Annotated in this window: 62 protein-coding genes (2 of these 62 cut by a window edge); 30 read left to right on the top strand and 32 right to left on the bottom strand. The window is 70.7% G+C overall.

Features of this window, described 5'->3' with window-relative positions; translation table 11 throughout:
* The 6 genes from pstA to AC07F0_RS03140 form a co-directional block, all read right to left on the bottom strand.
* Positions 1-350, bottom strand: the beginning of a protein-coding gene (gene pstA, locus AC07F0_RS03165; RefSeq protein WP_478973490.1) for a phosphate ABC transporter permease PstA. 709 nt of this gene lie to the left of the window's left edge; 350 of the gene's 1,059 nt are visible here — the first part of the coding sequence; it begins with the start codon at positions 348-350; its stop codon lies beyond the left edge, outside the window.
* Positions 347-1,348 carry a phosphate ABC transporter permease subunit PstC gene (gene pstC, locus AC07F0_RS03160; RefSeq protein WP_436730459.1) on the bottom strand — a complete coding sequence of 334 codons (1,002 nt, stop codon included), beginning with the start codon at positions 1,346-1,348 and terminating at the stop codon, positions 347-349. The genes pstA and pstC overlap by 4 nt, the downstream gene beginning before the upstream one ends.
* 103 nt (positions 1,349-1,451) lie before the next feature.
* On the bottom strand, positions 1,452-2,573 hold the full coding sequence (gene pstS, locus AC07F0_RS03155) for a phosphate ABC transporter substrate-binding protein PstS (RefSeq protein WP_478973487.1): 1,122 nt from the start codon (positions 2,571-2,573) through the stop codon (positions 1,452-1,454).
* A gap of 240 nt (positions 2,574-2,813) precedes the next feature.
* Positions 2,814-3,269, bottom strand: coding sequence for an NUDIX hydrolase (locus AC07F0_RS03150; protein WP_478973484.1), 456 nt, complete (start codon positions 3,267-3,269; stop codon positions 2,814-2,816).
* On the bottom strand, positions 3,266-4,555 hold the full coding sequence (locus tag AC07F0_RS03145) for a CHAD domain-containing protein (RefSeq protein ID WP_478973481.1): 1,290 nt from the start codon (positions 4,553-4,555) through the stop codon (positions 3,266-3,268). Before AC07F0_RS03145 ends, AC07F0_RS03150 begins: the two co-directional genes overlap by 4 nt.
* Positions 4,536-6,767 carry an RNA degradosome polyphosphate kinase gene (locus AC07F0_RS03140; protein ID WP_167409693.1) on the bottom strand — a complete coding sequence of 744 codons (2,232 nt, stop codon included), beginning with the start codon at positions 6,765-6,767 and terminating at the stop codon, positions 4,536-4,538. The genes AC07F0_RS03145 and AC07F0_RS03140 overlap by 20 nt, the downstream gene beginning before the upstream one ends.
* A gap of 283 nt (positions 6,768-7,050) precedes the next feature.
* Here AC07F0_RS03140 and AC07F0_RS03135 point away from each other — a divergent pair, with 283 nt between their 5' ends.
* Both AC07F0_RS03135 and AC07F0_RS03130 read left to right on the top strand, forming a co-directional pair.
* Positions 7,051-7,497, top strand: a complete 447-nt coding sequence (locus AC07F0_RS03135) for an aminotransferase class I/II-fold pyridoxal phosphate-dependent enzyme (RefSeq protein ID WP_478973584.1) — start codon at positions 7,051-7,053, stop codon at positions 7,495-7,497.
* A 218-nt stretch (positions 7,498-7,715) separates the two neighbouring features.
* Positions 7,716-8,645: a LysR family transcriptional regulator gene (locus tag AC07F0_RS03130; RefSeq protein ID WP_478973581.1), complete on the top strand. Its 930-nt coding sequence runs from the start codon at positions 7,716-7,718 to the stop codon at positions 8,643-8,645.
* Between the two features lie 114 nt (positions 8,646-8,759).
* Here AC07F0_RS03130 and AC07F0_RS03125 read toward each other — a convergent pair whose 3' ends face one another.
* Positions 8,760-8,957, bottom strand: coding sequence for a DUF397 domain-containing protein (locus tag AC07F0_RS03125; protein WP_478973479.1), 198 nt, complete (start codon positions 8,955-8,957; stop codon positions 8,760-8,762).
* Positions 8,954-9,787, bottom strand: a complete 834-nt coding sequence (locus AC07F0_RS03120; protein WP_478973476.1) for a helix-turn-helix domain-containing protein — start codon at positions 9,785-9,787, stop codon at positions 8,954-8,956. Before AC07F0_RS03120 ends, AC07F0_RS03125 begins: the two co-directional genes overlap by 4 nt.
* A 139-nt stretch (positions 9,788-9,926) precedes the next feature.
* On the opposite strand from AC07F0_RS03120, the gene AC07F0_RS03115 reads away from it, so the two are divergent.
* Positions 9,927-10,136 (top strand): hypothetical protein, encoded by a 210-nt coding sequence (locus AC07F0_RS03115; RefSeq protein ID WP_478973473.1) that lies wholly within the window; start codon positions 9,927-9,929, stop codon positions 10,134-10,136.
* On the top strand, positions 10,133-10,408 hold the full coding sequence (locus AC07F0_RS03110; protein ID WP_478973470.1) for a hypothetical protein: 276 nt from the start codon (positions 10,133-10,135) through the stop codon (positions 10,406-10,408). The genes AC07F0_RS03115 and AC07F0_RS03110 overlap by 4 nt, the downstream gene beginning before the upstream one ends.
* 4 nt (positions 10,409-10,412) lie before the next feature.
* Here AC07F0_RS03110 and AC07F0_RS03105 read toward each other — a convergent pair whose 3' ends face one another.
* Together AC07F0_RS03105 and AC07F0_RS03100 are read right to left on the bottom strand one after the other, a co-directional pair.
* Complete coding sequence (locus AC07F0_RS03105) at positions 10,413-10,811, bottom strand: hypothetical protein (RefSeq protein ID WP_478973467.1); 399 nt, start codon at positions 10,809-10,811, stop codon at positions 10,413-10,415.
* Positions 10,808-11,095: a hypothetical protein gene (locus tag AC07F0_RS03100; protein WP_478973465.1), complete on the bottom strand. Its 288-nt coding sequence runs from the start codon at positions 11,093-11,095 to the stop codon at positions 10,808-10,810. Before AC07F0_RS03100 ends, AC07F0_RS03105 begins: the two co-directional genes overlap by 4 nt.
* A gap of 145 nt (positions 11,096-11,240) precedes the next feature.
* Here AC07F0_RS03100 and AC07F0_RS03095 point away from each other — a divergent pair, with 145 nt between their 5' ends.
* Complete coding sequence (locus AC07F0_RS03095; RefSeq protein ID WP_478973463.1) at positions 11,241-13,301, top strand: pectinesterase family protein; 2,061 nt, start codon at positions 11,241-11,243, stop codon at positions 13,299-13,301.
* Between the two features lie 57 nt (positions 13,302-13,358).
* Here AC07F0_RS03095 and AC07F0_RS03090 read toward each other — a convergent pair whose 3' ends face one another.
* The 5 genes from AC07F0_RS03090 to AC07F0_RS03070 form a co-directional block, all read right to left on the bottom strand.
* The gene (locus AC07F0_RS03090) at positions 13,359-14,381 is read right to left on the bottom strand and encodes a glycoside hydrolase family 5 protein (RefSeq protein ID WP_478973460.1); all 1,023 of its coding nucleotides are present in this window, start codon (positions 14,379-14,381) and stop codon (positions 13,359-13,361) included.
* Positions 14,382-14,545: 164 nt separating this feature from the next.
* Positions 14,546-15,781 carry an LmeA family phospholipid-binding protein gene (locus AC07F0_RS03085; protein WP_478973457.1) on the bottom strand — a complete coding sequence of 412 codons (1,236 nt, stop codon included), beginning with the start codon at positions 15,779-15,781 and terminating at the stop codon, positions 14,546-14,548.
* Between the two features lie 162 nt (positions 15,782-15,943).
* On the bottom strand, positions 15,944-16,174 hold the full coding sequence (locus AC07F0_RS03080; RefSeq protein WP_478973454.1) for a hypothetical protein: 231 nt from the start codon (positions 16,172-16,174) through the stop codon (positions 15,944-15,946).
* A gap of 130 nt (positions 16,175-16,304) precedes the next feature.
* Positions 16,305-17,597 (bottom strand): KAP family P-loop NTPase fold protein, encoded by a 1,293-nt coding sequence (locus tag AC07F0_RS03075; RefSeq protein WP_478973451.1) that lies wholly within the window; start codon positions 17,595-17,597, stop codon positions 16,305-16,307.
* Positions 17,598-17,847: 250 nt separating this feature from the next.
* Positions 17,848-19,671, bottom strand: a complete 1,824-nt coding sequence (locus AC07F0_RS03070; protein ID WP_478973448.1) for a bifunctional metallophosphatase/5'-nucleotidase — start codon at positions 19,669-19,671, stop codon at positions 17,848-17,850.
* 143 nt (positions 19,672-19,814) lie between these two features.
* On the opposite strand from AC07F0_RS03070, the gene mshD reads away from it, so the two are divergent.
* Positions 19,815-20,741 (top strand): mycothiol synthase, encoded by a 927-nt coding sequence (mshD, locus tag AC07F0_RS03065; protein WP_478973445.1) that lies wholly within the window; start codon positions 19,815-19,817, stop codon positions 20,739-20,741.
* 27 nt (positions 20,742-20,768) lie between these two features.
* Here the strand turns inward: mshD and AC07F0_RS03060 are convergent, their stop codons facing one another.
* The 8 genes from AC07F0_RS03060 to AC07F0_RS03025 form a co-directional block, all read right to left on the bottom strand.
* On the bottom strand, positions 20,769-21,449 hold the full coding sequence (locus AC07F0_RS03060; protein ID WP_478973442.1) for an NAD(P)H-dependent oxidoreductase: 681 nt from the start codon (positions 21,447-21,449) through the stop codon (positions 20,769-20,771).
* 34 nt (positions 21,450-21,483) lie between these two features.
* Positions 21,484-21,816: an ArsR/SmtB family transcription factor gene (locus AC07F0_RS03055; RefSeq protein ID WP_478973439.1), complete on the bottom strand. Its 333-nt coding sequence runs from the start codon at positions 21,814-21,816 to the stop codon at positions 21,484-21,486.
* Positions 21,817-21,834: 18 nt separating this feature from the next.
* Positions 21,835-23,328: a sensor histidine kinase gene (locus AC07F0_RS03050; RefSeq protein ID WP_478973436.1), complete on the bottom strand. Its 1,494-nt coding sequence runs from the start codon at positions 23,326-23,328 to the stop codon at positions 21,835-21,837.
* Entirely contained in the window at positions 23,325-24,062 is a 738-nt protein-coding gene (locus AC07F0_RS03045; protein WP_306965752.1) for a response regulator transcription factor, read from the bottom strand. The genes AC07F0_RS03050 and AC07F0_RS03045 overlap by 4 nt, the downstream gene beginning before the upstream one ends.
* A 105-nt stretch (positions 24,063-24,167) precedes the next feature.
* Complete coding sequence (locus AC07F0_RS03040; RefSeq protein ID WP_478973433.1) at positions 24,168-24,356, bottom strand: hypothetical protein; 189 nt, start codon at positions 24,354-24,356, stop codon at positions 24,168-24,170.
* A 27-nt stretch (positions 24,357-24,383) separates the two neighbouring features.
* The gene (locus AC07F0_RS03035; protein ID WP_478973430.1) at positions 24,384-25,376 is read right to left on the bottom strand and encodes a S1C family serine protease; all 993 of its coding nucleotides are present in this window, start codon (positions 25,374-25,376) and stop codon (positions 24,384-24,386) included.
* Between the two features lie 107 nt (positions 25,377-25,483).
* The gene (locus AC07F0_RS03030) at positions 25,484-26,506 is read right to left on the bottom strand and encodes a LacI family DNA-binding transcriptional regulator (protein ID WP_436726559.1); all 1,023 of its coding nucleotides are present in this window, start codon (positions 26,504-26,506) and stop codon (positions 25,484-25,486) included.
* Positions 26,507-26,644: 138 nt separating this feature from the next.
* Complete coding sequence (locus tag AC07F0_RS03025) at positions 26,645-27,424, bottom strand: winged helix-turn-helix transcriptional regulator (protein WP_478973427.1); 780 nt, start codon at positions 27,422-27,424, stop codon at positions 26,645-26,647.
* Between the two features lie 172 nt (positions 27,425-27,596).
* On the opposite strand from AC07F0_RS03025, the gene AC07F0_RS03020 reads away from it, so the two are divergent.
* The 9 genes from AC07F0_RS03020 (at position 27,597) to AC07F0_RS02980 (ending at position 33,594) form a co-directional block, all read left to right on the top strand.
* A complete protein-coding gene (locus AC07F0_RS03020) occupies positions 27,597-28,448 on the top strand; it encodes an alpha/beta hydrolase (RefSeq protein WP_478973424.1) in 852 nt (283 codons plus the stop codon).
* Between the two features lie 38 nt (positions 28,449-28,486).
* Positions 28,487-28,741 (top strand): MoaD/ThiS family protein, encoded by a 255-nt coding sequence (locus AC07F0_RS03015; RefSeq protein ID WP_037671193.1) that lies wholly within the window; start codon positions 28,487-28,489, stop codon positions 28,739-28,741.
* A 2-nt stretch (positions 28,742-28,743) separates the two neighbouring features.
* Positions 28,744-29,856 carry a hypothetical protein gene (locus tag AC07F0_RS03010; RefSeq protein WP_478973421.1) on the top strand — a complete coding sequence of 371 codons (1,113 nt, stop codon included), beginning with the start codon at positions 28,744-28,746 and terminating at the stop codon, positions 29,854-29,856.
* Between the two features lie 656 nt (positions 29,857-30,512).
* Positions 30,513-31,253, top strand: coding sequence for an LmeA family phospholipid-binding protein (locus AC07F0_RS03005; RefSeq protein ID WP_478973418.1), 741 nt, complete (start codon positions 30,513-30,515; stop codon positions 31,251-31,253).
* A gap of 205 nt (positions 31,254-31,458) precedes the next feature.
* Entirely contained in the window at positions 31,459-31,539 is an 81-nt protein-coding gene (locus tag AC07F0_RS03000) for a putative leader peptide (RefSeq protein ID WP_350310325.1), read from the top strand.
* Positions 31,540-31,675: 136 nt separating this feature from the next.
* Positions 31,676-32,521: a sulfurtransferase gene (locus AC07F0_RS02995; RefSeq protein WP_399415206.1), complete on the top strand. Its 846-nt coding sequence runs from the start codon at positions 31,676-31,678 to the stop codon at positions 32,519-32,521.
* A 43-nt stretch (positions 32,522-32,564) separates the two neighbouring features.
* Positions 32,565-32,852: a DUF1416 domain-containing protein gene (locus AC07F0_RS02990; protein ID WP_010036201.1), complete on the top strand. Its 288-nt coding sequence runs from the start codon at positions 32,565-32,567 to the stop codon at positions 32,850-32,852.
* 86 nt (positions 32,853-32,938) lie between these two features.
* Positions 32,939-33,199: a DUF3099 domain-containing protein gene (locus AC07F0_RS02985; RefSeq protein WP_436726564.1), complete on the top strand. Its 261-nt coding sequence runs from the start codon at positions 32,939-32,941 to the stop codon at positions 33,197-33,199.
* 20 nt (positions 33,200-33,219) lie between these two features.
* Positions 33,220-33,594, top strand: coding sequence for a VOC family protein (locus AC07F0_RS02980; RefSeq protein ID WP_478973415.1), 375 nt, complete (start codon positions 33,220-33,222; stop codon positions 33,592-33,594).
* On the opposite strand, the gene AC07F0_RS02975 is transcribed toward AC07F0_RS02980, so the two are convergent.
* Positions 33,588-33,950: a DsrE family protein gene (locus tag AC07F0_RS02975; protein ID WP_020273455.1), complete on the bottom strand. Its 363-nt coding sequence runs from the start codon at positions 33,948-33,950 to the stop codon at positions 33,588-33,590. The genes AC07F0_RS02980 and AC07F0_RS02975 overlap by 7 nt on opposite strands.
* Before the next feature lie 203 nt (positions 33,951-34,153).
* On the opposite strand from AC07F0_RS02975, the gene AC07F0_RS02970 reads away from it, so the two are divergent.
* The 3 genes from AC07F0_RS02970 to ygfZ are packed head-to-tail and all read left to right on the top strand — an operon-like array spanning position 34,154 to position 36,159.
* A complete protein-coding gene (locus AC07F0_RS02970; protein WP_010036187.1) occupies positions 34,154-34,729 on the top strand; it encodes a heme-binding beta-barrel domain-containing protein in 576 nt (191 codons plus the stop codon).
* Between the two features lie 16 nt (positions 34,730-34,745).
* Positions 34,746-35,183 (top strand): Fur family transcriptional regulator, encoded by a 438-nt coding sequence (locus AC07F0_RS02965; RefSeq protein WP_356441596.1) that lies wholly within the window; start codon positions 34,746-34,748, stop codon positions 35,181-35,183.
* A 10-nt stretch (positions 35,184-35,193) separates the two neighbouring features.
* The gene (gene ygfZ, locus AC07F0_RS02960; RefSeq protein WP_478973412.1) at positions 35,194-36,159 is read left to right on the top strand and encodes a CAF17-like 4Fe-4S cluster assembly/insertion protein YgfZ; all 966 of its coding nucleotides are present in this window, start codon (positions 35,194-35,196) and stop codon (positions 36,157-36,159) included.
* A 19-nt stretch (positions 36,160-36,178) separates the two neighbouring features.
* Here the strand turns inward: ygfZ and dtd are convergent, their stop codons facing one another.
* Entirely contained in the window at positions 36,179-36,604 is a 426-nt protein-coding gene (gene dtd / locus AC07F0_RS02955) for a D-aminoacyl-tRNA deacylase (protein WP_010036184.1), read from the bottom strand.
* Between the two features lie 212 nt (positions 36,605-36,816).
* On the opposite strand from dtd, the gene AC07F0_RS02950 reads away from it, so the two are divergent.
* The 3 genes from AC07F0_RS02950 to AC07F0_RS02940 all read left to right on the top strand — a co-directional run bounded on the left by AC07F0_RS02950 (position 36,817) and on the right by AC07F0_RS02940 (position 39,969).
* On the top strand, positions 36,817-37,449 hold the full coding sequence (locus AC07F0_RS02950; protein WP_478973409.1) for an RsiG family protein: 633 nt from the start codon (positions 36,817-36,819) through the stop codon (positions 37,447-37,449).
* Positions 37,450-37,523: 74 nt separating this feature from the next.
* Complete coding sequence (locus AC07F0_RS02945) at positions 37,524-38,786, top strand: GNAT family N-acetyltransferase (RefSeq protein ID WP_478973406.1); 1,263 nt, start codon at positions 37,524-37,526, stop codon at positions 38,784-38,786.
* A 265-nt stretch (positions 38,787-39,051) separates the two neighbouring features.
* A complete protein-coding gene (locus tag AC07F0_RS02940) occupies positions 39,052-39,969 on the top strand; it encodes a FadR/GntR family transcriptional regulator (protein ID WP_478973403.1) in 918 nt (305 codons plus the stop codon).
* Between the two features lie 39 nt (positions 39,970-40,008).
* On the opposite strand, the gene AC07F0_RS02935 is transcribed toward AC07F0_RS02940, so the two are convergent.
* Positions 40,009-40,197: a hypothetical protein gene (locus AC07F0_RS02935; protein WP_010036177.1), complete on the bottom strand. Its 189-nt coding sequence runs from the start codon at positions 40,195-40,197 to the stop codon at positions 40,009-40,011.
* A gap of 147 nt (positions 40,198-40,344) precedes the next feature.
* Between AC07F0_RS02935 and AC07F0_RS02930 the strand changes: the two genes are divergently transcribed.
* Both AC07F0_RS02930 and AC07F0_RS02925 read left to right on the top strand, forming a co-directional pair.
* Positions 40,345-41,223 carry a winged helix-turn-helix domain-containing protein gene (locus AC07F0_RS02930; protein ID WP_478973400.1) on the top strand — a complete coding sequence of 293 codons (879 nt, stop codon included), beginning with the start codon at positions 40,345-40,347 and terminating at the stop codon, positions 41,221-41,223.
* Positions 41,224-41,252: 29 nt separating this feature from the next.
* Entirely contained in the window at positions 41,253-41,966 is a 714-nt protein-coding gene (locus AC07F0_RS02925; protein ID WP_478973398.1) for an HAD family hydrolase, read from the top strand.
* 15 nt (positions 41,967-41,981) lie between these two features.
* Here AC07F0_RS02925 and AC07F0_RS02920 read toward each other — a convergent pair whose 3' ends face one another.
* A complete protein-coding gene (locus AC07F0_RS02920; protein WP_478973396.1) occupies positions 41,982-42,173 on the bottom strand; it encodes a hypothetical protein in 192 nt (63 codons plus the stop codon).
* A 184-nt stretch (positions 42,174-42,357) separates the two neighbouring features.
* Here AC07F0_RS02920 and AC07F0_RS02915 point away from each other — a divergent pair, with 184 nt between their 5' ends.
* From AC07F0_RS02915 to AC07F0_RS02895, 5 genes are all read left to right on the top strand, one after another.
* A complete protein-coding gene (locus AC07F0_RS02915) occupies positions 42,358-43,245 on the top strand; it encodes a winged helix-turn-helix domain-containing protein (RefSeq protein WP_478973393.1) in 888 nt (295 codons plus the stop codon).
* An 86-nt stretch (positions 43,246-43,331) separates the two neighbouring features.
* A complete protein-coding gene (locus AC07F0_RS02910; protein WP_478973390.1) occupies positions 43,332-44,582 on the top strand; it encodes a phosphotransferase family protein in 1,251 nt (416 codons plus the stop codon).
* 34 nt (positions 44,583-44,616) lie between these two features.
* Positions 44,617-45,366 (top strand): HAD family hydrolase, encoded by a 750-nt coding sequence (locus tag AC07F0_RS02905; protein WP_478973387.1) that lies wholly within the window; start codon positions 44,617-44,619, stop codon positions 45,364-45,366.
* A 58-nt stretch (positions 45,367-45,424) separates the two neighbouring features.
* Complete coding sequence (locus tag AC07F0_RS02900) at positions 45,425-46,045, top strand: TetR family transcriptional regulator (protein ID WP_478973384.1); 621 nt, start codon at positions 45,425-45,427, stop codon at positions 46,043-46,045.
* A 44-nt stretch (positions 46,046-46,089) separates the two neighbouring features.
* On the top strand, positions 46,090-48,105 hold the full coding sequence (locus AC07F0_RS02895) for a HelD family protein (RefSeq protein WP_478973381.1): 2,016 nt from the start codon (positions 46,090-46,092) through the stop codon (positions 48,103-48,105).
* 69 nt (positions 48,106-48,174) lie between these two features.
* Here AC07F0_RS02895 and AC07F0_RS02890 read toward each other — a convergent pair whose 3' ends face one another.
* Together AC07F0_RS02890 and AC07F0_RS02885 are read right to left on the bottom strand one after the other, a co-directional pair.
* A complete protein-coding gene (locus AC07F0_RS02890) occupies positions 48,175-49,356 on the bottom strand; it encodes a GDSL-type esterase/lipase family protein (protein WP_478973378.1) in 1,182 nt (393 codons plus the stop codon).
* Positions 49,357-49,360: 4 nt separating this feature from the next.
* Positions 49,361-49,948, bottom strand: a complete 588-nt coding sequence (locus tag AC07F0_RS02885; protein ID WP_478973375.1) for a TetR/AcrR family transcriptional regulator — start codon at positions 49,946-49,948, stop codon at positions 49,361-49,363.
* 170 nt (positions 49,949-50,118) lie between these two features.
* On the opposite strand from AC07F0_RS02885, the gene AC07F0_RS02880 reads away from it, so the two are divergent.
* Positions 50,119-50,772: a class I SAM-dependent methyltransferase gene (locus AC07F0_RS02880; RefSeq protein WP_478973372.1), complete on the top strand. Its 654-nt coding sequence runs from the start codon at positions 50,119-50,121 to the stop codon at positions 50,770-50,772.
* Between the two features lie 19 nt (positions 50,773-50,791).
* Here the strand turns inward: AC07F0_RS02880 and AC07F0_RS02875 are convergent, their stop codons facing one another.
* Both AC07F0_RS02875 and AC07F0_RS02870 read right to left on the bottom strand, forming a co-directional pair.
* Complete coding sequence (locus AC07F0_RS02875; RefSeq protein ID WP_478973369.1) at positions 50,792-51,520, bottom strand: hypothetical protein; 729 nt, start codon at positions 51,518-51,520, stop codon at positions 50,792-50,794.
* 276 nt (positions 51,521-51,796) lie between these two features.
* Positions 51,797-52,798 (bottom strand): helix-turn-helix transcriptional regulator, encoded by a 1,002-nt coding sequence (locus AC07F0_RS02870; protein ID WP_478973366.1) that lies wholly within the window; start codon positions 52,796-52,798, stop codon positions 51,797-51,799.
* A gap of 138 nt (positions 52,799-52,936) precedes the next feature.
* On the opposite strand from AC07F0_RS02870, the gene AC07F0_RS02865 reads away from it, so the two are divergent.
* Positions 52,937-53,332 (top strand): RidA family protein, encoded by a 396-nt coding sequence (locus tag AC07F0_RS02865; RefSeq protein WP_306965788.1) that lies wholly within the window; start codon positions 52,937-52,939, stop codon positions 53,330-53,332.
* A gap of 55 nt (positions 53,333-53,387) precedes the next feature.
* Here AC07F0_RS02865 and AC07F0_RS02860 read toward each other — a convergent pair whose 3' ends face one another.
* Positions 53,388-53,858, bottom strand: partial view of a replication-associated recombination protein A gene (locus AC07F0_RS02860; protein ID WP_399415455.1) — the 3' portion only. The gene runs 891 nt beyond the window's last position; the window shows 471 of its 1,362 coding nt (coding positions 892-1,362); the start codon falls outside the window, past its right edge; its stop codon occupies positions 53,388-53,390.

Below are 53,858 nucleotides of genomic sequence, written 5' to 3'. Positions count from 1 at the left end.
GTCAGGAAGTAGACGTCGAGGACCTTCACGCCGCGTTGGACGGTCGACCACACCAGCGAGGCCAGCGGCACCACGGCGAGCAGGAACGCGACCCACACCAGCGAGGTGACCACGCGGTCCTTGGCCTGGCGGCGGTTCTCGACCCGGGTCGCGATGACGTACGTACCGAGGACGTGCAGGATCGCGGCGATCAGCGCCCACTGGATGCTGCTGTGCAGGCCGGCGGCGGCGCTGATGCCGAGTCCGAGGGCGACGGATCCGGCGGCGACGGCCCACGGGGCCCACTTGGGCAGATGGCCGCCGCGCAGGGTGCTGGGGCGCTTGGCGGCGAGGGAGGGTGTGGTGCTCATGCGTTGGCCCCCGAGTACTCCTTGCGGCGGGCGATGATCGCGCGGGCCGCGCCGTTGACCAGCAGGGTGATGACGAACAGGACCAGACCGGAGGCGATCAGCGCGTCACGGCCGAACTCGGTGGCCTCGCTGAACTTGCTGGCGATGTTCTGGGCGAAGGTGCCGCCGCCCGGGTCGAGCAGGCTGGTGTGGATCAGGAAGTCGGGTGAGAGCACGGTGGCGACGGCCATCGTCTCGCCGAGGGCGCGGCCGAGGCCGAGCATCGAGGCCGAGATGACACCGGAGCGGCCGAAGGGGAGGACCGCCATGCGGATCACTTCCCAGCGGGTGGCGCCGAGCGCCAGGGCGGCCTCCTCGTGCATCTGCGGGACCTGGCGGAAGACCTCGCGGCTCACGTTGGTGATGATCGGCAGGATCATGATCGCGAGCAGGATGCCCACGGTGAGCATGGAGCGCGCGGCGCCGCCCTGCCAGGAGAAGATGCCGGTCCAGCCGAGGTAGTCGTTCAGCCAGCCGAAGAGGCCGTTCATGTGCGGGACGAGGACCAGGGCGCCCCACAGGCCGTAGACGATGGACGGCACGGCGGCCAGCAGGTCGATCACATAGGCGATGGGGCCGCGCAGCCGGCGCGGGGCGTAGTGAGTGAGGAACAGCGCGATGGCGACCGAGACCGGGACCGCGATGACCATGGCGATGATCGAGGAGACGATCGTGCCGTAGGCCAGGACCGCGATGCCGAAGACCGGCGGGTTGGCACCGGTGTTCCACTCGAAGGTGGTCAGGAAGTTGCCGTCGTCCTTGCTGATGGCGAGGACGGCGCGGTAGGTGAGGAAGCCCGCGATCGCGGCCATGATCACCAGCAGCAGAATGCCCGAGCCACGGGACAGACCGAGGAAGATCCGGTCTCCGGGTCGGGTGGCGCCACGGGCCGCGCGCTTCTGCTCGGCCGTGGGCGGCTGCGTGGGGGGAGGTGCGTCAGCAATCTGTGTAGTGTCCATCGGGTTCTCCGGTCTGCGGAACCGCACGTGCTGTGCGGCCCTTGGCGGCGGTGCACCGGACGGTGCGGTCCGGTCCCGCTCGGGAGACCGGACCGCACTCAGGTCAGCTCAGGCTCTCGACGGTCGTGCGAACCTTGGTGATGATCTCGTCGGGCATGGGCGCGTAGTCGTTCTCGGCGAGGATCTTCTGGCCGTCCTCCGAGGCCGCGTAGCGCAGGAACGCCTTGACCGCGGGCAGCGTCTCGGCCTTGTTGCCCTTGTCGCAGACGATCTCGTACGTCACCAGGACCATCGGGTAGGCGCCGTCGGCCTTGGTCCCGTAGTTCAGCTCCAGCGCGAGGTCCTTGCCGGTGCCGACCACCTTGGCCTCGGCGATCGCCTTGGTGGCGTTGTCGACGGTCGCCTCGACCGGCTCGGAGGCGCCGGTGTCGATGGCGACGGTCTTGATGCCGTCCTTGGCGTAGGACAGCTCGAAGTAGCCGATCGCGCCGGCGGTCTGCTTGACCTGCGCGGCGACACCGGAGGACTGCGGAGCCGACTGGCCGCCCTTGGCCTGCCAGGCCTTGCCGCCCTCGTAGGGGAAGTCCTTCTTGGCGGTGGCGATCAGGTACTTGGTGAAGTTGTCCGTGGTGCCGGACTCGTCCGAGCGGTGGAACGCCTGGATCTTGAGGTTGGGCAGCTTCGCGTCGGGGTTCAGCTTCGCGATCGCCGGGTCGTTCCACTTGGTGATCTTGCTGTCGAAGATCTTGGCGATCGTCGCGGAGTCCAGGACGAGCTTGTCGACGCCCGGGACGTTGTAGCCGACGGCGATCGGGCCGCCGACCATCGGCAGGTCGATGCCCTGGCCGCCGGAGCAGATCTTCTTCGAGGCCGCGACCTCGTCGGGCTTCAGTGCCGAGTCCGAACCGGCCCAGGGAACCTGGCCCTGCGTGAACGCGGTGACACCGGCACCGGAACCGCCGGCCTTGTAGTTGATCTCCACCTTGCAGGCCGCCGAGAACTGCTTGACCCACGCGTCGACCGCGTTCTTCTGCGCGGAGGAGCCGTCGGCCAGTACCTGGCCCGAGGCGTCGTCACACTTGATGTTGCTCGGCGCGGCGGCGTTGGAGGAGCCTCCGTCCGGGTTGCCGGTCTCGTCGGAGCCGCACGCCGTGAGGGCCAGGGCGCCGGAGACGGCGAGAGCACCGAGAGCGAGGGCCCGCCGGTTCATGCGCTGAAGCTTCACTTGAGTTCCTTCCAGGTGCCGCCGTCCTGAATCGGCGGCGTGCGAAGTCTGGGTGACGCTGGACGAGGCCGCGCACGGCAGGCACGGCTCGCATCTGGTAAGGCCGAAATTAGGCAGATCAGGTGAAGGCGCCGATGGCCGCGAATGAACTAGGGGTGAACCCCTGCCTAAGGTGTGGTTAGGTCACGGAATGCTTACGGGGAGAGCGCATGGGGGTTCCGCTCCCCGGACCGGAGGGGATCAGTCCGGTCTTCCGGCCGTTCCTGGCTGCTTCAGCATGGTGAGCAGCGCGTCGACCAAGGGGCGGTCGTGGGGCTGGGTGAGGCGGGCGCGGGCGGCGAAAGGTGTCAGCCACAGCACCCGGTCCACCTCGTCGGTCGGGGAGAACGCGCAGGACATCGCCTCGGCCGCCCAGTAGCGGACCTGCTTGGGGCGGCCGTTCGCCAGATAGCGCTGGGTGGGCAGCTCGGCCCCCGGCTCGGCCCGGCAGCCCGTCTCCTCGGCCACCTCGCGCAGGGCTCCGGCGAGCGGCTCCTCGCCGCTCTTCAGCTTGCCCTTCGGCCAGGACCAGTCGTCGTATTTCGGCCGGTGCACGAGGCAGAGCTCCAGCCCGCCGGTGACGGGGGAGTGGCGCCACAGGACGCAGCCGGCCGCCTGCACGGTGGTGTCCTGCGGGGAGCCGGAACTCGAACTCACCGGGTGCTCACCGCCTCCGCCTCCTTCTGCCAGGCCTGCTGGAACGCGAAGCGCGCCGCCTCCACCTCGTGCCGCTGGTCGGCGTGGAGGACGCCGAGGGCGTAGGCCGTGGCCGGGGCGATCCGGGGCGTACGGGCCGCCTGGGCCGCCGCTGCCGCCGCCTCCGAGGCGTCGCGGTGGCGGTTCAGGGCCTGGCCGGCGGAGAGCAGGCGCAGGTCGACGATGGCGTTGCCCTTGGGGCCGCTGACGGCTTCGCGGGCGTAGCGGTGCAGGCGCAGGAGCAGGCGGACCTGGTGCCAGGGGGCGTCCTGCGGGTGCGGGACCGTGTCCGGGGACAGGCCGTGGATGAGTGCGGCGGCGTTGTACGGGTGGCCCGCGGTGACCAGGGGGAGGGCGGTTACGGCGTCGGTGAGGCGGTCCTTCGCGGCGGTGGCCAGGGGACGGAGGTCCGCGCTGGCCGCGGCCGGGGTGAGGGGGACCTCGCTGGCCAGGACGGCGACCTTGTCCGCGATGGCGTGGAAGCGGCTGGAGCCGAGGGCTTGCAGGGCGGTGGAGTGGGCCCGGGTGCGGGCGAGGTTCAGCTGGCGGTCGAGCAGGGCGCCTGCTTTCGCTGCTCCGACTGTCAGGTTGCTGCGTTCTTGTGCTGGGGGCGGGGGGTTGCGCAGCCCGGCGTCGCGGGGTGCCGCTGCGCCCACCCGTGCCGCCCCAGCGGCACGACTGCCCGCAGCTACGTCGGCACGGCTGCCCGCAGCTACGTCGGCACGGCTGCCCGCAGCTACGTCGGCACGGCTGCCCACAGCTACGTCGGCACGACTGCCCGCAGCTACGTCGGCACGGCTGCCCGCGGCTGCGTCCGCGCGCGCGCCCGCGGCTAGGTCGCCCCGCGCGCCCGCGGCTGCGTCCGCATGCGTGCCCGCAGCTCGGTCGGAACCTGACAAGCGGTGCAAAGCGCTCAGCAGGCGTTCCAGCCGTGCCGTGTACGCGTGTTCCATGGCCAGGGTGCCCGAGACCCAGGCCAGTTCCGGGCGCATGCCCTCGCACCAGTCCGTGTCGAGGAGGGGCTGGAACGTGTGCAGGCTGGCGCTGATGCGGCGGGCCGAGCGGCGCAGCGCGCGGGCCGCCTCGACGGACCCCGCCGAGCCGTTCGCCCCGGAACCGGTCTCCCGGTGCAGGCGCAGCGCGCGGAGGAACTCCGTGGCCTGGGCCCGCAGGTAACCCGCGAGGGTGTCCCCGGTGGGGGCGGGCCCGGCCAGGGGGTCCGTCGGGTCAAGGTGTCGCTGTGCCACGCCGGCGCCTCCGGGCGTCTATGAGCATCTCCTGGACGTTGCGCAGGGGCTGGCCGTCCGCGTCGGTCGCATGCCGGGTCCAGTCGCCGTCCGGGCCGAGGTGCCAGGAGGCGGTGGCGTCGGACATGCCGGTCTCCAGCAGCCGGTTCAGGGCCGCCCGGTGGGCCGGGTCGGTGACCCGGACCAGGGCCTCTATCCGGCGGTCGAGGTTGCGGTGCATCATGTCGGCGCTGCCGAACCAGATCTCGGGCTCGCCGCCGTTGCCGAAGGCGAAGACACGGGAGTGCTCCAGAAAGCGGCCGAGGATGGAGCGGACCCGGATGTTCTCCGACAGGCCCGCCACGCCCGGGCGCAGCGCGCAGATGCCGCGCACCCACACGTCCACCGGCACGCCCGCCTGGGCCGCGCGGTAGCAGGCGTCGATGACGGCCTCGTCGACCATCGAGTTGACCTTGATACGGACGTACGCGGGCCGTCCGGCGCGGTGGTGCTGGATCTCCTTGGTGATCCGCGAGACCAGGCCGTCGCGCAGCGACTTGGGAGCGACGAGGAGGCGGCGGTAGGTCTCGCGGCGGGAGTAGCCGGAGAGGCGGTTGAAGAGGTCCGAGAGGTCCGCGCCGACCTGCGGGTCGGCCGTGAGCAGGCCGAGGTCCTCGTAGAGGCGGGCCGTCTTCGGGTGGTAGTTGCCGGTGCCGACGTGGCTGTAGCGGCGGAGCGTCTCGCCCTCCTGGCGGACCACCAGGGACAGCTTGCAGTGGGTCTTCAGGCCGACCAGGCCGTAGACCACGTGGCAGCCGGCCTCCTCCAGCTTGCGGGCCCACTTGATGTTGGCGTGCTCGTCGAAGCGGGCCTTGATCTCGACCAGGACCAGGACCTGCTTGCCGGTCTCGGCGGCCTCGATGAGGGCGTCGACTATGGGGGAGTCGCCCGAGGTCCGGTACAGGGTCTGCTTGATCGCCAGGACGTCCGGGTCGCCGGCGGCCTGCTCCAGGAAGGCCTGGACGGAGGTGGAGAACGAGTCGTACGGGTGGTGCAGCAGGACGTCCCGCTCGCGCAGGGCGGCGAAGATGTCCGGCGCGGAGGCCGACTCGACCTCGGCGAGGTCGCGGTGGGTGCCGGCGACGAACTTGCGGTACTTCAGCTCGGGCCGGTCCAGGGAGGCGATCCGGAACAGGCCCGTGAGGTCCAGGGGGCCCGGCAGCGGGTACACCTCGGCCTCGCTGATCTTCAGCTCGCGCACCAGCAGGTCCAGGACCTCGCGGTCGATGGACTCCTCGACCTCCAGGCGCACCGGCGGCCCGAAGCGGCGCCGCATGAGCTCCTTCTCCAGCGCCTGGAGCAGGTTCTCGGCGTCGTCCTCCTCGACCTCCAGGTCCTCGTTCCTGGTGAGGCGGAAGGCGTGGTGCTCCAGCACCTCCATGCCCGGGAACAGCTCCTCCAGGTGGGCGGCGATGACGTCCTCGATGGGGACGTAGCGGCCCGGGGAGCTCTCCAGGAAGCGGGACAGCAGCGGCGGCACCTTGACGCGGGCGAAGTGCTTGTGGCCCGTGACCGGGTTCCGCACGACCACGGCCAGATTCAGGGAAAGGCCGGAGATGTACGGGAAGGGGTGCGCCGGGTCGACCGCCAGAGGGGTCAGCACGGGGAAGATCTGGTGCCGGAACAGGGTGAACAGGCGGGCCTGCTCCTTCTCCTGGAGCTCGCTCCAGCGGACCAGGTGGATGCCCTCCTCCGCGAGTGCGGGGGCTACGTCCTCGTGGTAGCAGGCGGCGTGCCGGGCCATGAGCTCGCGGGAGCGGGCCCAGATCATCTCCAGCACCTCGCGCGGCTGGAGACCGGAGGCGGAGCGGGTGGCCACGCCGGTGGCGATACGGCGCTTCAGGCCGGCCACCCGGACCATGAAGAACTCGTCCAGGTTGCTGGCGAAGATCGCGAGGAAGTTGGCCCGCTCCAGCAGGGGCGTGTTCGGGTCCTCGGCGAGTTCGAGAACCCGCTCGTTGAACGCCAGCCAGCTGCGCTCCCGGTCGAGGAAACGCCCCTGTGGCAGCTGGACGCCGTCGACCTGCGACTCCTCGTACGCGTCGAGGTCGGCGTCGATGTCGGGTTCGAGGTCGGAGACGGCCGCCGCGATGGTGTGCGGGCGGTGGGCTGCGATGGAGCCCACGGAGGGCTGCGCGTGCTGGACCTGTGCCTGGGTGTTCGGCTGGCTCATGGCCCCATTCTTCCGCGCCGCGAGCATCACGGGCGCGTCGGAAAGCGCGGGCGGGATCGGGGGCGTCACATGAGTGGTCCCGTTCCCCGCAGGCCCCTCTGGGGGCGGTGAAGGCTCTGGCACAGCGGGAGTCATTGGCCGAGCCTCGCAAGCTCGTCTGAATCGATGGTTACGGAGACATGACGTGTGGGATAGCGCGGGGCGGCTCACGGGGGTCTCGGAGAGGGCGGCCGGGCCATGTGCGGACCCCGTCTGCCGGACCCTGCCCCTGGGCGTGGTCGGCATGCCGATGTCCCTGCGGCGCGGAACGGCGCTGCTGCGGTGGGCGCGGCGGCACGGCGCGGCAGTGATCGAGGACGACTACGACAGCGAATTCCGCTTCGGCGGGCGGCCGGACGAGACACTGCACGGTCTGGACCGGGACGGACACGTCATCTATGTGGGGTCGTTCTCCAAGGTGATGCTGCCCTCCCTGCGCGTCGGCTTCCTGGTGGCGCCCGCCCCGCTGCGCACGGCACTGCGCACCGCCAAGTACAGCGCCGACTGGCACACAGCGGTCCCCACCCAGGCGGCGCTCGCCCGCTTCGTCGACGACGGGTTGCTCGCCCGGCACATCCGCCGGATGCAGCACACGTACGCGACCCCAGGCACCAAGCCGTCGCCCGCGCGCTCACCGACCACTTCGCGGACCTGTCCGAGCTGGTGCCGTCCGCCGCGGGCCTGCACGTGACCACGTTCACCCGGGGTCGCCTCGCCGACCCCGACGCCCTCGCGGACCGCGCCCGCCGGGCCCTGGCGTCCGGCGTGGCGGTCCACACCCTGGCGGAGATCGCCGCGAACCGCTCCGCCCGCCCGGGCCTCGTCTTCGGGCTACGGCTCGATCAGCGCCCCGGACATCGAGCCGGGCCTGCGCCGCGTCCTCGGTCCCTGAGATGGAAGGGTGTCGCCGTGGACCTCAAAGCCGTACGCGCCTTCGTCGCGATCGCCGACGCCGGGCAGTTCCAGAAGGCAGCCGTCGACCTGTCGCTCACCCAGCAGGCGGTCTCCAAGCGGATCGCCGCGCTGGAGAAGGACCTGGGGGTGCGGCTGCTGGTGCGTACGCCGCGGGGAGCGGAACTCACCATCGACGGGCGGGTGCTCCTGCCGCACGCCCGGGCCCTGCTCCAGGCGGAGGAGCGGGCGGTGGCGGCCGTGCGCCCCGGGCGGGCGCTGCGGGTGGACGTCGTGGGGCGCCGGGTCGCCACGGCCGGACTGGTACGGGACTTCCACCGGGCGCACCCGGAGATCGCCCTGGACGTCGTCACGCTGTTCGACGCGGACACGGCGGTGGCCGCCGTGCGGGACGGGGCTGTCGACGCGACGTTCCGTGCGGTCATCATGCCCGGGCGCCGGCTCCCCGACGGCATCGAGGCCGTCCCCGTCCTGGACGAGCCGCTGCGTCTCTGTGTCGGCCCCGACCACGAGTTCGCCCGAGCCGCCTCGGTGACACCCGCGCAACTGGCCGGGCAGAGGATCTGGATGCCGGGCAACGCGCCCGGCACGGAGTGGTCGGCCTACTACGACGAACTCGCCGAGACCTTCGGCCCGGCCATCGACACGATCGGCCCCAACTTCGGCGTCGAGGCCCTCCTCGACACCATCGCCGACTCCTCGACCGTGGCGACCTTCCTCAGCGAACGCACCCCGCTGGTCTGGCCGGCCGACCACGACCTGCGCCTCGTCCCGGTGCGCGACCCGACCCCCGTGTACCCGCACTCCCTCCTCTGGCGCACGGACAATCCACATCCCGGCCTGGCGGCCCTGCGCGACCACCTGCTGGCAACGCGCACCCGGCTGAACGAGGGGGAGGTCTGGAAACCGTCGTGGGCCCGGAAATGACACTCACCGCTCGCCGCTGAGCCCTCCCGGCGTGCATGCGAGGCGCGAGTGCGCCCGCCCCACGCCGATCAGCGAAGCAACGGGGCGAAGACCGGAAGCGGGCGGCCCCGACAGTTACTTCGCGACGTACGTGAGGAACGACGCCCAGGGGCTCGCGCCGAACACGAGTATCGGGCCGTCGGGCTGCTTGCTGTCGCGGACGGGGACGATGTCGGGGTGGCCGTCGGCGACCTCCAGGCAGTTGGTCTGACCCCCGTCGCTGTAGGACGACTTGCGCCACACGGCGGTGCTGAGGTCGAGGGTTCGGTTCATGATCTGCACTCCTCCAAGAGACGCTTGATGAACGCTGTCGACTCCTCAGGAGTCAGCGCCGCGTCCCTGACGAGATCGTAGGACCAACGGAAGGACAAGACCTTGTCTGGGTCGTCGATCAACTCGCCGAAGCTGTTGCCTTCCACGTAGGCAACGGGGTCACCGACTCGTTGCCACAACAGCGTGAGGTGGCTGTTCATGAGATCGTGCACGCCTGCTGCGTAGGGCAGTACCTGAAGTGCGACCGACGGCAACTCGGCCGCGTCCAGCAGGCGCGACAGTTGGTCGGCCCACACCTTGGCATCGGGCACGGGCCGTCGAAGTGCCCCCTCGTCCAGGATCACGCGAATGCTAGGTGCCGGTTCGCGGTACAGCAGTTCCTGCCGTCCCATGCGCAAGGCCACCTGTTCCTCGATCTCCTCGCTGTTGCCTGCCGTTGTCTGGGCTCTGGACAACCCTGACAACACCGTGCGGGCATAGTCCTCGGTCTGCAACAGCCCCGGCACCGCCAGCTGGAACATCCACATGACGCGAGCCGTCGCCTCAAGCTCCATGAACGCCTTGTACTTGTCCTTGATGACCTCCTTGCGGGCGTCCCGCCACAGGCGAACCAGCAGGTCACCGGAGTCGTAGTAGCTGTCCAGGTCCTCCATGACCGTCCGCTTGGACAGGCGCTCCCCCTTCTCCAAGCGGTAGAGGTAGCTCTTGTCGTACGCCGTCTCCGCCGACAACTGCGCGAGCGTCTTGCCTGCCTTTTCCCGCAGGAACCGCAGCGTCCGCCCGAGCTCGGCACGCCTCGACTCTCGCTCACCGTCAACGAATTCGCCCATGTCACCCCTCGCCGTTGCCTGGCGCTCAGACAACGCCAGCCCTCTTCCAGAGCGTACGCGCGACCAGTGACGATGAAGCCACGAACGGTAATCATCGCTCGTCAAACCCCTGTCGCCTGCCCTGAGAAGGGACACTTCCGTGCGCCTGCGTATCGCTGAACTCTGCGAGTCGGCCCTGCTCCTCCTCGTGCGAACCCTGCTGCCCGCCCGAGGGCGTCACCGAGCCACGTCGGCCCCACCCCCGCCGACACCCAATGCCCTCCCGCTCCTCCTCGTCGCGGAGGAGCCCCTGGTCATGGACACCCCCCTCGTACGGCCGTACCTCGACAGCGTGGAGGTGTTCGCATGAGGCTGCTCCCCTGGACCGGCGCCGACGGCAAACCCTGCTACCTCAGCACCGACGACCCGGACAGCCTCCTCTCGCGGCTCGCCGACGACATCGAGGCCGCTCAGCTCGCCTCCGCCGAACAGGTACTGGCCGGCGCCGAGGCCGTGCTCCGCGACACCAAGGCCGGTGAACGCGCCGTGCGTTTCGCGTTGGTCAGGGCCTTGGAGTCGCTGGGAGACGTGCTGCGTGTCGCGGTCAGCCGGGGCGAGCGCATCCCCGGGCAGGACGCGTGACAGGTCAGCGGAAGCCGAGCATCCCGGGGGAGTCGATGTCGACGGTGAGGATGCCGGGAGGGTAGCCGCTCTCGTTGCCTGTCAGGATGATCGACATACCGCCGGTCTCCATGTGCGGTGTCGCGACGAAGAGGGCGTGGCAGAGGTCGGGGCCGCCCCAGCCGTCCCTGAACATCGCCCCGACCGTCGCTGCACCGGTCTGGTTCAGCGGGTCGACCATGACACCCGGCAGAGCGAGGACGTCACCAGCGACGCCCTTCTCCATGGACTCGGCGTACATCAGGCACAGCGCCGGGATGTGCAGCCAGTCCCCCGGCGTGTGGGCGACGTTGTCGGCGAGGAGGTGGAGTGCACGGTGTCCCCGCACCAGGGCGACCACAGCGCTGGTGTCGAGGATGATCACGCGGCCTTGCCTCGCAGGTTGTGCATCTTCTCGGCGGCCATTGCGTAGATGTTGGCCAAGACGTCCGGTCCCTCGGCGAACTCCTCGTCCGTCAGCGTGCAGCCCATCCGCTCGCGAAGCACCTTTCTGGTGGTGGAGACACGTTCGGCGATCTGGGCCGCTGTGAGCTGCTCCGAAGCCAACTGCTCCACAAGCTGCCCCAGGGTCACCCCCCGCTCCTTGGCCACCTGCGCGAGATGGTCCCGGGCCTGGCGGGACACCTGGATGGTCGTGTTGTCTGCCATGGGAACACTGTAGCCACACCACAGCAGGGTGCATCCCGGCCTCCGCCCCCTTTCACGCGATCGTGTTCGGACCCGGCAACCTTTCCTCCCTCCGCGGCAACCCACCCCCGGACCATCCCCCCCCCGCACGGAACGGATTCGCCGCATGAGTGAGCTGCGCAGCAAGCCCCGGCACCGCAGAAGCCGCACGGCCCTGGTGGTCGGTGTCCCCCTGGCCCTGACCGCCGCCGGCACCCTCGCGTACGGCACCGACCTCGGCGTCCTCGGGTCCACCGCCCAGGAGGCCTCCGCCGCCGCCCCGTCCTGGGCCACCGACACCGCCGACGGGTTCGCCTCCGTCAACTCCCTCGGCCAGAAGGGGACCTACGGCGGCCGGGACGGCAAGACCGTCACCGTGAAGACGCAGGCCGACCTGGAGAAGTACGCCACGGCCGCCGAGCCGTACGTCATCGTCGTCGCCGGCACGATCAACATGAACCCGGTCGGCAAAGAGATCAAGGTGCAGTCCGACAAGACCATCGTCGGGTCCGGTACCTCGGGGCACATCGTCGGCGGTGGGTTCTTCCTCGGGTCCGGGGTCCACAACGTGATCATCCGGAACCTGACCATCCGGGACTCGTACCAGGGCATCTGGAACGACAAGGATCACGACTTCGACGCGATCCAGATGGACGGCGCGCATCACGTCTGGATCGATCACAACGATCTGCGGCACATGGCCGACGGGCTCATCGACGTGCGCAAGGACAGCACGAACGTCACCGTCTCCTGGAACAAGCTCAGCGACAACAACAAGACCTTCGGCATCGGCTGGACGGAGAACGTCAAGACGGACATCACGATCCACCACAACTGGATCCGCGAGACCGAGCAGCGCAACCCGTCCACCGACAACGCCGCCCACGCGCACCTCTACAACAACTTCCTGGAGGACGCCCCGGGCACGGACATCACGTCGTCGTACGGCAACTACTCGCGCGGCGCGACGAAGATGGTCCTGGAGAACTCCCTGTTCCAGGGCATCAGGAACCCCGTCATCAAGGACAGCGGCGCCGCCGTCGTCCAGCGCGGGAACTCCTTCTCCGGCACCAGCGGACGCAGCGAGAGCGGCGGGACCGCCTTCGACCCGAAGGCCTACTACCCGTACTCCCTCGACAAGGCCGCCGACCTGCCGTCGATCCTCAAGTCCGGCGCGGGGCCCCGCGCTTCCGTCGGCAAGACCGCCGCCGCCTCCACCAAGGCCGCCAAGGCCACCACGCTCACCGTGGCCAAGGACGGCAGCGGGCAGTACACGACCGTGCAGGCCGCCGTGAACGCCGTACCGGCGAACAACCCCTCCCGGGTCGTGATCGCCGTGAAGCCGGGGACGTACCGGGAACTCGTCAAGGTGCCGTCCAACAAGCCGCACGTCACCATCCAGGGCACCGGCGGCAGCCGCAAGGACACGACGATCGTCTACAACAACGCCTCCGGTACGCCCAAGCCCGGCGGCGGCACGTACGGCACGGGCGGCAGCGCCACCGTCGCCGTCGAGGCCGACGACTTCCAGGCGCGCAACCTGACCATCTCCAACGACTTCGACGAGAAGGCCAACCAGAACCTGAGCGGGCACCAGGCCGTCGCGCTGCGGACCGCCGCCGACAAGGTGTTCCTGGACGGGATCATCGTCAGCGGCGACCAGGACACGCTGCTCCTCGACACCGCCGCCAAGGACCGGCTGGGCCGGGTCTACGTCAGCAACTCCTACGTCATCGGCAACGTCGACTTCATCTTCGGGCGGGCCACGGCCGTCGTCGACAAGTCCGTCATCACGCTGAAGAAGCGCTGGGACGGCACCTCGGCCGGCTACGTCACCGCCCCGAGCACCGCCGCGAACCGCAAGGGCATCCTGATCGCCAACTCGACCGTGAGCGGCGACGTGTCGGCCGGCAGCTTCTACCTCGGCCGGCCCTGGCACGCGGGCGGTGACGCCTCGCTCGACCCGCAGACCACGGTCCGCAACACCAGCCTGAGTGCCGCGATCAAGTCCACGCCGTGGACCGACATGAGCGGCTTCTCGTGGAAGGACGACCGGTTCGCCGAGTACAAGAACACCGGCGCGGGGGCGGGTTCGGCGAACTCCAACCGGCCGCACCTGACCGACGCGCAGGCCGCGAACCAGGAGGTCGCGGACTGGCTCGCGGGCTGGACGCCCTCGGCGTCCTGAAAGCTCCCTTCCGGGTCCGGCTGACGAGCGGCGCCGGACCCGGAAGGGCCATCATGCTTACTGGTTCCAGGCGTAGTGCAGCCGGTCCAGGCCGCTGGAGTTGTTCACCGTCAGGCTGAGGTTCGTGCCCGTGCCCTGGAGCGTGGTGAGGGAGTAGGTGTCACCGTTGCGCAGGCCGGGCCAGTACACCGAGCCCAGGCCCAGTTCACGGATGGTGTCGGTCGCGGCCTGGATGTACGCGACCTCGTTGGAGCCGTTGACCGGGCCGTTGTAGTCCAGGCCGGTCGTCATCGACGCGCCGAACTCGTCGAGGATCGTGCGCGAGGCGCAGTCGCCGATGCGTGTCTTGAAGTCCTGCTTCCACTGGTCGACGCTGGTCCAGTCGGTGTGCCAGAAACCGTAGTTGTGCAGGGCGATCCGGGTGCCCTTGAGACGCGGGTCGGCGCAGACCGGCTTGACGTCCTCGCTGTACTTGTACCCGCCGATCACCATCCGGTCGCGGGGCACGTTGCCGTGGGAGGCCACCCACTTCGCGGCGATGTCTGTCCACTCCTGGGCGGTGTAGCCGAACGGCTCGTTCATCGGCTCGAAGTACACCTTGGAGTTGCGGCCGTAGGCGGAGGTGATCCGCGCCCACATCTGGTCCCAGGAAGCCTGGTTGTCGATCTTGCCGTCCTTGGCGTTGTCGGCCTCCCAGTAGCCCAGGATGACCTTGAAGCCCTTGGCGGTGGCGGCGTCGATCGCGCCCCGGTACGACTTCCAGAACGGGCCGTTCACGGAGGAGGGATTGACGGGCAGGCGGACGGTGTTGGCGCCCAGCTTGGAGAACCCGCCGATGATCGCCTTGGACTTGGCGTAGGTGGTGGCGTAGCTGTCCGAGGTGGACAGGCCTGAGGGCACGACCGCGTCATGGGCGTAGTTGTCGCGCGGGTCGGCCCAGTTGACGCCCTTGAAGTCGCTGACGGGCGGCGGGGCGGTGGGCGAGGCGGCTGCGGGGGAGGCGAGGACCCCGCCGAATGCCGTGGCGCAGGCGAGCAGCGCCCCCAGACTGGCTGTCCCCCGGTGAGTCTTTCGTGACACGACGTCCCCTTCTGAGCAGTTGCGTCCGCGGAACTCGCGTACAGATCGGCGGCTCGTTGGCTCCCGCAAACTAGAAGAGGACTCGAACAGAGGTCAACACATCTGCACACCAAATTTCATCAAGAGTGCAGACTGGGGGCGCTCCTGGCTGCGGACCTGCCGGGCTACGAACCCACGTTCAGCCCCGAGCCCGACACCCGCACCCGGATGCCGTCCTCCTCCACCCGCACGTCGTCCAGCCGTACGTCCCCCTGCTCCGGCTTCGGCAGTTCGAACGCCAGCGCCAGCCGGTCGGCCAGGACCGGGCGGGTCAGGCCGGACAGCTCGTCGAGGAGACTGGGGTCGAGACCGATGCGGCGGAGCACCTCGGGGTTGTCCAGGGCCAGGTCGATGAGGTTGAGGCGCTCGGCCTGGCGGGCGAACTTCGGTGAGCCGGTCAGCTCGGTGAGCTTGCCGTCGTCGGCCAGGGCGTCGCGCACGGTCGCCTCGGGGACGCCCATCCGCTGCACGATGGCCGGGACCGAGAGCAGCGCCTTGGCCTTGCGGGTCTCCCGGGAGAGGTCGGCGGCCCCCTTGGGCGTCAGGTGCAGGCCCTCGGAGGCGCGGGTGCCGGGCCGGTAGGTGGCAAGGTTGCCGATGTCGAGCCGCATGCCGCCGATCTCCGTGGCGATGCCCCGCTCGCCCTGCCGCTGGATCCGCGCCTCGGCGCGCAGCCGCAGGTCATGTCCGGCGACGGGCAGGGTGCCATCGGCCCGGACGCGGTCGCGGCCCTCGCCGGTGAACGTCACCTGGGAGGCGCCGAGTTCGCGGTTGAGGTCCGCGAAGGACAGCAGGACGTCCCCGTCGAAGCGGGGGACGTGGGCGCCGCGCACCGACGTGAGGCCGTCGGCGTCCAGCCGGACGTCGTGCGCCGTGGCCGACACCTTCGCCAGCGAGACCCGGTCGGCGGCGACGTCCGGGACGGTCACCGTCACCGACTCCAGGCGCTTGTCGGCGAGTTGGGTGAGGAAGGGGAACCCGCCGATCTCCACCTCGGGCGCCGCCGCGAGGTCGAGTCGGTCCTTGAGCGTGTCGGCGGCCCGGTGCTCGGCGTACAGCACGGCCCAGCGGTCGCCGAGGGCGACGAAGGCGGCGAGCACGACCAGGGCGACCACCGCCTTCACCGCGAGCGGCAGCCCGGCGAAACGATTCCGCCGACGCCGGCCGCCACGGCGGTGGTCGGGCGGCGACCACTCCGGTTCCGCCTCGTCCCGCTGCTCGGCCTCCTCGCCGAGGAACTCCTCCAGAGGGGTCTCCTCCAGCGGGCCGTCGTCGAGTGCGGCGAGCTCGTCGTAGGGGTTGCGGGGCTGGTCGGAGCGGTCGTCGGGGTGTTGCGTGTCCATGCGGTGGGGGGTGCGCATCGTCTCATCCGACCATGCGCACCGCCCCTGGCCGCAACCTGAACCCTCGCTATGCGACCGATGTCACGGATGCCGGCGCTTCGGAGACGAAGCGCTCCACCTCCTGGGCGCGGTCGTCCATCTGCGCGGTGATCCGCTCCGCAACGTGCGTGACGACGCTGGTCACTTCGGCCGGATCCAGTTCCGCGTTCTGCAGCGTCGTGCGGATGAGCCGACGGGCGCCCGCAGGACCTGCGCGAACTGCACGGCCTCCGGGGCGACCAGCCCCTGCGGCTCGGGCCGCGTCTTGAAGTTGACGCTGAAGTGCAGCGCGTTTTCGGCCAGCACGGCCGCCTCGCCGATGACGTATCGGTGGCCGCCCTGCTCCAGGGGGACACGCCCCAGGGCTGTCACGATCGCGGTGCCCTCGGTCCCCCTGGTGTAGATCTCCGCCTTGTCGCGCCCGTGCGTCGGCAGTCAGCACAGGGAGCTCTCCCCGTCGCCGAGGTCCAGGCCGACGGCGTACCGGACCTCGGATTCGCTGTCAGCCGGCATGGGCGTCGCCCTCGCCGGTGAGCGCTCCGCCGGTGACGGTGAGCACCTCGGTCAGTTGTTTGAGCACGCTGGCCGTCGGAGGAGGCGGGAAGGAGAATCCCGTACGCCGGGACGACACGGCGGCGATCAGCCGCCGCACCCCCGGATTCCGCGCGGCTAGCTCCCCGTCCCGGCCGCCGAGCTCCGACTTCGTGAACTCCGCGTCGTCGAACCGTGCCCAGACCCCGGGATCGTTCTGCAGGGCGGAGAAGAAGTCCGGGAACTTGATCTGCAGGGCGAGCAGGACGCCCGCGTGCAGCAGGCGGTCGCTGCCGGGCCGGCCGTCGTGCTGCCGGAGTGTCAGGACGGTGTGGTTCAGGCCGTTGATGAAGCGACGCACCCGCCGCGGGTTGGCTGCGAACGCGACCTCGATGAGCTCCCAGAGCTCCCGCGAGGCACCCATCGCGGGATCCGTGACCTCGCTGCCGAGCTGCTGGTACAACAACTCGAACGGGATGCCCGGCAGATGGAACGGGAAGTGGATCAGCTTCTCCAGGTACTGCCGCCCGCGCGCGCCGTCCGTGCCCTCCCGGTCGAACCGCTTGGCGGCGGCCTCCGCGACGACCTGGTAGTCCATGGCGAGCACGAAGACGCAGGAGCCCTCTCCCAGGAAGAGCTTCAGGGAGTCGAGCACGGTGATCGCCGCTTCCTCGTGGCAGCGGTCCAGGTCGTCGACGAACAGGACGAGCCGGCCGCCGTCGGCGTGGATGTCGACGACCTCGCGGAAGTCCTGCTCGAAGCGGTTGACGTGCAGATACGTCTCCGCCCCCGGTGCGGTGAGGGCGCTCTGGACGGCGTCGACGTCCTCGGGGGCCAGGAACCCCGCCGTCAGCGGGCCGGCCGCCCTGCGGGCGAGCAGCCAGGCCGCCGCCTGACTGAGCCGCTTGACCGTGCCCAGCGCCGCGGACAGCCGCTCCTGCCGTGTCTCCTCACCGGCCTCCCGCCGCCTGTCGAGGTCGACGGCTATCTCGGTGAGGACGGTCTGGATGAGGGCGTGCCAGATCTCGTCCTTCTGGTCGTACTTCCAGGGGTTGAACCAGACGGTCCGCACGCCGCGTTCCTTCAGCAGGCCCTCGCAGACCTTCATGAAGCTCGACTTGCCCATCCCCCAGGGGCCGAAGACGCCGATGGTCAGCGGCAGCCCCTCGGCGGTCGCGATCGCGTCGCAGAGCACCTTGGCATGGGTACCGAACCCGAACCGGTCTCCGTCCGGCCCCGAGATCGGGTTGTCGGGCAGCAGCATGGTTCCCCCTCACGGACCGCCGCGTCTCTCGGCCACGGTGACCGATTGCTGACGGCGGGTCACTCATCGTGCCGCAACGGGTCTGGCCTGGGCGGGGATTCGACCGAAATACCAGGACGTTTCAGGGACGGGGTCGCCTGCGCACACCGGAGGGGAGAGGGGCCCGGCGATCGCCGTAACGCGCCCGGAACCGACGACGGGGCCGGTGACGTGCACCGGCCCCGCGCCAAGCCCGCGGGGGGCTCTCGGTCTACTGGACGACCGTGATGCGGTCCGCCTTCGGCGGGGCCAGCGGGTTCGCGGCCGAGGAGTGGGCCGTGAGGTACTGCTCCAGCGCGGTCAGGTCGTCGGCGCCGACGACGTCGTTCGTGCCCTGGCCGAGCGTGGGGAAGCCGTCGCCGCCGCCCGCGAGGAAGCTGTTCGTCGCGACGCGGTAGGTGGCCGCCGGGTCGATGGCCTTGCCGTCCAGCTTGACCGAGTCGGTGACGACCCGGTCGGCGCCGGACTTGGTGAGGTCCAGCGTGTACGTGAGGCCGGACGACACCTGGAGGACCTTGGGCGCCGCCGCGTTCGGGCCGGTCACCTGCTCCTTCAGCACCTGGATCAGCTGGGCACCGGTGAAGTCCTGGAGGTTCACGGTGTTGGCGAACGGCTGGACCGTGAAGCCCTCGGCGTACGTCACCACACCGTCGCCCTCACCGGCCTTGGCCGCGTACGTCAGCGGTGCCCGGATGCCGCCGGGGTTCATCAGCGCCAGGTCGGTCTCCGGGTCGAGCTGCTTGCCGTGGGCGAGCTGGGCGTCGGCGATGAGGTCGCCGAGCGGGGACTCGGTGCCGGTGTTGCCGATGTCGCCGGAGATGTGGCCGATCGCCCGGTTGCCGATCGGGGCCGCCAGGGTGTTCCACTTGCTGATCAGCTCGGTCATGTCGGGCGCCTTGGGGACGTCCCGGGTGACCACGTGGTTCGCGGACTTCACCGCCGTACGGGCGATGTCGCCGGTCTTCCGGTCGTACGTCAGCGTGGTGTCGGTGTAGAGGCGGCCGAAGGACGCGGCCGAGGTGACCATGCGCGGCTTGCCCGCCGGGTCGTCGATCGTGCACACGTACGCGTTGTGCGTGTGGCCGGTGACCAGCGCGTCCACCTGAGGCGTGATGTTCCTGGCGATGTCGACGATCGGGCCGGAGACGCCGTCGCCCGCGCCCGGGGCGTCGCAGTCGTAGTTGTACGACGTCGACGCCGGGAAGCCGCCCTCGTGGATGAGGGCGACGATCGACTTCACGCCCTGCTTCTGGAGCACCTTGGCGTACTTGTTGATCGTCTCGACCTCGTCCTTGAAGGACAGGCCCTTGACGCCCTCGGCGGAGACGATGTCCGGAGTGCCCTCCAGGGTCACGCCGATGAAGCCGACCTTGACGCCGTTCTTCTTCCACACCCAGTAGGGCTTGAGGATCGGCTTCTTCGTCTTCTCGTCGAGGACGTTGGCGGCCAGGTAGGGGAAGTCGGCGCCCGTGAACTCCTGGTTCCCGTAGCAGCCGTCCTTCGGGTGGCAGCCGCCGTTCTGGAGGCGTGCCAGTTCCTTGGCGCCCTCGTCGAACTCGTGGTTGCCGACGGACGTGACGTCGAGGTCGAGCTTGTTCAGCGCCTCGATGGTCGGCTCGTCGTGGAAGAGGCCGGAGATGAGCGGGGAGGCGCCGACCATGTCGCCGCCGGCCGCGGTGATGGAGTACTTCTCGCCCTGGCGGGCCTGGCGCAGATGGGTGGCGAGGTACTCGACACCGCCCGCGTCGATGGTCTTCGTCGTGCCGTCGGCCTGGCGTTCGGTGACCCGGCCGGAGGAGCCGGCGGGCGGTTCCAGGTTGCCGTGCAGGTCGTTGAAGGACAGCAACTGGACGTCCTGGTAGCGGCCCGGCCAGTGGCCGCCCCCGCCGTGGTTCTCTCCGGCCGACGCCGACCCGGGCACCGTCGCCGCGGCCAGCGCGCCGACGGTGGCGACACCGGCGGCGAGAGCGACAAGACGGTTCGTACGACGTCTGCGGCGCTCCTGGTGCGCCGGTGCCGGTGAAGTGGCTGGCATACGCCCCCCTGTGGGTCTGCTGGGACAGTGATGTCGTCCGGCGCAGCCTAGAGTCAACGCGCGTAGCGCGACAGAGCTTTCGTGGTTACATCCTGGTTGCTCTTGCCGCCGTTTTACCGGCAGTCCCCCGTACCCTCGTACGCATGACCAGCGACGACACCGCACGGCCCGGACGCACCCGCTCGATCGACACATATGCCGCGCTCTCCGCGGAGCAGACCGAGGCCGTCCTCGGACTGCTCGACGAGGCCGCCCGCACCGACGGGCAGCAGGCGGTCTCCGAACAGGGCCGGTTGCAGCTGCGCGGCGGCGAACGCGCGGGCGTGGCCCATCTGCTGCTCACCGTCGACGGCGAACTCGTCGGGTACGCCCAGCTGGAGGACACCGACCCGGTGGAGCCGCCGGCCGCCGAGCTGGTCGTGCACCCCGGGCACCGGGGCCAGGGGCACGGGCGGGCGCTGGGCTCCGCGCTGCTGGCCGCGTCCGGCAAGCGGCTGCGGGTCTGGGCGCACGGCGGCCACTCCGCCGCCCGGCACCTCGCGCAGGTCCTCGGCCTGACCCTGTTCCGCGAACTGCGCCAGATGCGGCGTCCGTTGGCCGGCTTCGACGCGCCCGAGCCGGTCCTCCCCGAGGGCGTCACCGTCCGCACCTTCGTCCCCGGCCGGGACGACGCGGCCTGGCTCGCCGTCAACGCCGCCGCCTTCGCCCACCACCCCGAGCAGGGCTCCCTCACGCAGCGGGACCTCGACGACCGCAAGGCCGAGCCGTGGTTCGATCCGGCGGGGTTCTTCCTCGCCTTCCGCGGCGACGAACTCATCGGCTTCCACTGGACCAAGGTCCACGCCGAGGAGGGCCTGGGCGAGGTGTACGTCCTCGGCGTCGCCCCCGGCGCCCAGGGCGGCGGCCTCGGCAAGTCCCTGACGACGATCGGCCTGCGGCACCTGGCGGACCGGGGGCTGCCGACCGCGATGCTGTACGTCGACGCCGACAACACGGCGGCGGTGTCGGTCTACGAGCGGCTCGGGTTCGTCACGCACGAGGTGGATCTGATGTACCGGACGGAGACGTGACGGTGCCGGCCCCGGCCGGTGCCGGCATCAGCCCACGGTGGCTCCGGCACCGGCCGCGACGCGCGCGACGGACTCCCTGACCGCGTCCAGCGCCGCGGCTCGTTCCTGGTCGGTCATGCGGGCGGGACCGTACGTGATCACGGGCTCCAGGACCTGGTAGCCGACGAACTCCAGCATTCCCCGGTGGATGTGGAACAGGAAGTCGTCCATCGGGCCGAAGGCGCCACCGGGCCGGAACGACTCGCCGGGCCCGCCGGTCGTGAACAGCAGCATCGCGCGCTTCCCGGCGAGCGCCGCGTCCCCGAAGAGTCCGTGGTCGCCGCCGAAGACGCCGCCCATCACGAAGACCCGGTCCACCCATCCCTTGAGGACGGCCGGCAGCGAGAACCACCACATCGGGAACGACAGCACGAGCAGATCAGCGGCGAGCAGCCGGTCGAGATGGGCCCTGACGGCCGTGTCGAGCGTCCCCTCCTCGATCGCCCGCAGCTGCTCGGCCTGCGGCTTGAACGGGCCCTCCATGGGTGCGAACTCCTCACGGGCGAGCACCGGCGCCCAGCCGTCGGCGTAGAGGTCCAGGACGTCGACCCGGTACCCGGCCTCGCCCAGGGACTCAGCCGCGGCGGCCATCTGGGCGGTGCTGAACGACCGGGGCTCGGGGTGGGCGTGAACGATCAGGGCTGTGGGCGCAGCAGTGAAGGACGACATGAGGAGATCATATCGACGTATCGCGATTCGTCAATCAGAGGGTGGTGCCGATCGCCCGCGCCAGCCGGGCCAGCCGCTCTTCGTCGCGCCGGTAGTGGGTCCACTTGCCCACCCGGGTGGGACGCACGAGTCCCGCCCGTTCGAGGGTGCTCATGTAGCTGGAGACCGTCGACTGGGCGAGTCCCGCCTTCGCCTGGATGTGCGTGACGCACACCCCGACCGCCCGGCGGTCCGCGATGGGTTCGTACTCGCCGAAGTGCGCCTCGGGATCCTTCAGCCACTGCATGATCTGCAGGCGGGCAGGGTTGCCGAGGGCCTTGAACGCCTCGATCAGATCGCCCGGATCCAGTTCCGCCGTCGCGGCCATGCGCCACCCTCCTCGCCGTCAGTGCGACACACCACGATATATCGATACCGGATCCGCGCTATCGTCGGCGAAGGTGAGGCTGTCCGGCGGTGGCACCGCCGCCCCCGGCAGTCGTACCGTCGCCACCGCGCCGCCCCCCTCCGCCGGCGACAGCGACACCTCCCCGCCCGCCTGCTGCACCGTGCGTGCCACGATCGACAGGCCGAGGCCCGAGCCGGGCAGGGCTCGCGCGCTCGGGGAGCGCCAGAAGCGGTCGAAGACGTGGGGGAGTTCGTCGGCGGGAATGCCCGGGCCGTGGTCGCGGACCGTCAGCGTGCCCTCGGACAGGCGTACCTCGATCGTGCCGCCCTCCGGGCTGAACTTCACCGCGTTGTCGAGGACGTTGACCACCGCCCGTTCCAGAGCGGAGGGCTCCGCCCGGACGAACCACGGCTGGACGTCCGCCGTGATCGTCAGTTCCGGGCCGCGCAGCCGCGCTCGCCGCAGCGCCGAGTCGACGATGTCGTGCCAGGCGATGATCTGCGTCCGGCCCGCGTGCTGGCCGGTGTCCGGCCGGGACAGCTCCTGCAGGTCGCCGATGAGCGCGGCCAGCTCCGTCATCTGCGCCTTCACCGACGCGAGGAGCGCCTTGCGGTCGGCCTCGGGGAGGGGACGGCCCGTCTCCTCGCTGCGGGTGAGGAGCTCGATGTTGGTGCGGAGGGAGGTGAGCGGGGTGCGCAGTTCGTGGCCTGCGTCGGCGATGAGCTGCTGCTGGAGGTCGCGGGAGCTGGCCAGGGCCGAGGTCATGGAGTTGAACGAGTGGGAGAGCCGGGCCACCTCGTCCTCGCTGTCCTGGTCCACCGGGATGCGGATGCCCAGGTCCTCCGTGCGGGCGACGTGCTCGACGGCCTCGGTGAGTTTGTCGATGGGGCGCAGCCCGGCCCTGGCGACCGCCAGCCCGGCGGCTCCGGCGCCCAGGACCCCCACGCCCGAGACCAGCAGCAGGATCAGTGCGAGATCATTGAGGGTGGACTGGGTGTTCTTCAGGGGCAGGGCGAGGATCAGCGCGGCGTTGGGCGCGTCGGGCTGCTCGGACGCCAGCCGCACGGTCATCACGCGCAGGGCGTTGCCGTGCTCGTCGGTGCCGTTGCGGACGATGCCGCGCCCCACCGGGGAGTTCTTGATCACGTCCCGGTCGGCCCCGGTGACATTGACCAGGCCCACGGAGCTGGAGTGGACGCAGATGTCCCCGTCCGCCTTGACGACCTCGAAGTAGGAGCTGTTCCGGAAGCTGTTGCCGCCCGGCGGGGTCTGTGAGCAACTGTCCACCGCCTGCTGAATGGCGATGTTCTGGCCCGGCTTCTGCAGCATCTTCTCCAGGTCGCCGTCCACCTGGTCGTACAGCTTCCCCTGCACGATGAACCAGCACGTCACCGACACCGCCGCCACCGCGAAGGCCACCGCCGCCGCGACCAGCAGCGCCAGCCGGGACCGGATCGGCAGCGAACGGAACCGGCGTACGACCCTGTTCACTCCGCGCCGCCCTGCCGCAACACGTAGCCCACACCCCGCACCGTGTGCACGAGGCGCGGCTCGCCGCCCGCCTCTGTCTTGCGGCGCAGGTACATCACGTACACGTCGAGGGAGTTCGACGACGGCTCGAAGTCGAAGCCCCAGACCGCCTTGAGGATCTGCTCCCGGGTGAGGACCTGGCGCGGGTGCGCCATGAACATCTCCAGCAGCGTGAACTCCGTACGGGTCAGCTCCACCTGGCGGCCGCCCCGCGTGACCTCGCGCGTCGCGAGGTCCATGCGCAGGTCGGCGAAGGCGAGGACGTCCTCGTCGTCCGGCGAGCCCGCGCCGACGGCCGCCGCGTAGGAGCTGCGGCGCAGCAGCGCGCGGATGCGGGCGAAGAGTTCGTCCAGTTCGAAGGGCTTGACCAGGTAGTCGTCGGCGCCCGCGTCGAGGCCCGTGACCCGGTCGCCGACCGTGTCGCGGGCCGTGAGCATGAGGATCGGCGTCGTGTCGCCGGTGCCGCGGATGCGGCGCGCCGCCGTCAGCCCGTCCATGCGGGGCATCTGGATGTCCAGGACGACCAGGTCGGGGCGGTACGCCGCCGCCTTCTCCAGCGCGTCCGCGCCGTCGACGGCGACCTCGGTCCCGTACCCCTCGAAGGCGAGGCTGCGCTGGAGTGCTTCGCGTACCGCCGGCTCGTCGTCGACGATCAGGATGCGCTGCGGGTCACGGTCGCCGTCTGCGGGGCTCATGGGTCGGGGTCCTCGGGTGTGGTGTGGTGGGGCGGGACGGGGTGTCGCTGACGCTCTCAGCCTCGCACGTCGGCGGGCCGGGCCGGCAGAAGGCCCAGCCCCGGATCAGCCCCGTACCTTGCGGCGCCGGGCGGCGGCGGCTCGGCGGGCGGGCCGGGCCCTGACCGTCGCCACCTCGGGGGCTCGCGCCGCCGTCGCCGTCGCCGGTGCGTGCAGTGCGTACGCCACCGCCAGTGCCGGCGCGAACTCCGCCGGGCCGGCCCCCGGCACCGTGTGCGGAACCTGCTGGATCATCGCCGTACTCCTGGAATCCGGTGGAACTCAGTCGGTGGCGCCCGCCCGCAGCTTGGCGAGGTCGGCCTTGACGGTGTTGATCGGTATGGCGAAGCCCAGGCCGACGCTGCCCGCGTCGGAGGACGAGGAGGCGGTGCCCGCCGGCGAGTACATCGCGGAGTTGATCCCGATGATGTTGCCGTTCATGTCGATCAGCGCGCCGCCGGAGTTGCCCGGGTTGAGGGACGCGTCGGTCTGGAGCGCCTTGTACGTCGTGGTGTCCGAGCCGGTGTCACCGTTGAACTGCCGCCCGCCGAACTCGAACGGCCACCCGTCGCCCTGCTGGGGCTGCTGGCCCTGGTCCTCGTCGGTCGGGACGGTGACGTCGCGGTCGAGGGCGGAGATGATGCCGCTGGTGACCGTGCCGGACAGGCCCTCGGGGGAGCCGATCGCCACGACCTGGTCGCCGACCTGCAGGCCGGAGGAGTCGCCGAGCGTCGCCGCCTTGAGGCCGGAGGCGTTCTCCAGCTTGATCAGCGCCAGGTCCTTCTTGCTGTCGGTGCCGACGACCTTGGCGGAGTAGGACTTGCCGTCGCTGGTCGTCACCTTGATCTGCGAGGCGCCGGCGACGACGTGGTTGTTGGTGACGATCTCGCCGCCACTGGTGATGATCACGCCGGAGCCGGTGGCGGAACCGGCGTTGGAGGCGGCGCTGATCTCGACGATGCTGGGGCTGACGGCCTTGGCGACGCCGGCGACCGTGCCCTTCTGAGCGGACGGCACCACGTTGGTGCTGGTGGAGCTGGAGGCGACGGTGTCGTTGCCCGTCAGCTCCTGTATGCCGTAGGCGGTGCCGCCGCCGATCGCCGCGGCGACGATCGCCACGGCGGCGAGCAGGGCGACCGGGCCACGCTTGCGCTTCTTCGGAGCGGGTGCCGGGGCGTACGCCGGCGGAGGCGGCCACTCGGGGTTCACCGGGGCCTGCTGCTGACCCTCGTAAGGGTTCTCGTACTCGCCACTGCGGTGGAAGCTCTCGGTCATGTCTCAGAGCTTGGAGCCCGACCATGAGAGCTTCCTGAGTCCACCCTGAGAAGCCCGACAGAACCTCGTATGCCCGATATAAAGGCGCCCCGGCCGGGACAGCACACCTAGGCGCAGCCGCAGGAGTGCCGTACCACCAGCCGCGACGGGAACACCTTCAGCCGCTCCCGGCGGGCCCCCGCCACGCGCAGCCCGTCGTCGAGGACGAGGTCCACCGCCGCACGGGCCATCGCCGAGCGGTCGGAGGCGATCGTCGTCAGGGGCGGGTCGGTCAGCGCCGCTTCCTTGATGTCGTCGAAGCCGGCCACCGCCAGCTCCCCGGGCACGTCGATCCGCAGTTCGCGCGCGGCCCGCAGCAGGCCGATCGCCTGGTCGTCGGTGGAGCAGAAGATCGCGGGCGGACGCTCGGGGCCGGAGAGGATCTTCAGGGCGGCCTGGTAGGCGTCGTAGCGGTTGTAGAGGGCCTCGAAGAGGCGGCCCTCCGTGGGGATCCCGGCCTCGTCCATCGCGCGCCGCCAGCCCTCGACGTGGTCGGAGACCGGGTCGCCGACCGCCGGGGTCTCGGCTATGCCGCCCATGCAGGCGACGTACTCGTAGCCGTGTTCCAGCAGGTGCCGGACGGCGAGCTGGGCGCCGCCCAGGTCGTCCGTGACGACGGCGACGTCGTCGATGGCCTCGGGCCGCTCGTGCAGCAGCACGACCCGGGCGTCCCAGGCCTCGATCTCGGCGGCGGCCAGGTCGTTGAGCGCGTGGCTGACGAGGATCAGGCCCGAGACCCGCATCCCCAGGAACGCCCGCAGGTAGTGGACCTCGCGCTCACCCACGTAGTCCGTGTTGCCGACGAGCACCATCTTTCCGCGCTCGGAGGCGGCCTGCTCGACCGCGTGCGCCATCTCCCCGAAGAAGGGCTGGCGCGCGTCCGGGATGATCAGGCCTATGAGGTCCGTGCGCCGGGACGCCATCGCCTGTGCGACCCGGTCGGGCCGGTACCCCAGCTCCTTGATCGCGGCGAGGACACGCTCGCGCGTGGCCGGGGCGACCGGCCGGGGTCCGTTGTTGATGACATAACTGACCACGGCAGTGGAAGTCCCTGCCAGCCGCGCCACATCATCCCGAGTCACCTTGGCCACGCGCGGAGTCTACGCGGATATACCCGCTCTGGGCAGGGCGTAAAGGAACTTCCGTACGATATCCCGACCGCCGTCCGGGGGACGTCGGCGCGGTCCGTGCGGAAAGCGATGCCCAGGTGGGCACCGCGATACGCCTCTTTACGCCTTGCTGCGCGACTCGGCGGCGCCCAGATCGGCTGACTCATCCGCGTTGTCCGGAATTTCCTTGGCCGCCTTGGCCTTCGCCTCCTCGGCGGCGCGCTCCACCTTCTCCGGCGTAACGAATCGATAACCGACGTTCCGGACGGTGCCGATCAGCGACTCGTGCTCGGGGCCGAGCTTGGCGCGCAGCCGCCGTACGTGCACGTCGACCGTGCGCGTACCGCCGAAGTAGTCGTAGCCCCAGACCTCCTGGAGCAGCTGGGCGCGCGTGAAGACGCGGCCGGGGTGCTGCGCGAGGTACTTCAGGAGCTCGAACTCCTTGAAGGTGAGGTCGAGGACACGGCCCTTGAGCTTGGCGGAGTACGTCGCCTCGTCGACCGACAGGTCGCCGTTGCGGATCTCCATCGGGGAGTCGTCGCTGACGATCTGCTGGCGGCCCATGGCCAGACGCAGGCGCGCCTCGACCTCCGCCGGTCCGGCGGTGTCCAGCAGGACGTCGTCGATGCCCCAGTCGGCGGTGACGGCCGCGAGACCGCCCTCCGTGACGACGAGGACGAGCGGGCAGCCGGGCCCGGTCGAGCGCAGCAGCTGGCACAGGCTGCGGACCTGTGGCAGATCGCGGCGGCCGTCGACGAGGATGACGTCGGCGCCGGGGGTGTCGACGAGGGCGGGGCCCTCCGCGGGGGCCACTCGCACGTTGTGCAGAAGCAGACCGAGGGCGGGGAGCACCTCCGTCGACGGCTGGAGGGCGTTGGTCAGGAGCAGCAGAGAACTCATACGTCTGGTTCCTCCTCGGTCCCTGCGAGGACGTTTGTTGGCACACCACAGCTCTGCGATCCCGAAGGCCCCGTACACCTGCGGTTTCCCGCGTCGTATACAACGCTTCCGAAAGCACAAAAGGACCCGGGGGCTACGCTGCCCGAGTCCTCTGCCCAGCAGAATAGCCCACATGAGCACTGGTCCGGCAGGTCATGTGGCGCGTTCCACCGTTCGTCCGCACTCCGAGACGACCCGGGGAACGCCTGTGCGGACGCAAACGCGGGCCTTTCTGCGCACGTCAGACGGCGTGGACATCGACGCCGTATACGACCCGGGTGCGGTTGTATACGACACCTCACGCTCGCCCGCCGATCACCCCGTGTTCGTCGTCGCCCACGGCTTCACCGGTGCGGTGGACCGTCCGCACGTACGACGGGTGGCGCGGGCCTTCGCCCGGTACGGGGCCGTCGTCACGTTCTCCTTCCGGGGCCACGGGACCTCCGGCGGGCGGTCGACGGTCGGGGACCGGGAGGTGCTGGACCTGGCGGCGGCGGTGGGGTGGGCCCGGGAGCTCGGGCACGCGCGCGTGGGGACGGTGGGCTTCTCCATGGGCGGCTCGGTGGTGCTGCGGCACGCGGCGCTGCACCCACGGCAGACGGACGCGGTGGTGTCGGTGAGCGCGCCGGCCCGCTGGTACTACCGGGGGACGGCCCCGATGCGCCGGCTGCACTGGCTGGTGACGCGGCCGGAGGGCCGGATGGTGAGCCGCTACGGCCTCCGAACCCGCATCCACCACCGCGACTGGGACCCGGTCCCGCTCTCGCCGGTGGAGGCGGTGCCGAGGATCGCGCCCACGCCCCTGCTGATCGTGCACGGTGACGCCGACGGCTACTTCCCCGTCGACCATCCCCGCATGCTGGCCGCGGCCGCCGCCGACCAGGGCGAACTGTGGCTGGAGCCGGGCATGGGCCATGCCGAGAACGCGGCGAGTGACGAACTGCTGGGCCGGATCGGGGAGTGGGTGGTGAGCCGGGCGGGCTAGCCTGACGGGGTTCACCGACAAGCAGATCGAGGAAGCAGATGCCAAAGGTCACGGTGCGCTACTGGGCCGCCGCCAAGGCCGCGGCCGGGGTGGCCGAGGAGCCGTACGAGGCGGCCACGCTCGCCGAGGCGCTCGACGGGGTCCGCGCGCGACACCCCGGCGAACTCGAGCGCGTGCTGCGGCGATGCTCGTTCCTCGTGGACGGTGATCCCGTGGGCACCCGCGGACATGAGACGGTACGGCTGGCCGACGGCGGCACGGTCGAGGTGCTCCCGCCGTTCGCAGGAGGGTGACGATGACCGACCAGCCGACCAACCAGCCGTACGACGGCTACGACCCCTACGACTCCTACAGGCACCAGGCGTATCCGCAAGGGCACCAGGGGCACCAGCAAGGGCACCAGGGACCCCAGGGGTACCAGCAGGGGCATCAGGGGTACGACGACCCGTACGCCGGTCAGCAGTACACGCAGCAGTGGCAGGGCCAGACCTGGGAGACGCAGACGCAGTCGCCGGTGTCCGCGCAGGCGACGGCGGCGGAGGAGACGGCGTATCTGCCGCCGCAGGGATACGGGGCTCCCGCTCCCTCTGACGCCCCCGCTCCCGCCCCTGCTTCCTCCGCCGAGTACGGCCCGGCCACCGTCGCCGGGAACCCGCGGGTCACGGACGCGCAGCGGGCGCGGGCGGAGGGCCGGTCTCCGATCATCGAGCCCGGGATGCAGCCGGTCGCGCTGACGGCGCTGCTGGGGCTGTTCCTGGCCGGCGCGGCGGCGGTCGGCACGTACGCGCTGCTGGTGCCGCTCGTCGTCCTCCAGGCCGTCACCGCGGCGGGCTGGTTCCGGCTGAACGGCATGTGGCCGGCGCGGCAGGGCATCGCCCTCGGCTTCGCGGGCGCGCTGGCCGCGGACGCGGCGCTGCTGGCGTCGGACCGCTCACCCTCGGCGATCCTGGGCACGCTCGGGGTGTGGGTGCTGCTGGCGCTGGTGCTCCAGCTGCGGTCGCACGCCGACCCGGACGAGCGGATGTACGGCCTGATGGCGACGGTCGCGGCGTCGGCGCTGGCGATCGTGGCGGGCGGGTACCTCGCGGCCGAGGCGGACGCGGTGACCGTGGGTGCGGTCGCGGTGGCGGTCGCGGTCCTGGCCCGTGCCCTGCCGCTGCCGACCCCGGCGTCGGTGGTGGTGGCGCTGCTCGCGGGAGCGGGCGGCGGCGTCGCGGCCGGCTCGCTGACGGGCCTGGGCACGTCGGGTGCCCTCCTGGGCGCGGGTGCGGCAGCCTGCGCCCTGATCGGCCACCGAGTCGCCTCCTACGACTACCCGTCCCGCTTCGTCCACTTCACGGCGGGCGTATCCCTGCCCCTGTCCGCAGCGGCCCCGGCGATCTACGTACTCGGGCGGGCCCTGGTGTAGCGCCTGGCGCCGGGTGGTGGGTCGGGGCCGCGCCGGGGGTGTCCGTCCTCGGAACGGCGCGATGAGGCCATATACCGACTGACTGGCGTTGACGCGCCAACCGCTGCGGGCGGACACCCCCCGACACGTCCCCTTCTCGCCGTCGGCGGGTGCGGGTGCGTCGTGATCGTCCTAACTGCGGGCGCGCGGTGGTGGCTCAGCTGCCGCAGGCTGCCGCGCTGCGGGCCGTCGTGGCCGCCCTGGCTGTGGGCGGGCCGCTGAGTTGCGGGCGCGCGGTGGTGGTTTAGTTGGCCGCAGGCTGCCGCGCTGCGGGCGCGTTCGGGGCTGCCCTGGCCGCCGGCTGGCCGCTGGGCTGCAGGCTGCCGCGGTGCGGGCTGTCGTGGCCGCCTTGACTGTGGTCCATCGTGCCGCTGGGGCGATGGGGCCCCTGCTCGAGCGAAGCCGAGAGCTTGGGGGAGGGTGGGCGCAGCGGCACCCCGTTCCGCCGGGCTGTGGACCCACCCGGACTCAGCACCGGCGCCGGGTGCCTGACCTGTCACAGATGATCGACAAACCCGGGGACCGCACCACCCACGGAGTTACCCTCACGCAAGGACGGCCGCTCGGTCGTCGAACACCGGACCGCCGTCCAACCGCCTAGGTGGGGGAAACACCGCATGCGCGCACTGCGAATACTGCTGATCATCGTCGTGATCCTGGGCGGGCTCTTCGTGATCGCCGACCGCGTCGCCGTGAACTTCGCCGAGGGCGAGGCCGCCGACCGCCTGAAGACCACCGAGAACCTCTCCGCCACCCCGGACGTGTCCATCAAGGGCTTCCCGTTCCTCACCCAGGTCGTCGGCGGTTCCCTGGACGACATCGAGGTCGGCATCACGAACTACGAGGCCGCCGCGGGCAACGGCGCCGAGAAGATCCGTATCGACGACCTCCGGGCCGACATGCGCGGCGTCGAGTTCTCCGGCGACTACAGCTCCGCCACCGCCACCAGCGCCACCGGCACCGCGACCATCGCCTACGACGAGCTGCTGAAGACGGCCAAGTCCGAGCCCACCCAGGTCGCCCCGGGCGTCACGGCCAACGTCGTCGGCCTCTCCGACGGCGGCAACGGCAAGATCAAGGTCACCGTCGAGGCCACCGTCCTCGGCACCAAGCTGCCCGAACCGGTCTCCGTGCTCAGCTCGGTGACGGTGATCGACGGCGACACCGTGCGAGTGAAGGCCGACGGCCTGCCCAAGTTCGGCGGCGTCGAGATCGCCGAGTCCCGCGTCCGGTCCATCACCGACTTCCAGCAGAAGATCGACGGCCTTCCCGGCGGCATCCAGCTGGACAAGGTGCAGGCCGCGCCGGGCGGCGTCGAGATCACGGTGAAGGGTTCCAACGTCCGCCTGGCCGGGTAGGAAAGGCGCCGGACGGACCCGGACCTGGGCTGTCCGGTGGGCGAGACGGTGACGTCCGTAGCTCAGATGTGACGACGGATACAGTCGGGCACAACCCGTGCCCCACGCCTCCCCTGGCCCCCTCAATCCCACATCGTGGATTTTCTCGTCTCAGCATGCGACACACCGGTGACACGCGTGCCTGACCGTCCCTACGATCGACGGCATGAAGCGACAGGCGGATCTCACGAAGCGGCGGGCAGTAGACCTGTGCCGCGTCGCCGCCATGCTCTGTCGCACCTTCTGAGCGACCGCGTCGGCCCATGCGCCGACGCGCGCATCCCCGCCGCCCCGCACCAAGGGCACCCGTGCGCCGCCCTCGTCATGGGCGCGCCCCGCAGACCTCGCACGCCCCGCCGTAACTGCCCCGGAGGAGAAAGAGCATGAGCCGCAGCGACGTCCTGGTCGACGCCGACTGGCTCCAGGAGCACCTGGACGACCCGACCATCGCCATCGTCGAGGTGGACGAGGACACGTCCGCCTACGAGAAGAACCACATCCGGAACGCCATCCGGATCGACTGGACCAAGGACCTCCAGGACCCGGTCCGCCGTGACTTCGTCGACCAGGAGGGCTTCGAGAAGCTCCTGTCGGAGAAGGGCATCGCCAACGACCACACCGTGGTCCTGTACGGCGGCAACAACAACTGGTTCGCCTCGTACGCGTACTGGTACTTCAAGCTGTACGGCCACGAGAACGTCAAGCTCCTCGACGGCGGTCGCAAGAAGTGGGAGCTCGACGCCCGCGAGCTGGTCGCCGGCGACGAGGTGCCGGAGCGTCCGAAGACGGACTACAAGGCCAAGCCGCAGGACACGTCCATCCGTGCCTTCCGCGACGACGTCGTCGCCGCCATCGGCTCGCAGAACCTGGTCGACGTGCGGTCGCCCGACGAGTTCTCCGGCAAGCTGCTCGCCCCGGCCCACCTGCCGCAGGAGCAGTCCCAGCGCCCCGGCCACGTGCCGAGCGCCCGCAACATCCCGTGGTCCAAGAACGCCAACGACGACGGCACCTTCAAGTCGGACGAGGAGCTCAAGGAGCTCTACGCCGCGGAGAGCGTCGACCTGGCCAAGGACACCATCGCCTACTGCCGCATCGGTGAGCGCTCCGCGCTGACCTGGTTCGTGCTGCACGAGCTGCTCGGTGTGGAGAACGTCAAGAACTACGACGGCTCCTGGACCGAGTACGGCTCCCTGGTGGGCGTGCCGATCGAGCTCGGCGCCAACAAGTAAGCAAACCGACCGACCTCTCAAGACCTCTCTTCAGGAGTACGACATGTGTGGAGCGAAGGCCGGCGGCCCGGACGCCTCGACGATCAAGCCCGGTGAGACCACCATCCAGGGTCAGGTGACCAAGGACGGCGAGCCCGTGACGGGCTACGTGCGTCTGCTGGACTCGACCGGCGAGTTCACGGCCGAGGTTCCGACCTCGGCGACCGGACAGTTCCGCTTCTACGCGGCCGAGGGCACCTGGACCGTCCGCGCCCTCGTGCCCGGCGCCACCGCCGACCGCACGGTCGTCGCCCAGAAGGGCGGCCTGGCGGAGGTCGCGATCGCCGTCTGACCGCGACAGTGCCACGAAGGGCCGCATCCCACGGGTTGGACGCCTGGGGTGCGGCCCTTCGGCCTGCCCGGACCTACGCTGGAGGTATGTACGCACGACGGCGGCATACGTACTTCGCGATGATGGGCCTCTGCATCGGCCTCTTCGTCCTGGCCTGGGGCGTCGTACGCCTGTGGTCCATGCCCGTCGCCGTCGGGATGTGCGTCGTCGCCATGGTCATCCCGCCCGTCGCGGCGATGGTCGCGAACCGGCGCGGCCCGGACGACCGCTGGTGGGACGACCCCTCCGGCGACCCCAAGTCCGACGAGTGGTGGGACGAACTGGACGGCAAGAAGCGCGGACGCTGAACCGGCCAGGGGGAGGGCCCATGCGCCTGACGGCGGCGACACTGGACGCACCGAACGCCCGTGAGCTGGCGGACTTCTACCTGCGGCTGCTGCCCGGCTGGGCGGCACGGCCGGGCGAGGACGGCCCGGACTGGGTGCACATCCGGCCCCCGGACGGCGGTACGGGGCTGTCCTTCCAGACCGAGCCCGCGTACGTGCCGCCCCTCTGGCCGAGTGGCCCGGACCGGCAGCAGATGATGATCCACCTCGACATCGAGGTCGACGACCTGGCGAAGGAGACAGCGCGGGCCGTCGCCGCCGGGGCCCGTCTCGCCGCCTTCCAGCCGCAGGACGACGTCCGGGTGCTCCTGGACCCGGCCGGGCACCCGTTCTGCCTGTACACGGAGTCTCAGTAGACGAGCGCCTGGGTCTCCTCCGCCATCGCCTCCTGGACGAAGACCTGAGCGCCGGCGATGCGGATGCCCTTGAGGACGTCCTGCTCCGTGATCTCGCGGCGGGCCGCGCACTGTGTGCACAGGGTGACGCGGCCGGCGGCCAGGACCGAGTCGAGCAGGTCGGGGAGCGGGGCCGCGTGCGGCAGCTCGAACTCGGCGGCGCGGCCGGGCAGGGCGAACCAGGCGGACTCGCCGGTCAGCCACAGGGAGACGTCCACGCCGCTCGCCACGGCCACCGCCGCCACCGTGAACGCCTGGGAACACCGCTCCGGGGCGTCCGCCCCGGCCGTCACCTTGATCACCAGCTTCTTCGCCATAGCCCAGATCGTAGTGCCGAAGGCGCCCGCGTAAGCTGGGCGCGGCCCTGTGCACACATCCGCACCCCGCTCAAGGAGCACCCCGTGGAGCTTTTCTTCGAAATCCTGTTGGTCCTGGTCGCCGTCGGCGTCCTGGCCTTCGCCGGACTGACCGTGAAGAAGCTGTACCAGGGCCAGCGCTGATCCCCGTCTAGGAAGTTCCCATGATCGAGATCCCGTCCGACCTCCACAAGGACCTCGTCCCGCTCGCCTTCCTGCTCGGCAACTGGGCCGGTGCCGGGGTGCACGACTTCCCCGGTTCCGAGAAGTGCAACTTCGGGCAGGAGGTCGCCTTCACCCACGACGGCCGGGACTTCCTTGAGTACCGCTCCCACAGCTGGGTGCTGGACAAGGACGGCAACAAGGTCCGGCCGCTGGAGTCCGAGCACGGCTTCTGGCGGATCGACGCCGAGCGCAAGGTCGAGGTGACGATGACCCGCGACGACGGCGTCATCGAGATCTGGTACGGCGAGCTGGCCGACAAGAAGCCGCAGATCGACCTCGTGACGGACGCGGTGGCCCGCACCGCCGCCTCCCAGCCGTACACCGGCGGCAAGCGGCTCTACGGCTACGTCAAGAGCGACCTGATGTGGGTCGGCGAGAAGCAGACCCCCGAGGTCGAGCTGCGCCCCTACATGTCGGCCCACCTGAAGAAGGTCGTCACCCCGGAGGAGGTCGAGCGCTGGGCCAAGGCCCTGCCCGACGACATGCCGGACGACGGGATCGCTTTCTTCAAGTAGTTCTAGACTGGCCGGTGTGGTGAGCACCGACTGGAAGAGCGATCTGCGGCAGCGCGGCTACCGGCTGACCCCGCAGCGGCAACTCGTGCTCGAAGCCGTGGACACCCTGGAGCACGCGACCCCCGACGACATCCTCGTGGAAGTGAGGAAGACGGCGTCGGGGGTCAACATTTCCACGGTGTACCGGACGCTGGAGCTGCTGGAGGAGCTCGGCCTGGTCAGCCACGCCCATCTGGGGCACGGGGCGCCGACCTACCACCTCGCGGACCGGCACCACCACCTCCACCTGGTCTGCCGCGACTGCCAGAACGTCATCGAGGCGGACGTCTCCGTGGCCGCCGAGTTCACCGCGAAGCTGCGGCAGACGTTCGGCTTCGACACCGACCTGAAGCACTTCGCGATCTTCGGCCGGTGCGAGGACTGCACGCTCAAGGCTTCAACTACCGAGTCGTAGGCTTACGCATATGAAGAGCCCCCTGCTGACCCTGCCCGGCGCCGTCCCCGCCGAGGGCGTGGACGAAGGCGTCGCCGCCCACTACGGCGATCTGTTCCGCGAGCAGCGTGCCCTCGCCGACGGCGCCGGCTTCGTGGACCTCTCGCACCGGGGGGTCGTCACCGTCACCGGCGAGGACCGGCTCGCCTGGCTGCACCTGCTGCTCACCCAGCACGTCAGCGACCTCCCGGCCGGCCAGGCCACCGAGGCGCTGATCCTCTCCGCGAACGGCCACATCGAGCACGCCCTCTACCTCGTCGACGACGGCGAGACCGTCTGGGCCCATGTGGAGCCGGGCACCCAGGACGCGCTGATCGCGTACCTGGAGTCCATGAAGTTCTTCTACAAGGTCGAGGTCGCCGACCGGACGGCCGACATCGCGGTGGTGCACCTGCCGGCCGGCTCCATCGCCGAGGTGCCGCAGGACGCCGTCGTACGGGAGACGCCGTACGGCCGGGACCTGTTCCTGCCCCGCGCCGACCTGGAGGCGTTCGCCGCGCAGGCCGGACCGCCCGCCGGGATCCTCGCCTACGAGGCGCTGCGCGTGGAGCAGCACCGGCCCCGGCTCGGCTTCGAGACCGACCACCGCACCATCCCGCACGAGCTGGGCTGGATCGGCTCGGCGGTGCACCTCCAGAAGGGCTGCTACCGGGGCCAGGAGACGGTCGCCCGGGTGCACAACCTGGGCAAGCCGCCGCGCCGGCTGGTCTTCCTGCACCTGGACGGCAGCGAGGTCCACCTGCCGGTGGCCGGCACCGAGCTCCGGCTCGCAGGCGACGGCCCCGACGGCCGGAAGATCGGCTTCATCACGACCTCCGTCCGCCACCACGAGCTGGGGCCGGTCGCCCTCGCCCTGGTGAAGCGGAACGTGGCCGTGGACGCCCCGCTGGTGGCCGGCGACACGGCCGCGGCCCAGGAAGTCGTCGTCGAGCCGTAAGACTTGTAGTTCTTTCGGGTCAGATCTCGATCAGCACGGTGAACGGGCCGTCGTTCGTCAGTGATACGCGCATCGCCGCTCCGAAACGGCCCGTGGCCACCGTCGCGCCCAGCGAGCGCAGCTGGGCGACCACCTCGTCGACGAGCGGCTCGGCGACATCGCCGGGAGCGGCCGCGTTCCAGGTGGGGCGGCGGCCCTTGCGCGCGTCGCCGTACAGGGTGAACTGGCTGATCACCAGGAGCGGGGCGTCGATGTCGCTGCACGACTTCTCGTCGTGCAGCATGCGGACCGACCAGAGCTTGCGGGCCAGCTGGGCCGCCTTCTCCTTGGTGTCCTCGTGCGTGACGCCGACGAGGACGCACAGCCCCTCGCCCTCGATCGCCCCCACGGTCTCGCCGTCCACGACGACGCTCGCGCCGTCCACCCTCTGCACCACTGCTCGCATACGTCCATCATGCCGGGAGGTGATGTCAGGGCCGCGGGCGGTTCGCGCGTGGCCCGAAAGGGTGGTTTGCGCAGGGCCCCAACAGGCCCCGCACGGCCGTATTTTGCTGCTTAACCGCCCATCTGGGGTCTATCGGGGGCACTCGTTCTCATAGCGGCCACTTGGGGTGGCACGATGCTTTCACACACCGGTCGAGGGGACGGTTGAGGCACATGAGCACATCCAGTACCGGACATCCGCTGGGGGCTGTCTGGTCCAGCCACATGGGGGCCGGGGCGGCGGAGTACCACCGGCCACCCACACAGCGCACCGACAGCCCGCCGCTGCCCTCGGACACTCCCGAGCGCCATCTGGCCACGCTGAGCCTGCCCGAGCTGCGCACGCTGCGCCGCGAGGCCCAGCGCGACGAAGCCGACCTCAGCTACGTACGGCGACTGCTCCAGGGGCGGATCGACATCCTGCGGGCGGAGCTGACGCGGCGCACCCCGGTGGGCGCGGCCTCGGTCGCCGGGCCCGCGGAGTCGTCCGTGGTCGAACGGCTCGCGGAGATCCTGCGGGACGCCCCGGCCCGGCACCGCTCCTCCGCCCGTCATCTGACCGTGGGGACGCCGCAGGGCGAGGAGTACCGGCAACTGGCCGCGGAGATGCTCGCCGAGGTCGAGCTGTCCGACCTGGACGCCCGGACGGACCTGGAACTGAGCACCGCCATGGGGCGGCTCGTGCGCTACGAGCAGCAGGTCTCCCGGCGGCGGCAGCGGCTCCAGCGCACGGCCGACGAGTGCAGCACGGAGATCGCGCGCCGGTACCGCGAGGGCGAGGCTCAGGTCGACGACCTGCTCGTGTGAGGCTCCGCGGCCCGGGAGGGCCGGCGGTCGGATATTTACGCGACACCGACCGGCCCTCCGCCTAGCGTGATGGCATGGCCCTCACTCCCCGAGCCGACGGCATCGACATACGGCCCGTCACCGAAACCGAGTTCACCGACTGGCTGCGTGCCGTGAACAACGGCTTCCTGCGGGCGCCGGCCCCGTCCGAGGAGGAGATCGAGGGGCGCCGCCGGCAATTCGTCCCCGGCCGTTACCTCGGCGCTTTCGACGGGGGCCGGTGCGTGGCGACCTTCAAGTCCTTCGACCAGGAGCTCACGGCCGTGGGCGGGGCGAGCGTCCCGGCCGACGCCGTCTCGGGCGTCACCGTCACCGCCACGCACCGCCGCCGAGGGCTGCTCAGCCGGATGATGGCGCAGGACCTGGCGGCCGCGAAGGAGCGCGGGGACGTCGTCGCGACGCTGATCGCCGCCGAATACCCGATCTACGGCCGGTACGGCTTCGGGCCGGCGACCTGGATGTCGGAGTGGACCATCGACGTGCCGCGCGCCGGTCTCGACGCCCGCTGGGCGGGCCCGGCGGACGGCGGGCGGATCGACCTGGTGGACGGCGAGGACGTCCGCAAGCTCGGCCCCGAGCTGCACGAGCGGCTGCGCCGCACCCAGCCCGGTGTCATCACCCGCGACGAGGTGTGGTGGAAGCTCAACACCGGCGCCCTGCGGTTCGACCCGTCGTGGAAGCTCCCCTTCTTCGCCGTGTACCGCTCGGCGTCCGGCGAGGTCGAGGGCATGGCCGCCTACGAGGTCGACGACCACTGGGGTGACGCCAAGCAGCCGTTGAACACGGCCACCGTGACGTGGCTGCTCGGCGCGACACCGGCCGCGGAGCGCGCCCTGTGGCAGTACCTGTGCTCGATCGACTGGGTCGTGACCGTCAAGAGCGGCTGGCGGGCGCCCGACGACCTGCTCCCGTTCCTGCTGCCGGACCCGCGGGCGGCCAGGATCACCACGCTGGCGGACTGGCTGTGGGTGCGGATCCTCGACGTCGTACGGGCGCTCCAGGCGCGGACGTACGAGGGGGAGGGGACGCTGGTGCTGGAGGTCGCCGGCGTGGACGGTCTGACCGGCGGGCGCTACCTGCTGGAGGCCTCGGCCGCCGGGACGTCCTGTACGCCGACCACGAGGAGCGCGGACATCGTGCTCGGGCTGGGCGAGTTGGGGGCGCTGTGGCTCGGCGACGAGTCGGCGGTGCGGCTGGCGGCGCTGGGCCGGGTCCGGGAAGAACGAGCGGGCGCCGCCCGGAAGGCCGACGCCCTGCTGCGTACGTCCAGGCGGCCTTGGTGCCCGGACATGTTCTGAGCCGCTCCCTTCCGCCGACGACAGGGATCCCGCATCCGTAGCGAGCTGTTCGGTTGTGGTTGTTGCGCGGTGGTGCCTGCCGGCGGTGGTGCCGACCGGCCGGGGCTCCCGGCTCCCCTCCGGAAGGGAGCCCCATGGCGGATGGCCAACCCCCTTGAGGGTCTGACCACGTCGCTCAAGTTGGCTACCAACTTCTCTGTACTTATCTCCGCTTGGAAGCGACTCATAACCATCTGGTGCTGAACTGCCCAAAGATGGCGGGAAGTTGTACTGTTCAGTTGTGGACCCGGAACACGCCTCCGTCAGTGGACGGAAGAGGTCGCAACGGCCACAGAGAACACATCACGAGGTGGCCGACGAACTGCGCGCCCGGATCAGGTCAGGAGCACTGCGGCCGGGCGAACGCATGCCCACCCAGGCCCAGCTGGCCCACGAGTTCGGCGTCGAGCGCGGTGCCGTACGCCAGGCCCTGCGCATCCTCCAGTCAGAGCGGTTGCTCACCAACGTGTCCAAGGGCAGCCCGGCGACCGTCGCCCCCGCCCCGGACACGGCGCCGACCGGCCCGCACACCCCGCCGCTGCCCACCACGGTGGCCCTGGCTCCGCGGATCGCGGCGGCCTTCGCGGCGGAGCACGTCGAGATCGACGCCGTGTGCCTGACCTCCGTGTCCCTCACGCTCGCCATCGGTGAGCCGCTGCGGCAGATCCACGCCGGACGGCTGAAACCGGCCAAGGTCGACGTCCGGGTCCTGCTGCCGAGCCGGGACATCGACCTCGCCTTCCCGGTGCCGGTCGAGGGGCGCGGCGACGACTGGGTGCACGACCGGTGGCTGGCGATGCGCAACGCGCAGGGCCAGGTCCTCCGGCACAACCTCCTGGCCCTGCGCGCCACGCACGGCATCGACGTGCGCGTCACGTTCCGGGCGCTGCCCTTCACCCCGCCGGTGAAGCTGTACCTGCTCAACAACACGGAGGCGCTGTTCGCGTACTACACGCTGATGCGCCGGGAGGCCGAGATCGACCACGAGCACCTGGAGATGTACGACGCCCAGGGCACCCAGTCGATGCTGTTCTCCTTCCAGCAGGGCCCCGGTCCGCGCGACACGACGTTCGTCGAGCAGTCGCACCTGTGGTTCAACGCACTGTGGGAGACGATCAGTTCGGAGCTGGTGCTCACGAACTGACGTCTCCCACGGTGGGTTGAACCGGGGCGGTGCGGTGACTCATCGGGCGGGGCCTGTCATCAGCAGCGCGAGCACGACCGCTCCGGCGGAGCTGACGGCCGGGCTCTTGGCCTTGATGCCCACCGTGAGAAGGATCAGGCCGACGATGCCGGCCGGACCGTACTTCCACTGGACGAGCTGCTCGAAGGCGACGACGAAGGCGGCGGAGAGGAGAGCGAGGGCGGGCATCTGAGTTCCCCCTTCGGCAGTTCGGAAGCAAAACTTCCGCCAACTCTGTGAAGTTGGTAACCAACTCTGATTAAGTTGTCCCCCCTTGGCACCTAGTCATAAACAACTTTCAAACAACTCCCGCTAGATGGATCAAAGTTGTAGCGTTTGGTCGTGACCCAGGAGAACGTGGCAGTGAACGGCAGCAGAAGGCTCTCGCCCCAGGAGATCGCCGACCACCTGCGCAAACGCATCCGCGCCGGCGAGCTCAAGCCGGGGGACCGCCTGCCCACCCAGGCCGAACTCGCGGAGGAGTTCGGTGTGGAGCGCGGCGCCGTACGCCAGGCCCTGCGGGCACTCCAGGAGGACGGCCTCCTCAGCAACGTCAGCAAGGGCAGCCCGCCGCGCATCGCCGCACCGGCCCCGGCCCGGGACGAGCCCCAGCCGACGATGGTGGGCCTGGCACCGCGACTGACGGAGGCGTTCTCGACGACGGCCGTCCATGTCGACGTGGTCTGCCACACGTCCGAGACCTTGATGGTGGCCCTTGGGGAGCCGCTGCGCCGTATCCACGGGGGCGGGAGCCGCCCCGAGTCGATCGACCTGCGTCTTCTGCTCCCCTCCCGGGACATCAACCTGGCCTTCCCCCGTCTCGTCGAGGAGCAGGGGGAGGACGACGCCGTGCACCAGCGCTGGCTGGAGATGCGCAATGCCCAGCTCCGGGTCCTCGAACACAACCTGCTGACCCTGCGGGCCACGCACGGCATGGACGTACGGGTCCGCTTCCGGGCGCTGCCCTTCACCCCGCCCATGAAGCTGTACGTACTCAACGGCCAGGAAGTGCTGATGGGGTACTACATGCTGACCCGGCGAGAAGAGGCGTGGGGCAGCCGAACCCTGGACATGTACGACGCGCTCGGCTCCGAGTCCCTCCTCTTCTCGTTCCTGAAGCAGGCCGGAAACCGCGATGCCCGGCTCGTGGAGGAAACCCAGAAGTGGTTCGACGCCCTCTGGGAAACCATCTCGACGGACCTGACACTCTCCTAGTGACTCCTGATACGAAGCAGACTGATGCGGTGAGAATCGCGACCGAAGGTGATCCGGACGGACTTCGCCATCTGATCAGACGTGCCCGTGTCGTGCTGTGGGACTTCGACGGGCCCATCTGTCGGCTGTTCGCGCGCCACTCGGCGGAGGGGGTGGCCCGCGACCTGGTGTCCTGGCTGGAGGGCCGCGGTCTGCACGGCGTGCTCTCGGGGGCCGAGCGTGAGTCCCTCGACCCTCATGTGATTCTGCGCGCCGTGGGCCACCGGTACCCCGGCAGTGACCTGGTCGTGGAGCTGGAGGAGCGCCTGACCCAGGAGGAGTTGCGGGCAGCGGGCACCGCACTGCCCACCGCGTACGCGGACCCGCTGATCCGCACCTGGACGGCTGTCGGTGCCCGCCTGGCCGTCGCCAGCAACAACTCCCCGCGGGTGATACGGCAGTACCTCACCAGCCGTGACCTGCTCCCCTGCTTCTCTCCGCACGTCTACGGCCGGACCGGAGACCTCCAGCTGCTCAAGCCGGACCCGCACTGCCTCAACCGGGCGCTGAACGCCATGGGTGCCGCCCCGACGGACGCCCTGATGATCGGTGACACCCCTTCCGACTGCCTTGCCGCGAAGGAAGCGGGCGTACCGTTCCTGGGGTACGCGCGCCGCGACCCGGCGGTCACATCGCTGCGGGATGCCGGTGCCGAGGTCGTCCTGCCGTCGCTGGAGCCGTTGCTGGAGCTTCTGCGGCGCTGAGAGCCCCGCCGCGGCTCAGCGGTTCGTCATGAGAAGCAGCAGGATCACGGCGCCGAGGGACGTGCACGTCGAGTTCCGTGCCTTCAGACCCACGGCCAGGAGGAACAGGGCGACCAGCCCCATCGCCCCCAGCTTCCACTGCACGAGCTGCTCGAAGCCGAGCACGAGCACCACACCGAAGAGCTGTAGAGCCGGCGCAATCACCACGGTGTCCCCCTTGTGGGTCGTCGGCCGCTGGGCCGTCAACTGGCCGCCAATTGGACTGGTGGCCTAGTATTGGACTAACCAAGTGCGAAGATCCTTAACCATCGGTCCAATTGGTTGGTATCCGGGTGGGTGAAATCCGACTGGGAGTGGTGTGATTCCGGTAGGAGGGCGGTAGGTTCCGAGCATGACCAGCTCAGCACAGAAGGAAGGCGCCGGCCGCAGGTTCCTGCAGGTGGCGGAGCTCCTGCGGAAACGCATCGCGGACGAGACGTACCCGGTCGGCAGCTCACTGCCGGCTGGACGGGAGCTGGCCGCGGGCCTCGGCGTCTCCAGGGACACGCTCCGGCGCGTCCTCAACCAACTCGCCGACGAAGGCCTGCTCGAGATCCGTCATGGCAGTGGCAGCTATGTTCGGGCCGTGCCGTCCGGGCCGACGAAAGCGGTCGTTGACGAGGCGGCGGCCCACCCTGCCCTCGGCTCGTGGATCGATCGCGCCTTTCAGGAGACGGGACGGGTCAGCATCGATGTCTTCACGCTGACCTCCGAGACCCTGTACGGCCATCTCAAGCGGCAGGCGGAACGCGTCATCGTCGAAAAGAAGACTCCGCCGCAGGCCCTGCACATCCGCATGCTGGTGCCGAGCGAGGACCACCCGTTGGCCTACCCCCGGGCCGAGGACCCGGACGACACTCGGATCCACCAGCGTTGGCGGACGATGGCGCGCCGGTACGCCAGGGAGGTGGGCAGACTGGTCGACCAGCTCGAAGAATGCGGAGTCGACGCCCGCCTGGAGGTCAGGCGTGTACCGCTGACGCCCACCTTCAAGCTGTACGTCCTCAACGAGCAGCACATGCTGTACGGGACGTACATGCCGGAGAGGACCGTCATCACGCTCGACGACGAGGAGGAGACGCAGGTCGAGGCGGTGGATGTGCTCGGCGCCTTCTCGAAGCTCCACTACTTCCACAGCCGGTCCGTGGATCCCCGGGAAGTGGCGCTCTTCGAAGAGAAACGAGACTGGTTTCAGTCGGCCTGGAACGTTCTGGGTTCAAGGGGGCGGCGAGAGAAATGAGACCCTCCGGCACGGAGCGTGAAGGGGGTTGTCCATATAGTGACACGCGGTGAGTCTCACCAGTCGTCGTACTACTCTGTGCGCTCATGTCGTCCCCTCTGCACCGCAGAGCGTTCCACTCGTTGGTGCGCCGACTCGCGGAGGCAAGGCGCCGCAGCCCCGACGGGGAGGTGGTTTCCGGCCATCACAACACGAACCTCGTCCTGCCCCTGGGAACTCCGCTGGCCTTCCTGCTGCGGCAGCGGTCGGGAGACGTTCTCGCCAAGTTCCGCACGCCCAGGCAGGCGGTCGAAGTAGTGCCGCGACTGTGGCGACGGGAGTCCGAGCTGCTGAGGGTGCTCGACGGCCGGGTGCGTCATGTGCCGCGTTGCCTGGTCGACTTCGGAGAATGGTCTCTGCACGAGTATCTGCCGGGTCCCACCCTCGCCGAGGTGGCTCCCGCGGGGCAGCGGATCGGCCCGGACCGGCTGGCCGCGCTCGCCGGATTCTTCGCGGAACTGGCCGGGGTGCCCGGGGCCGAGCTCCCTGCGCTGCCCGAGGACTGGCCGGACGACGGCGACAGCGAGGGTTTCCTGGGGTGGCTGGCCGGTTTCACCGAGCAGCGGGTGCACCAGGCCAATCGGCCGCGCTTCGGCATGCTGTTCGACGCCGTGGGCATTCCCCGCGACGCCGTGGAACGCTTCCTGGGCACCCTTCGCACCCCGGCCCAGCGTCCCTTCGCCCTGTTGCACACGGACGTTCACCGGGCCAATGTGCTGGTCCTGCCCGGGGCGGACGGTGAGCGTCTGGCAGTGATCGACTGGGAACTCGCCCTGTACGGCGACCCGTTGCACGACCTCGCGACGCACTTGGTCCGGATGGACTACGCCAAGGAGGAGCGCGAGGTGATGATCGACCTGTGGACCCAGGCGATGCGCAGCACCGGCCACGGCGAGATGACCGCCGACCTCGACCGGGGCCTGCGCGCCTACCGCGACTTCGAGTTCGTCCAGTCGCTCTACCCGGACGTGATGCGGGCCGCCCTGTACTTGTCCGAGTGTCCCGCCGAACGCGAACTGTCCGACGCGGCCGACCGGGTGTGCCGTGCGCTGCACCGGGCCTGGCAGCCACTGAGACTCACGGGTGATCCGCGGGACGAGAGCGAGGTCCGCGAAGCACTGCGCCGGTGGCATGCCGCGGACCGGGAATGGCGTACCCGGTCGGCTTTGGACCTGCCCGGTGGTGATGGGCTGAAACAGGAACACATACCCCGGCGTCCCGAGGGGCAACGGCTTCGTGTCCGGCGGCCCCGCCAGGCCGTCGCGGAGCGCAGGGAACCGACGGGCGTGCGGGGCTGAGACGGGCCGAGGCGGGAAGGCGGGCGGAACGACCATGGCTGTCGACGTCGACATGTTCACGGACGTACGCAGAAGGCTGGCCGGGGCCCGCTGTGTTCTCTTCGACTTCGACGGGCCGATCTGCCGGCTCTTTCCCGAGGACAGGTCGAAACCGATCGCCGACGAACTCCGGCGTGAGATCGAGGCCGTCGGAGCCTCGCACGTCCTCGGTGCGGCGGAACGGACCCACAAGGATCCGCATGTCGTCCTGGGCGCGGTGCATCGAGCCCTGCGCGCGGGGGTGCCCGGCCTGCAAGGGCTGCTGCGCGTCCTGGAGGAACGGGTCACGGCCGGTGAACTCGCTGCCGCCGAACTCGTCGCCGCCCATCGCGAGTGGCACACCCCGTACGCGGACGCCCTCATCCGCGGACTCGCGCGCCGGGGAGTGACTCTGGCCGTGGTCACGAACAACTCTCCCCTGGCGGCTGAGGCGCATCTCGACCGGCGCGGGCTGCTCCCGTACTTCGCCACGGTCCAGGGCCGCCGCGCCGACGACCCGGGCCTGATGAAGCCGCACCCCGACGTCCTGTTCCGCGCACTGCGTGTGCTCGGCCTCGGCCCCGACGACGCGGTGATGATCGGCGACACGCCTACGGACGTACAGGCGGCCGCTCGGGCCGGCGTGGAGTTCGTCGGCTACGGACGCAACGAACGCAAGGTCCGCGCGCTGTGTCGGGCGGAGGCCCCGACGGTGATCACTTCGTACGGGCCGTTGATCGAGGAGGAGTGGGAGCCTGGGCCGTGACGCCGTGACGCCGTGACGCCGTGACGCCGCCGTCGGACGCGGACCGTAGGCTCCCCCCATGACCGAGCCCGGCCTGCGTGAGCGCAAGAAGCAGCGGATGTACGAGACCGTGTCCGACATCGCGATCCGGCTCTTCCTGGAGAAGGGGTTCGACGCGGTGTCCGTCGCCGAGGTGGCGGCGGCGGCCGAGATCTCCAAGCCGACGCTGTTCCGGTACTTCCCGGCGAAGGAGGACCTGGTCCTGCACCGGATCGCCGACCACGAGGGCGAGGCCGCGCGGGTGGTCGCGGCGGCTGAGGGCGATCCCGTGGGGGCGCTGCGGCGGCACTTCCTGGAGGGACTGGAGCGGTGCGATCCCGTGACCGGGCTCAACGACGATCCCCGGGTGCTCGCCTTCCACCGGCTGCTCTACGGGACGCCCTCCCTGGTCGCCCGGGCGCACACGCACCAGGAGCGGTCCGAGGCCGCGCTCGCCGAGGCGCTCGGGGGTGATCTGGACGCGCGGCTCGCGGCCGGGCAGATCATGGCCGTGCAGCGGATCCTCGCGCTGGAGAACTGGCGGCGGATCGCGGCGGGGGAGCGGGTGGCGGACGTACGGGCGGACGCGGTGGCGGCGGCGGAGCGGGCGTTCGGATGGCTGGCGGCGGGGCTGCCGCCCGGCCTCCATGGTGATACCTAGTAATAAATTTAACTCGGTCACGTTTTCGCGCTACGCTCTGTGGAATGACGTCGACCGAGCCTGCCCTTCAGCATGTCCTCGACCGTGAACGCGCCCACCACGACCGCTGCCGGGCCGCCCTCGCCGCGATGGTCGAGGGGGCCGGGGAGCAGGTCGTCATCGGGGAGGACGTGTCCGCGTCCGGCGCCGATGCCGAGGTGCTCGGGTACCGGCTGCGCAGCCAGGCCAAGGCGCTGCGCGAGCTGCCCGAGGGGCCCTTGTTCTTCGGGGCCTTGCAGCGGGAGGACGGGCAGTTGCACATCGGCCGGCTGCGGATCTCCGAGCATCCGGCACAACCGCCCCTCGTCGTCGACTGGCGCGCGCCCGTCTCACGCGCCTTCTACCAGGCCTCGGCCCGCGACCCGCAGGGCGTCGCCGTGCGCCGCCGGTTCGGGTGGGCGCCCGGCAGCCGGGGCGACTCCGCCGACCTGACCGGCCTGGAGGACGAGCACCTGGGGCAGGGCGAGGCGCGGACCAGCGAGATCGTCGCCCGGGAGATCGAACGGCCGCGCGTCGGGCCCATGCGGGACATCGCCGCGACCATCCAGCCCGAGCAGGACGACCTCGTACGGGGGGACCTGGCGGTGTCGGTGTGCGTGCAGGGGGCGCCCGGCACCGGCAAGACCGCCGTCGGGCTGCACCGGGCCGCGTATCTGCTCTACACGTACCCGCAGCGCATCCGCCGCGGCGGTCTGCTGATCCTCGGGCCCAACCGCACCTTCCTGTCGTACATCGCGGAGGTCCTGCCGTCCCTGGGCGAGACCGGCGTGCGGCAGTCGACGCTGGCCGAGGAGATCGCGCGGCATCCGGTCAGGGGCCGTGACGAGCCGGCGGCCGCCGTCGTCAAGCACGACGCCCGGATGGCCGAGGTACTGCGGCGTGCGCTGTACGCGAGGGTGCGCGCCGAGGGGGCCGGCTCCCTCGCCGTGCCGGACGGGTCGTACCGCTGGCGGGTGCCGGCGCAGACCCTGGAGGGGATCGTGGCGGACGTACGGGAGGAGGAACCACCCTACGGCGTCGGGCGGGAGCGGGTGCGGGCGCGGATCGTGCGGTGCCTGCACGAGCAGGCCGAACGACGGGCCGGGCCGCCCCCCAACGCCTGGGTGCGCCGGATCGAGCGGGCCCGGCCCGTGTCCGCGTACGTCGACGCCGTCTGGCCCCGGGTGCGGCCCGAGGAGGTCGTGGCCGAACTGCTCGCCGATCCCGGGGTGTTGGCGCAGGCCGCCGACGGGCTGCTGGACCCCGACGAGCAGCGGGCGCTGCTGTGGCGGAAGCCGCCCCGATCGTGGAAGTCGGCGCGCTGGTCGCCCGCCGACCTGGTGCTCCTCGACGAGGTCGCCGGGCTGATCGAGCACCCGGAGGGGTACGGGCACGTCGTCGTCGACGAGGCGCAGGACCTGTCCCCGATGGAGTGCCGGGCCATCGCCCGCCGGGCGTCCTTCGGCTCGCTGACGGTCCTGGGCGACCTGGCGCAGGGGACGACCCCGTGGGCGGCCCGGTCCTGGCCGGCCGTCCTGGCGCACCTGGGGAAACCGGACGCGGCCGTGGTCGAGCTGACCACCGGCTTCCGCGTGCCGCGCGCGGTCGTCGCCCTCGCCAACCGGCTGCTGGAGCGGCTGGACGTGGACGTACCGGCGGCCCGTTCGCTGCGCGGTGACGGGGAGCTGCGGATGCGCGAGACGGACCCGGACGGCGTGCCCGGCGCGGTCGTCGAAGCGGTCCGGGACGCACTGGGGCGGGAGGGCTCGGTCGGGGTCGTCGCGGCGGACGCGGACGTGCCCCGGATCCGGGCGGCCCTGGACGCGGCCGGCATCGACGCGGCGGGCCCGGAGGAACTCGGCGCGCGGGTGTCCCTGGTACCGGCGAGCGTCGTCAAGGGCCTCGAGTACGACCATGTCGTGGCCGTCGAGCCGGCGGCGATCGCCGAGGCGGAGGAACGGGGGCTGCACCGGCTCTACGTGGTGCTGACGCGGGCGGTGACACGGCTGGACGTGGTGCGGGGGCGGCCGTTGCCCTTCTGACCCGCCGACCGGGCCGCCAGGCGCGACGGCGTCCCCGGGCTGTGGACGCCGTCGCGCGAGGTCACGCGGTCACGAGGCCGGGGCGAAGGGGCCGTTCCCGGTGAAGGCGAGGGCGTGGAAGCGTTCGCCGATGCGGCGGTGGGTGGCGGCGTCCGGGTGGACCTCGTCGGGGAGGGGGAGTTCGGCCGCGTCGGAGGCGCCGTAGAGGTCGAGGCCGTCGAGGTAGTGGAGGTTCGGGTCCTCGGCCGCACGCCGGCGGACGATACGGGACAGTTCCTCCCGGACGACGCCGAGCGTCAGCTTCCCGGCGGGCACCTCCGCCGGGTCGCCCATCGCGGCGAACCGCAGCCGGCCCTCGCCGAGCGCGCTGATGTCCGGGGCCGTCGGCCCGGGCGTGCTCTCGTGGATGGCGCAGTGGACGGAGGAGACGACCAGCAGCGGGACGTCAGGGTGCCCGTCGCGGATCGTGTCGAGGAAACCGTGCACGGCCGGACCGAACGCGCGCAGCCGCATCGCGTCCGCGTTGACGATGTTGATGCCGATCTTCACGCTGATCAGGTCGGCCGGGGTGTCCCGCATGGCGCGCGCGGTGAACGGGTCGAGCATCGCACTGCCGCCCAGACCGAGGTTGACCAGTTCCACACCGCCGAGCGACGCGGCGATCGCGGGCCAGATGGCGGTCGGGCTCGCGGCGTCGGAGCCGTGGCTGATCGAACTGCCGTGGTGCAGCCACACCCTCCGGCCCCGGTCCGGCACCGGCTCCACGGGCGCGTCGGTGCGCAGGGCGACGAGCTCGGTGGTCTCGTTGTGCGGCAGCCAGATCTCGACGTCCTTCTCGCGCGCGGGCAGTCCGGTGAAGCGGACGGTGCCGACCGGGCCCGGCGTGACCTCACCCTCCCAGGTGGCCATGTCGATCGTGAGGACGTTGCCGCCCGTTCCCGTGGCCTGGCCGGCCGGGCGCCCGTCGACGAGCAGGTCGTACAGGCCGTCCGGCCGGGGCGGGAAGCCGGCGTAGTCGCGCTTGGTGCGCAGCGTGTCCAGCTCGACGGCGGTCGCGGCGGTACGGAACGCCAGCCGTACGCCGGACGGCTGGGCCTCGGCCATGGCCAGCTGGGCATTGGTGTTCTGCGCGCGGGCCCGGGCGGGCAGCCGGTGCGGGAGCAGCCCGTGCTCGGTGCGCTCCAGGTCGAGGGCGCCGCGCAGCAGGTCCGCCGTGAGGGGGGTGGTGATCCAGTCGTGCTCGGTGTGCATGGTGTCAGCCTCGGGAGTCGGTGGGGGGTTCGGGCCAGTTCCGCAGCAGCGTGTCGAGTGCGTCGAGGATCCGGGCCCAGGTGTCGTCGGTGTCGGGAGCGCTGTGACTGAACCCGCCGCCCATCTCCAGGCTGACGTACCCGTGGAAGACGCTGCCCAGCAGGCGGACCGCGTGGGTCTGGTCCGGTTCCGTCAGGTCGTAGCCGCGCAGCAGCGCCCGGGTCATCTGCGCGTGCCGGACGCCGGCGCTCGCCGCCGCCGTCTGCGGGTCGAGCCGCAGCTGGGCGGCGGCGTAACGGCCGGGGTGCTCCCGGGCGTAGTCGCGGTAGACGTTCGCGAGGGCGGCCAGGGCTTCCTTGCCGGCCCGCCCGGCCAGGGCGTCGGCGGCCCGGTCGGCGAGCTCCGTGAGGGCGAGCAGGGCGATCCGGGTCCTGAGGTCCTGGGAGTTCTTCACGTGCGAGTACAGACTCGCGACCTTGACGTCGAACCGGCGGGCGAGCGCCGAGACGGTCACCTGCTCGAAGCCGACCTCGTCGGCCAGCTCGGCACCTGCCCGGGTCAGGCGTTCCGGTGTCAGTCCTGCGCGTGCCATACGGCCACTCCCTTCTGCCAAAAGGTAGTGTGCATCTACCTAATAGCTTTAGGCAAATATCGGAGAGGCTTCTGCTTCGTCACGCTGCCCCCGTGCCGGGCGGGGGACCGGCGTGTGCCCGCTCGGCGTGACGGCCCGGCCCTGTCAGTGCCGTCGTCTACCTTCACGGCATGACCGAGCCCTCCCACCTCACCGCCGTCCGGGAGTCGTACGACACCGTCGCCGCCGACTACGCCCGGCTCGTCAAGGAGCCGGCCGAGCTGGACCCGGTGTCGCGCGCGATGCTGGCCGCCTTCGCCGAGCTCGTCCGGCCGCCGCACCCCGGGCCGGTGGCCGACCTCGGCTGCGGCCCGGGCAAGGTGACGGCACATCTGGCCGCCCTGGGCGTGCCGGTGTTCGGCGTGGACGTGTCGCCGGAGATGGTCGGGCTGGCCCGGGAGGCGTATCCGGATCTGCGCTTCACCGTCGGCTCGATGACCGCTCTGGAGATCGGCAGCGGCGAACTCGGCGGCATCCTGGCGTACTACTCCACCCACCACACCCCGCCGCAGTGGCTGCCGACCGTGTTCGCCGAGTTCCACCGCACCCTCGCACCCGGCGGCCGGCTGATGCTGGCCGGCCCGGTGGGCGGCGGCGAGCACCTGCGTCCGTCGCACGCCTACGGCGACCACCCGGTGTCCTACGAGTCGTACCTGCTGCCGCCGGAGCGGATCGCCGAACTGCTGCACCGGGCCGGGCTGGTCATCACGACGCGTGTGGTGCAGGAGCCGGACGAGGGGACCAAGCGGCAGATCGGCACGTTCCTGGCGTACAAGCCGCGGTAGCGGGTGGCGGGTCCCGCCGCTACCCGCCGTGCAGCCACACCCGCAACGGGCCGGCCGGCTCGAAGCCGTGCCGGAGGGCGGTCCGCAGGTCGTTGCCGCTCTCGTAACCGACCACGGGCAGGGCGGGGAAGAGCCGACCGAGCAGGTGCAGCAGGCCCGGCCAGGCCGTGTCGGGCCCGCCCTCCCGCCCGAAGACGTTGGAGACGCCGACCAGGTGCGCGCCACGGGTGGCCACCGCTCCGGCGACGACGCGCCCGTCACCGGACCGCCCCGCGATCACGAAGGTCTCCGGGCCGGCGAGCAGCCCGTCCCGCCAGAGGCCCGCGTTCCCGGCGCCGCCGTCCCAGGCCAGTGCCCAGGCGCGCAGCGCGTCCGGATCGCGCACCACGTCCCACGCGAGATCCGTCGGCCCGGGGGCGCGGGCGGGCGCGGCCGCACCCGCCGGACGGTGGATCCACCGCGCCTCGAACAGCACCCGGAACCCGGCCCCCGTCAGATCGAGATCGGCGAAGCTGTCCTTGACCGAGGCGCCGGGCGAGCCCATGTCGACCCGAGCCACGAGCGCGTCCGGGTCGGCGCCCGGCTCCAGCGTCACCGCGTCGGGGTAGTAGAGCGGCGCCCGCCCCGCGGCGGCCCACGCCTCGCCCCCGAACTCACTCGCCACACCGTGCGCCCGGCACATTGCCGCGCACCACTCGGCGTTGTCGCGGGCGGCGGCCCGGGCCAGGAACTGCGGCGAGGTCGTCATGGATGCGGATCATGGCCGCGCACGGCCTGACAGTCGAACGATTTTGGGCCGGGCCGCTTCTAGGGTGATCGCGAGTGTCCACCGACGATCGGGCCAGGAGGCCGGCATGTCCGTACAGATGAAGTCGAGCGATCGACGCCGAATTCGCCTCGCTGGGCGGCGGGGACGGACTCTCCCTCGGCTTCCAGCGGGTCGACGCGCGAGTGGGCGCCGCACCGGCTCGGTGAGCCCCTCACCCGCCACGGGCTGAGGGACGCTCTCAAGGCCCTGGTGGGGTCAGTCCGGAACGGGGCACCGGGCCGCTCGGGACGGCGAACCGTAGCGGGCGGCGACCGCGGCGGCGCGGTCGCACAGGGAGGTGCGCAGCCACTGCGGGGCCAGGACTTCGGCGTCCATGGCGTGCTGCCACAGGGCCCATTCGGCATGGCGCGAATCCTGGAAGATCACGTTCAGCCGCAGCCAGCCGTCCGCGTGGGCTTCCTCGGCGCAGACGGCCAGGGCGGTGCCGACCAGGTGCTCCCGCCGTGCCGGATTCACCCGTACCAGCACGGCGACCTTGTCACCGCCGGTCCGGAACCGCGCGTTACGTTCCTGCCAGGCCCGGTCCAGGTCGACGGTTTCCGGTCGCTGCGCGGGTTCGTCGAGTTCTTCGGCGGCCAGCACCCGGGACAGCCGGTAGGTGCGGTCCTCGCCGGCTCTCTTGGCCAGCAGATAACCCTGTTCCCGTACGGTGACCAGGCCGATCGGGTCCACCGTGCGCCACTTCGGGGCCTGGCCCGCTGCCGCGTAGTGGATGCGCAACTTGTGTCCGGCGAACACCGCGCGCCGGACCTCGGCCACGATGGCGTCGGGCATCTCCTCGGTGGCCGTGCGGCGCGAGAGGAGGTCGGTCTCCGGGTCGATGAGTAATCGCCGCGCCGCATCGGCCGCCGTGTCCCGAAGACCCTCGGGCAACGCGTCGACCACCTTGAGCATGGCCGAGGCGAGCGCCGAACCGAGGCCGAACAGCTGTGCGCCGCGCCGTGATCCGGCCACGAGCAGGGCGAGCGCCTCGTCGTGATTCAGTCCGGTGAGCGCCGTCTGGAAGTCGGGCAACAGGGCGAAACCGCCGTGCCGGCCGCGCTCGGCGTACACCGGGACGCCCGCCGCAGACAGCGCCTCGATGTCGCGCAGCACCGTGCGGGTGGAGACCTCCAGCTCACGAGCCAGTGTCTCCGCGGTCATCCGACCGCGCTGACGCAGCAGAAGCACCAGGGAAACCAACCGGTCGGCGCGCATGCGAAAACTCTAACGAAATACATGACCGAGGATGTCACGTATTGCTGGAAGGCTCCTTTGTGCGACGACAAAGCCCGGCGGATGCCGATTTGTTGAACGTACGTACTCAGTGAACCGAGTGGATGGAGCGAGTCGGCAATGGAACGTAACGCGGTCAACCCGGTGTCGTGGTCGGTCGAGATGGGCTTCAACCAGGGTGAGGTCGTCTCCGGGCACTCGCGGACCCTGTACATCTCGGGGCAGACCGCGATGAGCAAGGAGGGCAAGCCCGAGCACGATGGTGACATGGCGGCGCAGTTGGCGCTGAGCATCGACAACATCGAGGCGGTGCTCGCCGAGGCCGGCATGTCCCTCTCCAACCTCGTCCGGCTCAACGTCTACACGACTGACGTCGACCTGCTCTTCCAGCACTACGGTGTGCTGGCGGGCCGACTGGGCGCCGCCCAGGTCGCGCCGACGACCACCATGCTCGGTGTGACGCGCCTGGCGATCCCCGGCCAGATGGTCGAGCTCGAGGGCACCGCTGTCGCGTGAGGTGACCTCGTCTCCTCCGCTGCCCGTGCCCGTGAGCCGGCACGGGCAGCGGGCGTTACCCCTCCTCGCCGCGGACGGCACGGCGGAGCTTGATGAGGCGCTCGTGCAGGACGCGCTCCCCGCCGTGCTGCGTGGGGCGGTAATAGTCCGTGCCCACCAGGTCGTCCGGCGGGTACTGCTGCTCCAGGACTCCCTCGGGGAGCCTGTGGGGGTAGCGGTAGCCGATCGCGTTGCCCAGTTCCCTGGCGCCGGCATAGCGGCCGTACCGCAGATGGGCGGGGATCTCGCCGACGGCGCCCGCCCGGACGTCGGCCATCGCCTCGTCGATCCCGACGATCACCGCGTTCGACTTCGGCGCCATGGACAGGTGCACCGTGGCCTGCGCCAGGGCGAGGCGGGCCTCGGGCATGCCGATGAGCTGGACCGTCTGCGCCGCCGCGACGGCGGCCTGCAGTGCCGTGGGGTCGGCCAGCCCGACATCCTCACTGGCGTGCACCACCAGCCGCCGCGCGATGAACCGCGGGTC

Source organism: Streptomyces sp. NPDC045955, assembly GCF_056430805.1.
The sequence above is the reverse complement of the archived record's forward strand: the minus strand, read 5'-3'. Positions and strand labels throughout refer to the sequence as shown.

Coding starts and splice junctions, on each gene's coding strand:
- pstC (WP_436730459.1), bottom strand. CDS start 1,348: ATGGACACTACACAGATTGCTGACGCACCTCCCCCCACGCAGCCGCCC.
- AC07F0_RS03140 (WP_167409693.1), bottom strand. CDS start 6,767: ATGAGCCAGCCGAACACCCAGGCACAGGTCCAGCACGCGCAGCCCTCC.
- AC07F0_RS03135 (WP_478973584.1), top strand. CDS start 7,051: ATGCCGATGTCCCTGCGGCGCGGAACGGCGCTGCTGCGGTGGGCGCGG.
- AC07F0_RS03125 (WP_478973479.1), bottom strand. CDS start 8,957: ATGAACCGAACCCTCGACCTCAGCACCGCCGTGTGGCGCAAGTCGTCC.
- AC07F0_RS03120 (WP_478973476.1), bottom strand. CDS start 9,787: ATGGGCGAATTCGTTGACGGTGAGCGAGAGTCGAGGCGTGCCGAGCTC.
- AC07F0_RS03110 (WP_478973470.1), top strand. CDS start 10,133: ATGAGGCTGCTCCCCTGGACCGGCGCCGACGGCAAACCCTGCTACCTC.
- AC07F0_RS03100 (WP_478973465.1), bottom strand. CDS start 11,095: ATGGCAGACAACACGACCATCCAGGTGTCCCGCCAGGCCCGGGACCAT.
- AC07F0_RS03095 (WP_478973463.1), top strand. CDS start 11,241: ATGAGTGAGCTGCGCAGCAAGCCCCGGCACCGCAGAAGCCGCACGGCC.
- AC07F0_RS03085 (WP_478973457.1), bottom strand. CDS start 15,781: ATGCGCACCCCCCACCGCATGGACACGCAACACCCCGACGACCGCTCC.
- AC07F0_RS03075 (WP_478973451.1), bottom strand. CDS start 17,597: ATGCTGCTGCCCGACAACCCGATCTCGGGGCCGGACGGAGACCGGTTC.
- AC07F0_RS03070 (WP_478973448.1), bottom strand. CDS start 19,671: ATGCCAGCCACTTCACCGGCACCGGCGCACCAGGAGCGCCGCAGACGT.
- mshD (WP_478973445.1), top strand. CDS start 19,815: ATGACCAGCGACGACACCGCACGGCCCGGACGCACCCGCTCGATCGAC.
- AC07F0_RS03060 (WP_478973442.1), bottom strand. CDS start 21,449: ATGTCGTCCTTCACTGCTGCGCCCACAGCCCTGATCGTTCACGCCCAC.
- AC07F0_RS03055 (WP_478973439.1), bottom strand. CDS start 21,816: ATGGCCGCGACGGCGGAACTGGATCCGGGCGATCTGATCGAGGCGTTC.
- AC07F0_RS03045 (WP_306965752.1), bottom strand. CDS start 24,062: ATGAGCCCCGCAGACGGCGACCGTGACCCGCAGCGCATCCTGATCGTC.
- AC07F0_RS03040 (WP_478973433.1), bottom strand. CDS start 24,356: ATGATCCAGCAGGTTCCGCACACGGTGCCGGGGGCCGGCCCGGCGGAG.
- AC07F0_RS03035 (WP_478973430.1), bottom strand. CDS start 25,376: ATGACCGAGAGCTTCCACCGCAGTGGCGAGTACGAGAACCCTTACGAG.
- AC07F0_RS03025 (WP_478973427.1), bottom strand. CDS start 27,424: ATGAGTTCTCTGCTGCTCCTGACCAACGCCCTCCAGCCGTCGACGGAG.
- AC07F0_RS03020 (WP_478973424.1), top strand. CDS start 27,597: ATGAGCACTGGTCCGGCAGGTCATGTGGCGCGTTCCACCGTTCGTCCG.
- AC07F0_RS03015 (WP_037671193.1), top strand. CDS start 28,487: ATGCCAAAGGTCACGGTGCGCTACTGGGCCGCCGCCAAGGCCGCGGCC.
- AC07F0_RS03010 (WP_478973421.1), top strand. CDS start 28,744: ATGACCGACCAGCCGACCAACCAGCCGTACGACGGCTACGACCCCTAC.
- AC07F0_RS03005 (WP_478973418.1), top strand. CDS start 30,513: ATGCGCGCACTGCGAATACTGCTGATCATCGTCGTGATCCTGGGCGGG.
- AC07F0_RS03000 (WP_350310325.1), top strand. CDS start 31,459: ATGAAGCGACAGGCGGATCTCACGAAGCGGCGGGCAGTAGACCTGTGC.
- AC07F0_RS02995 (WP_399415206.1), top strand. CDS start 31,676: ATGAGCCGCAGCGACGTCCTGGTCGACGCCGACTGGCTCCAGGAGCAC.
- AC07F0_RS02990 (WP_010036201.1), top strand. CDS start 32,565: ATGTGTGGAGCGAAGGCCGGCGGCCCGGACGCCTCGACGATCAAGCCC.
- AC07F0_RS02985 (WP_436726564.1), top strand. CDS start 32,939: ATGTACGCACGACGGCGGCATACGTACTTCGCGATGATGGGCCTCTGC.
- AC07F0_RS02980 (WP_478973415.1), top strand. CDS start 33,220: ATGCGCCTGACGGCGGCGACACTGGACGCACCGAACGCCCGTGAGCTG.
- AC07F0_RS02975 (WP_020273455.1), bottom strand. CDS start 33,950: ATGGCGAAGAAGCTGGTGATCAAGGTGACGGCCGGGGCGGACGCCCCG.
- AC07F0_RS02970 (WP_010036187.1), top strand. CDS start 34,154: ATGATCGAGATCCCGTCCGACCTCCACAAGGACCTCGTCCCGCTCGCC.
- ygfZ (WP_478973412.1), top strand. CDS start 35,194: ATGAAGAGCCCCCTGCTGACCCTGCCCGGCGCCGTCCCCGCCGAGGGC.
- dtd (WP_010036184.1), bottom strand. CDS start 36,604: ATGCGAGCAGTGGTGCAGAGGGTGGACGGCGCGAGCGTCGTCGTGGAC.
- AC07F0_RS02950 (WP_478973409.1), top strand. CDS start 36,817: ATGAGCACATCCAGTACCGGACATCCGCTGGGGGCTGTCTGGTCCAGC.
- AC07F0_RS02945 (WP_478973406.1), top strand. CDS start 37,524: ATGGCCCTCACTCCCCGAGCCGACGGCATCGACATACGGCCCGTCACC.
- AC07F0_RS02935 (WP_010036177.1), bottom strand. CDS start 40,197: ATGCCCGCCCTCGCTCTCCTCTCCGCCGCCTTCGTCGTCGCCTTCGAG.
- AC07F0_RS02915 (WP_478973393.1), top strand. CDS start 42,358: ATGACCAGCTCAGCACAGAAGGAAGGCGCCGGCCGCAGGTTCCTGCAG.
- AC07F0_RS02910 (WP_478973390.1), top strand. CDS start 43,332: ATGTCGTCCCCTCTGCACCGCAGAGCGTTCCACTCGTTGGTGCGCCGA.
- AC07F0_RS02905 (WP_478973387.1), top strand. CDS start 44,617: ATGGCTGTCGACGTCGACATGTTCACGGACGTACGCAGAAGGCTGGCC.
- AC07F0_RS02900 (WP_478973384.1), top strand. CDS start 45,425: ATGACCGAGCCCGGCCTGCGTGAGCGCAAGAAGCAGCGGATGTACGAG.
- AC07F0_RS02895 (WP_478973381.1), top strand. CDS start 46,090: ATGACGTCGACCGAGCCTGCCCTTCAGCATGTCCTCGACCGTGAACGC.
- AC07F0_RS02890 (WP_478973378.1), bottom strand. CDS start 49,356: ATGCACACCGAGCACGACTGGATCACCACCCCCCTCACGGCGGACCTG.
- AC07F0_RS02885 (WP_478973375.1), bottom strand. CDS start 49,948: ATGGCACGCGCAGGACTGACACCGGAACGCCTGACCCGGGCAGGTGCC.
- AC07F0_RS02880 (WP_478973372.1), top strand. CDS start 50,119: ATGACCGAGCCCTCCCACCTCACCGCCGTCCGGGAGTCGTACGACACC.
- AC07F0_RS02875 (WP_478973369.1), bottom strand. CDS start 51,520: ATGACGACCTCGCCGCAGTTCCTGGCCCGGGCCGCCGCCCGCGACAAC.
- AC07F0_RS02870 (WP_478973366.1), bottom strand. CDS start 52,798: ATGCGCGCCGACCGGTTGGTTTCCCTGGTGCTTCTGCTGCGTCAGCGC.
- AC07F0_RS02865 (WP_306965788.1), top strand. CDS start 52,937: ATGGAACGTAACGCGGTCAACCCGGTGTCGTGGTCGGTCGAGATGGGC.